Origin of the sequence: Mucilaginibacter sp. (assembly GCF_025362475.1) — a bacterium.
Lineage (GTDB): Bacteria > Bacteroidota > Bacteroidia > Sphingobacteriales > Sphingobacteriaceae > Mucilaginibacter.
In genome coordinates this window covers 1-57,671 of record NZ_JANYGH010000046.1, presented here as the reverse complement: position 1 = coordinate 57,671, position 57,671 = coordinate 1, and the positions used below count along the sequence as shown (strand labels likewise).

Below are 57,671 nucleotides of genomic sequence, written 5' to 3'. Positions count from 1 at the left end.
AACGGGATATCCAGATTCGTGGCTTTAAACTGCGTTTACCATTAGATATTCAGTTTGTATTTACTGCCAACCCCGAGGATTATACCAACCGCGGCTCCATCGTTACGCCGCTTAAGGATCGTATTGAAAGCCAGATATTGACGCATTACCCACGCACGGTTGAAATTTCAAGAAAAATAACCCAACAGGAAGCTTCCCTTACCCCAGAGCAGCTCAGCACCGTCGAGGCAGATAGTTTGGTTAAAAACCTTATTGAGCAAATAGCTTTTGAAGCACGCAGTTCTGAGTATATTGATAAAAAATCGGGCGTATCTGCACGTTTAACTATTTCGGCCTATGAAAACCTGATCAGCAATGCAGAGCGCCGCATGATCATGAACCATGAGTCAAATACATTTGTACGCATAACCGACTTTTTAGGTGTTATCCCTGCCATAACCGGTAAAATTGAGCTGGTTTATGAAGGTGAGCTGGAAGGTCCCGGCAAGGTGGCCAATATATTGATAGGCAAAGCCATAAAAACCACACTGCTTGAATTTTTCCCCGATCCGGAAAAGGCTAAGAAAGCAAAAGGCGTAAACCCTTATGCCAGCATTATCAACTGGTTTGGCGAAGGTAACAACCTGGCTTTGGTTGATGATATGTCATTAATTGACTACAAAAAAGAGCTTAATGAAGTTGCGGGGCTAAAAGACCTTGTTAAAAAACTGCATCCGCGCATAACAGAAAACCAACAATTGTTGCTGATGGAGTTTGTACTGCATGGCCTTTCAGAGTTTTCGCAACTAAACAAAGGATTTTTGGATAATGGCTTCGCTTTTTCGGATATGTTTAACAGCCTGTTTAACCTGCAGCCTGATGAAGATGATCTTGATTTAGACGACGACCGTTATAATTGATACCTTTGCAATAAATGACAGAACAGGCGCTTAACATCATCCTGATTATAGCGGCACTATTGCTTATTGACCTGTATGTATTACACGGTATACGCGGTGCCTTTAAAAATTGGAAATTGCTCAGTAAAAAAGGCTTTACTTTTTTTTACTGGGCAATTAGCATCCTCATTATTGCGGGGCTGTTAATTGGTGTTTATCTTCATGTAGGGCTTGGTCTGCGTGCAGCGGGTCTGCTTGTTTTTTCCCTCATATTTATAGGCAAACTAACGTTTTTGCCTTTCCTGTTAATTGATGATGCGCGGAGGCTCCTGGTATGGCGTAAAAACAGGTTTAAAAACCTATCTGCAAGAAGCACCGCCCTGGTGCCACCTAACACTATTCCCCGGTCGGAGTTTTTGATGAAAGCCGGTTTATTGGCTGGTGCCGTACCTTTAGCTGCCATTAAGGTTGATATGCCCAAAGGCTTATATGATTATCATATAAGATACCAAAACCTGTATTTACCAAACTTGCCCAAAGCTTTTGATGGCATTAAACTGGGCCAGATCTCAGATATCCATTCTGGTAGTTTTTTCAACAAAAAAGCGGTACTGGGCGGTGTTGAAATGTTATTGAAAGAAAAGCCCGATTTTATATTTTTTACCGGCGACCTGGTTAACGGCCAGGCCAGCGAAATGCGGGATTACCAGGATATTTTTGCTAAAGTTAGAGCGCCGCTTGGTGTTTATTCATCACTGGGCAACCATGATTATGGTGATTATGGCGACTGGCCAAACCCAGCCGATAAAAAGAAAAATCATGAGGACCTGATACTCACCCACAAAAACATGGGTTGGGACCTGTTGTTGAACGAGAACCGCCGGCTTAAAGTTGATGGCGAAGAAATAGGAATACTCGGGATAGAAAACTGGGGAGAGTTTAGTCGTTTCCCTAAGTATGGCCGTATGGATCTGGCTACAAAAAACACCGGTGATTTACCTGTAAAGCTACTCCTCTCACATGATCCTTCTCACTGGCGGGCGCAGGTATTGGCAGATTATCCACAGATAGATGCCATGTTCTCTGGCCATACGCACGGTATGCAATTTGGAGTGCGTTACAAAGATTATCAATGGAGCCCTATTAAATATGTTTACCCCGAATGGGCCGGTCATTACCAACAGGGCAAACAACAATTATACGTAAATGTGGGCTATGGCTTTGTAGGTTTATACGGCAGAGTTGGAATATTACCGGAGATTACGATATTTACATTAAAAGCCGGGGACGATCCTTCTGGAAGTAGAACTTAAGATCAACGCGGGCAGATCATAATCAATGAAAAAAATATTTCAATCCGTTTTTGATTTTCTGCTGTTCAGTAATATCTTCATGTCGCTTTGCGCCGTAGCGCAGGCCCTGGTTACTTTTCACCTCATAGGAACCGCGCCAATTTTATCCGTTTTAGGATTACTTTTCACCTCTACATTAGGCATATACAATTTCTGCATCATTATTACCAAGCCTAAAAAGCCCGAAACATCGCCCTACAAACGTGTGCGCTGGTTTTTTTCGCACTACCGTCTCATGGTAACATTTACCATCGTTTCGCTGCTTTCTCTTATTCCCCTGTTTTTCCTCATCACTACAGAATCAAAAATACTGCTCATCTTTTTGGGTATTTTATCATTTGGTTACAGTTTGCCACTATTTGCCGTTGGCGAACAAAAGTTTGGTTTGCGTAATATACCCGGTTTAAAACCATTCCTCATCACCCTGGTATGGACCATGAGCTGTGTACTTTTCCCTGTGCTTGAAGACATGCACCTTCATGCAACTGATATATCCATGCGCGATACCACTATACTGATTGCTAAACGATTTTTATTCATCGGGGCGCTTACTATCCCCTTTGATATCCGCGATTTGTTTGATGACCGCAAAATGGGCCTCAAAACCATCCCTGTGGTCTGGGGCGAAAAAAATGCATATCTATTTTGCCAGGTTTTGCTGGCCGGCTATATAGGGCTGCTTTTCCTTTTCAGGGACAACGGTTTCAATGCCGACTTTTTTGCATTAACGCTCACGGTTTTTCTTACTGGCTGGCTTATCTTTAAATCAGACCGGAAGAAGGATGAGTACTATTATTTCTTTTTTATGGATGGTGTGCTGATCCTCCAGTACGTAGTATTGTTAGCAGTTAACCTGATCTTTAAGAGCCATTAATATGGCGGCCAGCTTTAATAATTCCGCCTGGTTTTATGATGGCCTTTCGCGGTTGGTGTATGGTAAAGCCATTATAAAGGCACAGCTTTATTTAATCAGTTTTATAAAACCTGGCAGCAACATCCTTATAGTTGGCGGCGGCACCGGCTGGATACTGGATGAACTCACAAAACTTCAGCCCTCCGGCTTACAAATTACGTATGTAGAAGTAGCTGCGGACATGATGGCATTATCCCGAAAAAGAAACACCAATGGCAATAAGGTAGTTTTTATAAATGACGCCGTCGAAAACGTAAATATCGCGCAACAATTTGATGTCGCCATCACCCCTTTTTTATTCGATAATTTTGTAGAACAAACTTTAAAAACTGTATTTGATCATATCCATCCATTATTAAAATCGAATGGGCTATGGCTTAATTGCGATTTTCAGCTAACTGGTAAATGGTGGCAGGAAGTTTTGCTTAAAAGCATGTTCCTCTTTTTTAGAACCATATGCGGCATTGAGGCCGGTAAACTACCGGAGATTGATCGTTGCTTTGCTTTGAATAGCTACGAGATTTTAGATGAAAAGCTGTTTTTTAATGATTTTATAGTGGCAAGGGTGTATAAGAAGCAATAAGCTCAATATAATTGCCATTGGCGCAAAATCTGGAGAATTTTACCTCCGTTTGTCATCCTGAACGCAGTGAAGGATCTGTTAGCAGACTGTACAGGGCGAAGAAGCATGGCGAATAATAGATCCTTCACTGCGTTCAGGATGACAAAAAAGGTTTTTCTGGTCGTTGTAATGACCAGAAAAACCTTTTTTACTGAGTATACACAAATTTATATCCTATCCCTCTTACAGTTTGTAAATACTGCGGCGAATCGGCGTTGGTTTCTATCTTTTTGCGGAGGCGAACAATGTGCATATCCAGGGTGCGGGTGTTTACATCGGCGTTGTAGCCCCAAACTTCCATCATTAGTTCTTCGCGGTTAATTACCTTGTTCTTGTTTTTCAAAAAGTAAAGTAATATCCGGTTCTCCAATATGGTGAGTTCAATTTTGCGGCCATCCCTGATCAATAGGTGGGTATTGGGCAAATGCTCCATGTTGGCAAACTTGTATGATTCTGCCTTTTCACTATTCAGGCTAAACTTGATCTTGTTATCAATCAACGCTACCAGCACATCCATGTTAAAAGGCTTGGTAATATAATCAGATACCCCAAAGTTGTAGGCTTCAATTTTGTCAACATCCTGTGCCTTGGCGGTCATTAATATCACCAGCTTATCATACCCCTTTTCCCTGATGTTACCACAAACCTCAGAGCCCGGTTTGCCGGGCAGCATCCAATCAAGCAGCACAATATCGGGCTGCTCGGCCAGTATCATAACTTCCGCATCGTCGCCGTTATCGGCTTCCAAAACCTTATACCCCTCGGTTTGCAAGCGCTCTGCAACCAGGAAACGCAGGTTTTCATCATCTTCAACCAGCGCAATCTTAATTTCTTTGTTCATAATTTAATTTTCGTTTGGAAGCGTGACTATAAATTCAGAACCCTCATTAATTTTACTGTTAACCACAATCTCTCCGTTCATAAAATTAACCAGCTCTTTACAAAATGCCAAACCCAAACCTACGCTCCCGTTTTGGTTATATTGGTTCTCAATTCTGTAAAACTTTTTAAATACGTTACTCTGTTCATTTTTAGGAATACCTATGCCCCTGTCAATAAAGGCAAACACTATCTTTCCCTTTTTCTGCGTTATGTTTATATTAAGTTCCTTTTGCTTAGGATGCGAATATTTATAAGCGTTCTCTATCAAATTTTGAAATACACTGCCCAAAAGCACCGGATCGGTATAAAAATCATGTACCCCATCAATTTTATATTTTAGTTTAAAATCAGGGTATTTAATTTTAAAAGTAGCAATATAACGGCTCACAAAATCATCAATAACAATTTTTTCTTTTTTAATATTGATAGACTTATTTTCGAGTTGGGTGAATGATAACAACTTATTCATCAAATCGTTTAGTTTATCTGCTTCCTCATCCAAAATTTTACCATAGTGCTTGCGCTGCCGCTCGGTGAGCTCACCATCGCCCCTCAGGTTTGAGCCCGCAATTTTTATAACGCTAACCGGCGTTTTAAACTCATGTGTAAAATTGTTAATAAAATCATACTGCAGTTTAAACAGTTTAAGGTTCACATTAAGGTTACGATAAATGAGCCAGCCTATTAACACCAAAAAAAGCGTTATTAATAACACGGCAGCCCCAATGGGCATAAACCGGCGGTTTGTCTCGCTGCTGAGGTATCCCTGTTCCGAACTAAAAAACAATTTATAATCAGAAAAAGCGCCGGGGAACGATACCTCGGTTATCAACTTATTCCCATCGCTATCAATAGGATCGTATACCACAGGTTGTATAGATACGCTTTGATAAAGCTCATGATGAGTATTTTTTACCTTGAGCAAAAAAGGATCAAGATAAAAAGTCATCATGTTTTGCTTATATGACTCTGATAGCATATCGCGTTGCTGCAATTCGCGGTAAACCTTAACATCCTGCCGGCGTAAAATATTGGTATACGTTATTTTATTAGGTTTAACATCCCAAAATGTTTTGTACAACTCATCCTGGGTTGATACACGGGTGGTATCAGAAAAAGCAATATAATTGCTCAACTTGGCTGCCATCTCCCTAAAATCAGATTCATCGGCAGGGCGTAGCTGCTTTGCTCCCCATATTTTACCCTTTTTATGACCATACAGGTAAGTACCCTTTAGCGAAATCTTCAGGCTATTTCTTTGGATTGATATTGGCGCCGAATGCCCGCCGATGAGTGCATCATAAAATACCACTCTTTTTACAAAACCATAATCATGAAAAACAGATGCTGCATACTTAGCCGCCGATGCCGAATCAAGGAAGCCCTGGTAGGATGTTATTTCGGGTATTTTATTCTGAAAAAAGTCATTGTAGGGTTTAATGGTTTGCTCCAATACCTCAATCTTTTTTGAAGCAAACTCATTTTCAACATATTTTGATGTAAGGTTATAAGATATAAAAAGCGCGACAACAAAAGTTATGGATATGAGCACCAGGAAAATGATGATCAGCGAAAAGTTTTTGCGGTAAACATGTTTTTGTGCCGGCATAAACACTATGGTTTAACCCTCATATTATAATCCAGGAATTTTTCTATTTCGGTGTACATTTCAAGGCGGTTACGCTCGCTCCTAAAGAAAGCGCGTTCATTAGGCTTTAAAAAATACTTCACATCTACATCGTGCTTACGCAATTCGCGTACAAATTGGTTCAGTTCGCTGATGTTGGCCCGCTGATCTTTAGCCCCCTGGAAAATAATTAACGGCACTTTTATCTTATCCGTATGAAAAACCGGAGAAATAGCTCTAAACTGATCGGCATCCGTTTCAGGGTTACCAACCATTTCATAGGTCATTTTTAAATAGGGTTTAAAAAACGGCGGGGCATCTTTAATGTAAGTAAAAAAATTGATCAGCCCATACTGTACAACCGCGCAGCTATATAATTCCGGGTGGAAGGATACGCCGTACAAAGCAGAGAAGCCACCAAAACGACCGCCAAAAATGGCAATTTTTTTAGGGTTTGCTATCTTTTTGTTTATAAGCCAGTGTACACCATCGGTTATATCATCCTGTATCTTACCTCCTACCTGCTTATAGCCGGCACTCCTGAAAGCCTTACCATACCCGGTTGATCCGCGGTAATTAACCTGGAAAACGGCATAGCCGCGGTTAGCCAAAAACTGCACCTGCTCGTCATACCCCCATGAATCACGCGCCCAGGGGCCATCATGCGGCATCACCACTACAGGTAAGTTAGTTTTTTTATTACCTAACGGCATGGTTAAATAACCATTAATGGTGAGCCCATCTCTTGCCTTGTATGATATAGGCTGCATGGCACAAAGCTCATCAGGTACCAGCGACGAGTTGATATCACCCAGTTTTGTTAATTTACCGGTAGTTTTTTCGTATAGGTAATAGGAACCGGGGTTACGGTCGGTATAAGTGTTCAATATAAACCTGTTCTCCGAGCTATCCCGGTCAACCACCTTAATTTCGTAGCCTTTTAGTTGTTGTTGCAGGTTGTAATAAGTATGTTCAATATCGGGCACCAAAAAATGCTTACGGGGCTTGGCTTCTTCCCAGCTGATGAACTCAACACGATGCTTGTTTTTAGAATACTCCACATACGTTACATCGGCTTTGTTGCAACTAAAAATAGTTTTTTGCTCCTTCCCATCTTCCGCGTTAATTTCAACAAGGGCCACTTTATCACGATTAACGTTTGATAGCGCATAGAAATTGTTTTTTACCCCCGTAAAAGCAATAGGCCTTACCGAGTTTTTAAAATTATTTTGAATGATAGGTTTAAAAGGGGTAGCATCATCAGGGCGGTATAAAATGGCTTCGTCAACCCCATCTGATGCTTTAACCAGGCGGATCTTTCCATCAGCATCCGGAAACCACTCTGTTATATTACCCGGGTTAACCAGGTAAGGGGTAAGCACACCGGTTTTAATATTAAGCCGGTACACGTCAAAATTAGCCGGGTCGCGCTTATTCATCTTTATGGTAATCAGGTCTGGCTGCTGCCTGTTGCGGTTAACCAGGTTTACCCTCACTTTTTCCAGCGATAGTATGGTGCGTACTTTATGTGTTGATACATCAAGCGCGTACATGATAAAACCATCATTTGCTACAATATCCTGGTTAAATACAAGTTGGTTATTATAGGTCCAAAAATAATCATTACGTACCGGGTAATCCTCAAATGAGGTTTCCATATGTTCAGTACCATCTGCCAGCGATTGGATAAACAGGTTTTGCTTATCCTTGTAAGGTTTTAAATAAGATACGTACTTACCATCAGGTGATATTCTGAAGAAGCTTTTCTCGGGCGTTTTAAAAAAATCAACAATAGGAATCTGCTTTACATGATCTTTGCAGGAACATATAACGGTAATTACACCAATAAACAGAAAAATCTTTAACCGGCCCAACATATTTGTTTTAACCTATTTTATTAATCAGGTCAAATTAGATAAAATAAGTTGACGATATCAAGATGTCACTACAATTTTACCCGGTGAATCATTATATGAATATTAAGCAAAAACGGCTATGTTATATACATTAATTCCCTATTTTTGAATAGATGAGGTGTTTATTTGCAATTGTTATTTTTGTTTTGTTTGGCTCGGCCACGCTGTTTGCGCAGAACAACGAACTGCAGCTTGCTGCGCAATATAATGCTAATGGCGAACCTCAAAAAGCGCTTGAAATTTACCAGAAGCTATACAAGCAAAATAACGAAACCTATTACTCCTATTACATAAACACCCTGCTTAGTCTCAAAAAATTTGACGAGGCCGAAAGCGTTGCACGCAAACTTGTACGCAAGCATCCCAATGTTAATGAATACCAAATAACACTGGGCACCATTTATACCCAGCAAGGCAATTTGGATAAAGCCAATACAATTTACGATGATATGCTGAAAAACCTGCCGGCCGATCAGATGGAAATTGCCAGCCTGGCTAACCAGTTTTATCAGAACGCTAATATTGATTACGCCATAAAAATATTTTTACAGGGCCGCAAACTGCTCAAAAGCGATGAAGCATTTACTTATGAACTGATAAATCTTTACCGTTTTAAACGGGATAAAATATCCCTTACCGAAGAGTATCTTAACTTTTTGCCAGCTAACCCCAACTTTATTACCCAGGCCGAAACCACCTTTGCCACCATATTTGAAGGGGATACCGATTATGATTTACTTAAAACCGCCCTGCTAAGACGCATACAAAAAGATCCGCAGCAAACGATGTACGCCGAGCTGCTTTCCTGGCAGTACATGCAGCAAAAGGAGTATGACCTGGCACTTAACCAGGCCCTGGCGCTTAGCAGGCGGCAAAATGATGATGGAAACAGTATTTATGAACTGTGCCGCACCCTTAACGCCAACGAGGCCTATGACGCCGCTATTCGCGGGTATGAATATATTATTGCAAAGGGAGCAAGCAACCCGTTGTATATTCCTGCTAAAATTGAGCTTATCAATACCAAAAACCAAAAGATCACTGCAGGAAAATACCTCCCTGCAGACCTATTGGGACTGGAACAGGACTATATAGCCCTGCTTACCGAGTTTGGCCGAAACAACAATACTGTTTTTGCGATGCAGAAACTGGCCGCCCTGCAGGCTTTTAAACTGCATAAAATTACCGAAGCGCAAAAATTACTGGAAAGCGCGATAACCATCCCCAATATCCGCACCGATTTGCTGGCTTCATGCAAACTTGATCTCGGTGATGTTTACCTGTTAAACAACCTGCCATGGGAAGCAACCCTTTTATACAGCCAGGTTGAAAAGGATTTTCCGAATACGGCCATTGCACAGGATGCCAAATTCCGGAATGCTAAGCTGGCCTATTATTCGGGCGATTTTACCTGGGCAAAGGGTCAATTGGATGTATTAAAAGCCGCTACATCACAACTGATAGCCAACGACGCCCTTAATTTACTGCTACTCATTAATGACAATACCGCTGCAGACAGTTCTGGTGCAGCCCTTAAAATCTACGCCCGTTCCGATTTGCAGATCTTCGCCGAGCAACCTGCCAAAGCCCTGCTGGCACTTGATAGCATCGACAAAAAATTTCCGGGAAATAGCCTTAGCGATGATATTCTGATGGCAAAATCGCGCATCCTTATCCAGCAAAAAAACTATACCGATGCTGTTCCGCTGCTTAAAAAGATCTTCGCCGACCATCCAACAGAACTATGGGCCGATGATGCCGTTTTTATGCTGGGCGATATTTACGAGAACCACCTTGATGATAAAAACAATGCCAAAGCCTGGTACCAAAAAATCATCACTGATTATCCCGGCAGTCTCTGGATCAACGAAGCCCGTAAGCGTTTCAGGCTATTAAGGGGCGATAAAGCGGATTCATAGCGGTGGTGAGTGGTTGATTGGGTGAGTAGTGAGTAGTTTTTAAGCGCCGTAAGTCAATCGTATATTCGTTAAGTTAATCCTTCAACCAATCACATTATCAACCACTCACCTAATCAACTTTAAATACCTATTTTTGCAATATCATGATTGTATACAACGATACTATAATACTGGATGAAGCTATCCAGGAAGAATGGCTTCATTATATGAAAACCATTCACATACCAGCAGTAATGGCTACCGGGCTTTTTAGCTCACACCGGATTTTAACTGTTATTGATTCGCCAAACGAAGGCGTTACCTATTGCATCCAATACCATGCGGATAGCATCGAACAATTTCAGCAATACTATATGAATCACCTGCACAAAATCCAGGCAGCTCATCAGCAAAAGTTTGATGAAAAGTTTGTGATATTTAATACGGTGATGGAAGAAGTGGAGTAGCTATCATTTTTATCAACTCCCGTGAGGTTAGCATTAGCGTAACTCGTGGCTGGCATGGTGTAAGCTTTTAGCTTACTGTTCAACTGAAAGCTGAAACTATACACCCCACGAACTGCAAGTTCGCGGGAGTTGCATAATAAAAAAGCTCCCGAACACACGCCGGGAGCTTTTTCTATTATTTAGATATGAGGTTATACAACTCATCGAGCTTAGGACTAAGCACAATCTCTATCCTTCTGTTTCTGGTTCTGGCGTCATCTGTGCCGGCGCTGTCTATAGGCTGAAACTCGCCTTTGCCAGTAGCTGTTAATCTGTGCGGATCAACCATTTCAACTTCAGTGAGGTAACGGGTTACTGATGTTGCCCGCAGTACACTCAGGTCCCAGTTGTCTTTTATTTGGCCCAGGTTTTTTACCTTTTTATCATCGGTATGGCCTTCAACTGCCATGTTGATATCCGGTTCTTTATTTAATACCTCTGCCAGTTGTTTCAGGGCTTGTTTACCTTTATCATCAATTACAATACTGCCCGATGGAAACAACAGCTTATCGGTAAGCGAAACATATACTTTTCCGTTACGGATATCAACTGTTAACCCGCTTGCCTGGAAACCCAGCAACGCTTGCTGTAGTTTATTCTTCAATGCATTAGTAGCTTCATCTCGTTTTTTCAAAATAGCTTCAACCTCTTTTAAACGGGCTTCGCGCTTTTGCAGGTCGGCAGCCAGCTGGTTTGCCTTGGTTGATGTAACATCCAGGTTATTGGTAAGGGCGCTGTTGTTGTTCAGCAAGTCGGCAATCTGGCGGTGCAGGCGGGTGGTATCGCTCTGCAATTGTGCCAGCTGTGATTCTAAAGTTCCCGTACGGGTATTTAATGAATCGCGCTGCGCTACTAATGATCTGTACTCCTTAGGAGATAATATTTTGCATGAACTAATGGCAATGCAAAAAGCCGCGGCTAATAATAAATATTTAGTTTTCATGTGGTTATTTTTCAAGTAATTGCTATGCAAGCGCGTTTTTCAAAAAAACATTCAGCGGGTAAATCTTGCTGCACATATCAGCTACAAGCTGTACGGCACCATCTTTCATAATTTCCTCATCGCTAATTTTATGCCAGCCCACAAAGCTTTTCAGCTTCAGCAGGTCGATATTTTCATTTTCGGCGCTATATTCTCTTGGTACAGATTTTAATTGCTCCTGCTTCCTGAAATCGCCAAAAAGCTCAACAAACTTTTTATCATCAATGATCTGCTTCAGTTCGGATGCGTTGTAATCAATTTCCTGGCGGATGGCTTTAAGGTGAGGGGCTTCGGGCATCCAATAGCCTCCCCCAATAAACGAATTTCCCGGCGAAATCTGTAAATAGAACTCCACACTGCCGCTTTTTAAACCAGCAGAAGGTATACTTACACCAAAATTATTTTTATAGGGAGTTTTATTTTTGCTGAAACGAATATCGCGATAAATGCGCATCACACGTTTTTTAGGATCCATGCTTTCATCAATAGCGGGATCGATCTTTTGCAGTTTTACAAGTAGCTGGCCTGTAAAATCAATTACATTTTCACGGGCAGCATCGTAACGTTCTTTATTGGCCAAAAACCATTCGCGGTTGTTGTTTTGAGCCAGATCATTTAAAAATTCAAGACTTTGCTGGTATATCATCAGTATCTAAATAGGCCTGGTAATGTATTTTGGGCGATAACCAATATAACAAAAGCACACGCGAATATCTGAAATTTATAGGTGCAAGTACAAGGCAGCCTAAAATTATTACACTAAGATACAACCATGGCGAATCGGAATTATGCGTAACTAAATAAGTAAGCCAGGCCAGGCCCAATGCTTCGCCCACGTTAAGTGCATAGCTTACATACATGGCCGCGTAAAAATACCCCGGCTCAATCTCAAAATGCATATTACAATGCGGGCAGTTGAGGTTTATTTTATTTGAAAAGCTGTAGGGGCCTCCCTGAAACATATCACCACGACGGCACCGCGGGCATTTACAATGAAGCATTGCCCATGACTTTGATGTTTCCGGCATGAAAATAAGAGGATTATATAATTACTTAGTTAAGGTTAAGCTTTTCATCGCGCATGTTAAGGCTAACATTTTTACGACGGTATTTCTTGTACCAGATATACCCTGCAGCGGCAACAGCAAAGTAAGGTGCGCCTAAAAGAAACAGGATGCCTTTATTTAGGCCTTTAGCTGCGTTACCGCCGCTTTTAGTATTCGTTTCAACAGTTGCAGCACATTGAGCGCATTGGGCCTTTACAGGCTGCCTTACGCATACCAGCATCCCAAGGGCCATTACGAAAAGAATGATTTTTGATACTCGTTTCATACCTGCAAATTTAACTAATTATTAATAAAAAAATAGAATTGTATGTGTTCTGCTCCGCGTTTATTCTATGCTTAGATTTAAGAAGTTATTTAGCTCGTTTTCCTTTACCCCTTAGCGTTTTAAGGAGAGCTTAAAATCACCCCTTAAAAATGGTAATAAGGCTTAATCATTAAATATACCACTACACCGCTCACCGTTACAAATAACCATATCGGAAACGCCCAACGCACCAGTTTGCGATGCTTTTCCACCTGCATTTGCAGACCACGGTAAAAGCTTAGTAATATCAGCGGTAACACTCCCGCTGCTAATACAATGTGGGGTATCAAAATACCCAGGTACAGGGTACGCAATACACCTATAGATTCGCGTTCCTCAATGGAAAGCACGCCATCGAAATTAGCATCGCCATAAAAAGTATCATTACGCATCAGGTAATGGAACAGAATGTAGGATACCAGGAAGGTAGATGACAAACAAAAGGTAATAATATTAAGCCTTTTATGAACTTGTATGTTCCCTTGCTTAATAAAGTAAAGGGATGTGATTAAAAGCACAGAACAAGTACCGTTCAATACTGCATTCAGCATTGGCAGGTATGGCGTAAACGCGGGTGCTACTGCCGGGCCGGGGATAAGGTGGCGATTTAAAACAACAACTACCAGTATCACAAATACGGTAATCGACGCCACAAAACGAAAAATAAATTTATCTGTCATATCACTTAGTATAGTGCTTTATCAACTTTACGCAGCTCTTCGGCTATCAGCACTTTTATCTCATCGTTAAGGCGATTTACATCGGTGGTATTGGCACCCGAGTAATAACCCCTGATGTGTTTATCCTGATCAATAAGTATCAGCTTATCGCTGTAAATAAAATCATCCTTACCCGCCTGCACTGCATCAACCAAAAAACCTTTACGGGCCAGGTTATAGATAGACGAGGTGTCGCCGGTTAAAAATACCCAGCGGTTTGATTCGGGCTTATAGCTTTGCAGGTATTTATTCAAAACGTCCTGGGTGTCGCGCTCGGGATCAACAGTGATGGAGGTAAAATACACCATCTTGTTTTTCCAGTAGGTACCTACCAGGTAGCTCAAATTTTTGTTGATAGTAGTACATACCGTTGGGCAATGCGTATAAAAAAAACTGGCTACAAAGATCTTACCTTTCAGGTTGGCTTGTGTAAAAGATTTGCCATCCTGATCTGTGAGCTTAAAGTCGGGGACCTTGAAATAGTTGGTATCGGGAATATCCTTGCCATGAAACCTATGCGTGGTTTTGGCAACTTCCTTTGGGCCGAAAAAGCTGAGTGGCTTGTAACGGTTTTTACCTTTTGCAGTTAGTAAATAATACAAAAATCCCGGCACTGCTAATATGAGCACCAGGACTGTAATTTTTTTCCAGATGGCAGCTTTCATTACCCCCTCAGATCAATCCAGTGGTGGCTCTCGTTAGTAAGTACCAGGATTAAACCGATTATAAATATAATTGGAACGATAATAGCTAATGCCAAACCCAACTTCTCAAACTTTAAGTGCATAAAGTAAGCAACAATGTAGAATGCTTTAAGCAGTGTTAAAGCTATATAAACAGGGTTTGCAACTCTCAGATACTCCGGATGACCCGGTACTATCACCAATGCAATTACGAATTCAACACAGGTAATGGCCAATAATATAAAAAACACTTTCCAGATCTTCTTCCGGGTCATTGTTTCGTGTTCACCGCCTTCGTGATGAACTTCGTGTGATTCTGACGACATATATAATTTTTTTAAACTAAGTAAAAGAATGTAAACACAAATACCCAAACCAGGTCTACAAAGTGCCAGTAAAGACCTACTTTTTCAACCATTAAATAGCTACCGCGTTTTTCATAGGTACCTCTTAACACGTTAACAGTGATAATAATGTTGATTATAACCCCTGTAAATACGTGGAAACCGTGGAAACCTGTTATAGTAAAGAATAAGTTAGCAAACTCCTGGGCCGTTAAATGCCTTGCAGCATCAGTACCGCCAGCGTTGAAAAATTTACCCAGCTCCTCTAAAGCAGGTGTACTTCCCCACCAGAAACCTTCGTGGTGCAGGTGGCTCCACTCTAATGCCTGGCAACCCAAGAACATAAAGCCTCCGATAATGGTAGCTACCATCCACCATAAAACTTCTTTTTTAGCATTACGATGGCCTGCCTCAACAGCTAATACCATGGTAACCGAGCTCATGATCAGGATAAAGGTCATTAAACCCACGAAAACTAACGGCGCACCGCTATCTAACAAACCGGGTACCGACTGGAAAACTTTATCTGCCGCTGGCCATACGCTTGCGCTGAAACGTAATGATCCGTAAGAAATAAGCAATGATGAAAAGGTAAATGCATCCGATAGGAGAAAGAACCACATCATAATTTTCCCGTACTCAACATTGAAGGGAGATCTCCCTCCTGACCACGGAGTTGTTTTTACTTCATCAATTTGTGATACTGTTGTACTCATTTGTACTTAAAATAATGGTGTGTTAATTTTGGTTCAAAAGTAAAAAAACATACAGATAAATCCATATAATTCCGAGAAAATGCCAAAAAATAGAAGTCATTTCCATTTTAAACATGTTTCTTACCTGCGGAATGTTTCTGTATGTGCCCCAAAGGGTATTTAGTAACAGCAATATAGCTGCAATAATGTGTATTAAATGTGTACCTGTAAACGCGTAGATAAATGAACGCGATGCGTTAGGATCGGTAAAATAGATGCCCATTTTGTAAGTTAAAACATACCAGGCGTAGATCTGTATGGCAAAAAAAGCCAAACCCAACACCAATGTTAACCACAAATACAATTTCTGTTCGCCAAACCTTAAGCCTTTAGCTGCCCTGTTGGCCAATAATAACGTACCACTGCTTAATATAATAGCTGCAGTGCTGTACATAAATGCGCTGGGCATAATTACATTGAGGCCATGCCCTTTACCCCCGCTATAAACAATAAACCCACTGGTTAAAGCCGCAAAAAACATAAATGATGTGAATATAAAGATCCACATATTGAATTTTTTGGGAGCCAGATCAAGCCTATCGTTGTTTTTTTGAATCGAAGCCATCATTACTTTCACTTTCCTATAAAATCAAACAAAAACATTAACTGCACTATGGGCAGATACATAAAAGAGCCGAACATCAATTTACGGGCCGATTCTATCTGCTGCGTGCGTAACAAGCCATACGCCTGGTACAAAAATACTAAGCTACATATCAACGATACACCTGCCACCCAATAACCACCATGATGATAAAAATAGGGTAATAAGCTAACTGGCAACAATATCAATGTAAATATAAACGTAATTATCGCACTTCCTAAATCGCGGTTACCGGTAGGTAACAGTCTGAAACCAGCAAGCTTATAATCATCATCCAATACCCACGCAATTGCCCAAAAATGTGGAAACTGCCATATAAACTGAATTGCGAACAATATGAGCGCTATTTCATCAATGCGACCATGCTGCTGTGCAGCAACGTAACCAATAAGCGGTGGTAACGCACCTGGTATAGCACCTACAAATACCGCTATAGGCGACTTACGCTTAAGCGGCGTATATGCAAAGGCATATAGCAATATCGAAAACACTGATAATAATCCGGTTAACAAGTTAAGGCTACCTAACAGGTAAGTACCAGCCATGCCCATACCCAAACTCATAACCAGGGCTTGCCCCGTTGTCATTTTTCCTGACGGAATTGGGCGGTCCATGGTGCGTTTCATTAACTTATCCAGGTCCTTTTCAATAATCTCGTTAAAGCCATTGGCCGCTGATGTTACCAAGAATCCCCCTACAATCAGTTTCACCCAGTTTATCCAGTCGATATGACCATTTGCCCTGCTGCCTATCAAAAATGATATAGAGGCCGAAAACACCACCAAAAAGGTGAGCCTTAATTTGATCAGTTTTGAAAAATCACTCCACTTCATTTGCTTACTCCCCTAACATTAACCGACTGATGCAAATTCAACAGCAAATAAAACTGTGCTCCGAATATCAAACTTGCCAATAAAATATGCGCTGCCTGTGCAACCGGCGGCAGTGCCGAATATGATAATAATATACCTGTAACTATTTGCAGCATGATCATCAAAAAGTTGAAGCTCATTAACTGCTGGTGGATAGAATGCCGGTTAAAACGCTTGCGTATTAACGCATATAACACAATATTGATAATAAACACCAAAATGGCCATGTCCCGGTGATGTGCAAATATCTCGCCTGCATTAACAACCCACTTGTTGCGATAACCACCCTGAAAGTGAGTTGCCACCGCGTCAATTTTTTCTCTTACCTCGGTACCAAAAGTAATCTGCAGAATGCTTAACAATAAGGTCACCACTGTAATAACATATATAAGCGGGCTGGTATTCAATTTGCTGTTACCGTAAACTTTTGCCAAATGATAGGTATAAATACACAACGCTAATATGGCCAGCGCAAGCAACATGTGCACGGTAACTATCCATGCCACCAAATTGGTTGATACTACTATAGAACCCAACCATCCCTGGAAACCCACCAGTATTAGGTTTAGTATACTTAGTATCGTGATCTTTTTGTCTTTACCCCAGTAGCTGACGCCATATATAGCAGAAAGCAGCAGAAAAATGCCCGATATAGCTCCTATTAAACGATTGACATATTCCGTCCAGGTTCTGCCTGCATTAAATTCTTCCGGTATTAGGATTGACCTATCTTCACGAATGCGCCTGGCCAGCTCGCTATAACCAAATACATCAAGTGTTTTGGCGAAGCGTTGGTTTTTGGCTAAACGCTGATCAACATATTTTTGCTTGTAATCTTTAGGCAGATCGGCACTGCTTATTGGTGGAATATACCTGCCGAAACATTTAGGCCAGTCCGGGCATCCCATTCCAGAACCTGAACTGCGCACAACACCACCGGCAAGTATCAAAACAAAAAGAAGAACGATTGTTATGAGGTTGATTTTTTGAAATCGTTTATTAGATGCGGTTGTGCTCATTTAAATATTTCTAACAATTTAGGGTACCCTTTTCAAATTTGAACATTTGAGAATTTGAGGATCTGAAAATATTAATTTTCAAACTGCCTTATTTTCAAATCTTCAAATTAAAGAGGTACCCTAAAAGATCAGATCAGTATTAAGATTATTTTACTTTTTCTTCGGCCTTCAACGTACTTGTATATTTGTTCAGCTCCTCTAACCCAGCTGGATTATCTTCAAAATCATGAGGAAGATTTGAGCTCATGGTTTGTGAAAAAGGAACAGTTTGAGGGATAAAATCCTCTTCGGCGCCTGGCTTGCTATAGTCATATGGCCAACGGTAAACAGTTGGAATTTCACCCGGCCAGTTGCCGTGAATATGCTCAACTGGTGCAGTCCACTCCAGGGTGTTTGATTCCCATGGATTCTGTGTACTTTTCTTACCGGCAAATATCGATACGATAAAGTTATATATGAAAGCCACTTGCGCTAAAGCTGCCATAATAGCCGCCCAGGTAATAAATGTATTGATGGTTAACCATTTTTGCATAGAAGCAAACTCGGTAAATGCATAGTAACGACGAGGTACACCATCCAGACCCATAAAGTGCATTGGGAAGAATACCAGGTAAGCACCAATGAAAGTTAACCAGAAATGCAGGTAACCTAATTTTTCGTCCATCAGTTTACCAAACATCTTAGGGAACCAATGGTAAACACCGGCAAGCATACCAAATATAGCTGCAGAACCCATTACTAAGTGGAAGTGGGCAACAACAAAATAAGTATCGTGCAGGTTAATGTCAAGCGCGGCATTACCAAGGAAGATCCCGGTTAAACCACCAGATATAAAGAATGACACCATACCTATAGCGAACAACATCGCAGGTGTAAACCTGATGTTACCGCGCCATAAAGTTGCCAGCCAGTTAAACGTTTTTACCGCTGATGGAACCGCGATGATCAAAGTAGTGATCATAAACACGCCACCCAGGAACGGATTCATACCCGTTACAAACATGTGGTGACCCCATACAATGAACGATAATACTGTAATACCTATCAGTGAGTAAACCATCGCGTGGTAACCAAAAATTGGTTTACGTGAGTTTACAGACATAACTTCAGATGAGATACCCATTGCAGGCATAATTACGATATATACCTCAGGGTGACCAAGGAACCAGAATAAATGCTGGAACAGGATAGGGCTACCACCTTCATAAGGCTGCTGAACACCATTTAAAACGATATCAGACAGGTAGAAGCTGGTACCAAAGCTACGGTCAAATATCAACAACACAACACCCGCAACCAATACAGGGAAAGCAAGGATACCTAATATAGCGGTCAGGAATAAAGCCCAGATAGTTAAAGGCATTTTCCAAAGGTCCATCCCTTTTGTACGCATGTTCAATACAGTACTTACGTAGTTGATACCACCCATTAATGATGAAGCAACAAACATTACCATACTGATAAGCCACAAGGTCATCCCCTCGCCAGATCCCGGCATAGCTTTCGGCAATGCTGATAGCGGCGGATAAATTGTCCAACCACCACTTGCAGGGCCTTTTTGAACAAAGAATGAAGATAACATAACCACACTGGCCAAAAAGAAGAACCAGTACGATAGCATGTTCATGAATGGCGAAGCCATATCACGTGCACCTATTTGCAATGGGATTAATAAGTTGGCAAAAGTACCGCTCAAACCGGCGGTTAATACAAAGAATACCATGATGGTACCATGAATGGTAACCAATGAAAGGTAAAATTCCGTGCTGATACGTCCGTTTGGCGCAAAGTGACCAAGTAATGTAGTCAACAAAGGGAATGTTTTATCAGGATAAGCAAGCTGGATCCTGAAAAGTATTGATAATATCATTGCGATAACCGCCATAGTAATACCTGTGATCAGGAATTGCTTGGCGATCATTTTATGATCCATGCTAAATATGTATTTAGACACGAAAGTTTCGTTATGGTGATGTTCGTGACCGTGTTCGTCGTGATGTGCTACTCCGTGATCGTGAACTGCTAATGTTGACATATCGCTCTTTTATCTTATATTAATTATTTAACGCTAACCTATTTTGAGACACTGTTTGTTGCGGTTCCGCAGCAGCGAAATGCAATTCCTTCCTTAAACCATCGGTTAAGTAAGGTTTTTGGTGTGATAACCATGTCTGGTATTCGGCTTCAGTAACTACACGCACAACTTTTTGCATGTTATAGTGACCGCCACCGCATATTTTGTTACAGTACACTAAGTAGTCAAATTTAGGGTCGTCCAATCGGGTGCGCATTTGCGCGGTTGTAATAGTTGGGGTAAATTTAAAGAAGGTAGGTAATCCTGGTACCGCGTTAAGCTGAACCCTGAAGTGTGGCATATAAACACTATGGATAACATCCTGTGCCTGTATGTTCAACCTTACAGCTCTGTTAACCGGCAGGTACATAGTATCGGCAGATAAATCATCAAAGCTGCTTTTCTTTTTAAAATCAACACCCAGTTTGTTTGCTGCTGTGGTTAATTTAAAATCTTTAGGGCCTAATTTACCATCTTTACCTGGGTAACGTAGCTCCCATGCAAACTGATGACCAGTGATATCAACGTTTATTGCTGCAACTTCTCCTTTAGCATCTGTGTTATCCATAATAGATTGCCAGGTGAAAAAGCCAAATACAACCAAAATAGTTAATACAATAGCCGGCACAATAGTCCATATCTTTTCGATAGTATTATTGTGAGGTAAAAAATGCGCTCTGCGTTTTTCAGAATGACGGTATTTAAATAAAAATCCGAATAATAATATCTGTGTTAAGAAAAACACAATCATGGTTAAAATAGTAGTGACGGTAAACATCTCATCAATTTTAACACCATGAATAGACGCCGCCTCCGGCAATGTCATGCTACCCTGAACTGTAAATGACCAGTAGGCTCCGTATAAACCTGCAAGCAGGAATACAAGGCATATAAAGCCCATTACATTATTCCACCTAAGGCCTTTTTTGCCTTGAATTTTAAGGGTCAGATCGTAGATCTTTAAAATTTTACCTACTACAGCTACACCAACACATATCAGCAAGAATAAAAGCACATAGTAAGAAACACCGGTCCAATCAACTTGTGGGGCATCTTCGGTAGTACCGGCAGCTGGTGTTTGCGCATTCACCAGGTTAGTGCCCATAAGCATAAACGCAGCGAAAAACGATAGTAAGGATTTAGAATTTATTAATTTTTTGAATGCCATTTTAATGTTTGTTTGGTATTCTGTACTTGATGCAAAAATAACAATTATTATATGTGATGATGTAGACTCTCCTGAAGGAAAGGGTGCTTTTTAGGAATTATCGACTTAAACTTGCTTAAAGCATTCAAAGTAGTGAAGATAAATAGCCCTACAAAGCCTACAAAAATACCAATTTCAAGCACTGATATCTCTGTGTACCAATGTGATGTTGCACGTACAGTACCCGGCATAATCATCATAAAATAATCAAGCCAGTGACCAACAATTAAAATACCACAGGTAATTGCAAGGATATTTGTTTTACGTTTTGAATCGCGGGACATGATCACCAATAAAGGCGCTAAAAAGTTAATCACGATATTTAACCAGAACCAAGGTTTAAACTCAGGCTCCCATCTGCGTACAAAATAAACTGTTTCTTCAGGTATGTTGGCGTAATAGATCAACAGGAACTGCGCAAACCATACATATGTCCAGAAGATAGAGAAGCCAAACATTAACTGACCCAGGTTGTGCAGGTGATCCTGTGAGATCCATTGCATATACCCCTGAGTTCTTAACCAGATAATAGTTAAGGTGATTATGGCTAAACAGCTAACCCACATGGCAGCAAAATTGTACCAGCCAAACATGGTAGAGAACCAGTGTGCTTCTAATGACATGATAGCGTCAAAAGCAAATATTGGGGTAGTGAAACCAAATATCACCAGGAAAAGGCATGATATAGTAAAGCTTTTACGGTAATAAAACATACCTCCCAATTCATCTTCACCTTCTGAGTATTTAACAAGCAACCAGCCGAAAATAGCATAGCTTCCCATAAATACAATCAGGCGGGTAATAAAGAACGGCCTGTTTAAGAATACAGATTTACCAGTGATAATAGGATCAAAATGAGGGTTACCTGGTGTAGTAACACCTGCTAACGCCCATAATTTATAAAGGTAAGGCGCTACTACTTCTTCACCTCCTGGTTCCAAAGTTGTTTTATGGGTAAAATACAACCCACATAAAATTATTACTAAAAGTAGTGTAGCTGCAAATGGTAGTGTTTTAGCAAATGCCTGTGGTACACGAATTAGTGACGCCGACCAACCCGCCTGGGCCACATACTGCAATGCGCAGAAAAATACACCGGCCATGCAAACGCAGGCAAAGTAGTAACCCATCAGCAATAAATTTGCAAATGTACGTTCACCAGCTCCGGTTAAAAACCCGGCAAGTATGGTTATAACCCCAACTGCTATGGCAGCAAGGCTATATGTTTTTACCTTGCCGGTAAATTCAAATTGCTCGTCAAAACTATTGTGAGTGCTCATTCAATTTTATTCTATAAAGTTTGTAAATGGTGAACATACATGATCACTTTCCAGCGTTCTTCAGGGTTTAGCTGTGAAGCGTAAGAACCCATAGCATTTACACCGTAAGTAATGGTATGATAAATTTTACCGTCTGTTAAATCTTTCATGGCACCACCACGTGATGATTGTCCTTTTGAATAAGATGGCGGCGGCGGATATCCGTGCTGAACCACCAAACCATCACCTTGTCCGTCTAAACCATGGCATGGTGAGCAAAAATGTTCAAACAAAAGTTTGCCATCTTTATAATTAGCCTGTGTTTGCGCTAAAACTGTTTTAACCTCAACACTTGCCAGTTCATAACCATCCTTGGTGTTTGGATAGTCAAATTTTGTAAAGCCTACAGGTATCGTTCCAGCTGGTGGTAACTGCGCTGTTTTACCGTCTTTAAAGTTAGGATTCTTTTGATCCGGATCGTAAGCGGTGTGCTCATACATGTTAGGTGCATACTCCCAACCCGTACTTCTTTTATCTTTGCACGATGTTACAACTATCGAAGCAGCGATAATGATAACTATTGTTCTTAATATTCTAAATTTATTCATAGCTAACATATTTTCTGTCGTTATGCTTAACTTCTACAGCTCCTGCTTCTTTTAATAAATTGGTGATATCCGCATGTGGTGTATTACCTTTTGCATCAATGGCAATAATAAACTTGTCATTAGTGGCACGCAGATCCATTACCCTTGGCGCACGGCCCGGGAAAAGGTGCGTAGCAAAAAAGAAAGTAAACGTCATACCAAAAGCGGTCCATAACACAGTCCACTCAAAGGTTACCGGTACAAAGTCAGGTATGGCAAAAGCATTCTTTCCACCTATGTTGATAGGCCAATCATGAACCAGCATATAGTAAACCATGCTGAACATGATGGTTCCGCCTAAACAGCCAAACATGAAAGCCGCATAACCCAAACGTGAATCCTTGATACCTAATTTAGCATCAATACCGTGAATTGGACAAGGTGAATAAACGTCATAAATAGGTACGCTATTCTTTTGTAATTTATCGATCCCGTGCATCAGCTCATCGGGATCATCGAAAATGCCTAATATATATTTGGTGCTACTCATTTTTATACTTTTTCGTATGAAGACTGTTCAACACTATCAAACTTGCCTAATGAACCAATGTAAAACTCAGCCTCGGCAGGTTCAACATGACCATTTTCAAGTATTTTCCTCTTAGCTTGCTCGCTTGAGCTCTTAAGTATCAGTTTTACCTCGGCCATAGCCACAGAAGGCAGCACCCTTATAAATAAAAGGAACATGGTAAAGAATAAACCTATTGATCCAATAAAGATACTTACATCAACCCAGGTTGGATAAAACATTGCCCAGCTTGACGGGATATAATCACGGTGCAGTGAGGTTACGATAATTACGAAACGCTCAAACCACATACCGATGTTTACAACGATTGAAAGTGTCCATGCCAATGGAATATTGGTACGGATTTTTTTGAACCAGAACAACTGTGGCGTAATTACGTTACAGGTCATCATGCTCCAATATGCCCACCAGTACGGTCCGGATATACGGTTCATGAAAGCGTACTGCTCATACTCAGCCTGTGAGTAAAACGCGATGAAAAGCTCGGTTAAATAAGCCACACCTACGATAGAACCAGTTAAAAGGATGATTTTATTCATCGATTCGATGTGGAACATGGTAATGTAGTTTTCTAAACCTAATACCTTACGTGCTACTAATAATAGCGTTTGCACCATAGCAAAACCAGAGAAGATAGCTCCCGCAACGAAGTATGGAGGGAAGATGGTGGTGTGCCATCCTGGTTCCAATGATGTTGCAAAGTCCATTGATACAATGGTGTGTACAGATAGTACCAGTGGTGTTGAGATACCTGCCAGGATTAATGACACGGTCTCGAAACGTTGCCAGGTTTTTACTGAACCTGTCCATCCGAATGACAATACGGAATAGATGCGGCGGCGAAGACCTGTTGCACGGTCACGGATGGTAGCGATATCAGGCAAAAGACCTGTGTACCAGAATACCAATGAAACCGAGAAGTAAGTTGATATCGCGAATACGTCCCAGATAAGCGGTGAGTTCCAGTTAACCCACAATGAGCCGTATTGATTTGGTAAAGGCAATGAATAAACTGCCATCCAAGGGCGCCCCATGTGAGCACCGATATAGGTAGCAGCGCAAATTACCGCGAAGATAGTCATGGCCTCGGCCGAGCGGTTGATGGAGTTTCGCCAGTTTTGACGGAACAACAGCAATACTGCCGAGATAAGCGTACCAGCGTGACCGATACCTACCCACCATACGAAACCGGTAATGTCCCAGGCCCATCCAACTGTTTTATTTAGTCCCCAGGCTCCGATTCCAAACCAAAATGTATAACTGATGGCTACAACCCAAAGCGTGGCGCCTAATGATGCTACCGTAAAACCGATCCACCAGGCTTTACCCGGCATGTTCTCTACAGGGCGTAACACATCGTCAGTAATCTGACCGTATGTGATGTTTGTACCCGTAATTAACGGTTCCCTTATTATTGATTCACTATGAGATGCCATATATTTTAATCTCTGTATATAAAAATTTTAAGCCTCTAATTCTGATAAATTCCTAACCTTAACCTGGTAACCGATACCTGGTTGTACATTCAGTTCTTCAAGTACGTAGTAAGTTCTTTCGCTCTGTAATGCTTTGTAAACTTCAGAGTTTTTATCGTTCCTGTTACCAAATACAATAGCGTTTGCTGAACATGTTTGCTGACAGGCAACCTTGATCTCACCATCCTTAAGCGGGCGTTTTTCCATCTTGGCTTTTAACTTACCAGCCTGGATACGTTGAACACACATAGAGCATTTTTCCATTACCCCACGGAAACGTGTAGTAACATCAGGGTTTAATACCAGTTGTGTATGTTCGTTGTTCAGGTAGTTATCAAAACGAGAATCGTTCCAGTAGTTAAACCAGTTAAAGCGGCGTACTTTGTATGGGCAGTTATTTGCACAATAACGTGTACCAATACAACGGTTGTAAGCCATCTGGTTTAAACCTTCTGATGAGTGAACGGTTGCTAATACCGGGCAAACTGTTTCGCAAGGAGCGTGATCACAGTGTTGGCAAAGCATTGGCTGGTGAACTACCGATACATTATCAAAGTTAGTAAGCTTAGCAATTTCCTTTTCTTTGGTTACTGCTTCTTCGCTGTTACCGTGATCGTTAAAGCTGTAGTAACGGTCAATACGGATCCAGTGCATTTCACGACGACGTTTAACCTCGTCCTTACCTACAACAGGAATGTTGTTTTCAGCGCTACAAGCTACCACACATGCGCCGCAACCGGTACAAGCGTTAAGGTCAATGGCCATAACCCAGTCATAAACAGGGCGGTCATGATCATCCCAAAGACTTGTTTTGTTATAATCTTTATGCTCTCCCTCGTTACCGCTACCGGCAGCAGGGTTCTTTTTGTATGCTGTAAAAGAAGCTTCGCGGATAACGCTCCTACCCTCATATGAGTGGTGAGTTTGTGTTTGCGCAAGCGGCGATATAATACCTGTTTTACCGAATTTGGTAATAACAGCAGTTGTTTGCAATGTTCCGTTGCGGAAGCTGTAGAAAGGGAATGCGTTTTTACCCACATTATTACCTACCGGACCAGCACTCACACGACCATAACCAACAGCAACAGATATTGTGCCTTGTGCCTGACCTGGCTGAGCCAATACAGGTACTTCAACGCTATAACCATTTGCTTCAATTTTGATCACATCACCTTCTTCGTAACCAAGCTTCTTGATGTCAGATAATGACATAGCAGCGAAGTTATCCCAGGTAACTTTAGATACCGGATCTGGCAACTCCTGTAACCAAGGGTTGTTGGCACGTTTACCATCGCCCATTGCTACAGACTGATAAACCTGTAATTCAAAGTTATCACCAGATACAAGGCTGGCGCTATGATCTAATATAGTTTGTGCTACAGCATTAAGCTCGTGACCAAAAGTGTAAGTACCTGCCGCAAGCGGAGCAGTTTTGATCATACCTTTCTGCAACAATTCTTCCCATCCTTTTTGACCAGATAGACCGCCTTTTGCTAATAAGCCTTTATCCCAGGTATTACGTACATAAGTGTAGTAATCTTTAACAGGGCTTTCGCTCCATACCAGTAAGCTTTGCTCTGCCTGGCGGGTGTTATAAACCGGGTTAATGGTTGGCTGCACTACAGTATAATAACCTTCTACTGCATTGGCATCACCCCATGACTCTAAATAATGATGATTTGGAGCAATTACATTTGATAGTAAAGCGGTTTCATCATCATGATCTGAGAATGATATTTTTAAACGTACTTTTTTAAGTGCGTCAGTAAAGTCTTTTGCTTTAAAGTAATCGTAAGCAGGGTTAGCGTTAAGGAATAATACCGCGCCAACTTCGCCACGTGTTAATTCATTTACAAATGCAACAAAATCCTGATCGTTACCGGCAAATTGTTTTGACGGGTTATCCAGATCAATAGTACTGCCATAGCTACCCAATAATGAGTTAATGGCATTTACTAAAGTTTGTGTAGCTACATCGTTTGAACCTGCAACTACCAATGCTTTACCTTTTGCAGCAACTAATTCTTTAGCGGCAAGGGTGATGGCATTATCAATTGCTTTATTGCTCAGTTTTTTTGAACCGGCTAAGCTTGTACCTGCAACAGCATTGTATAAGCTTAATAAAGCAACACCTTCTTCAGATGGTTTAATAGGATAGCGGTTATCGGCATTTGTACCGGTTAAGCTCATTCCTGCCTCAAACTGAATGTGGCGTGACATTTTTTTGCTTTCAAGCGATTTGCTGTTACGGTTTGAAACGTACTGGCGGGTAAATTCTTCTGGCGAGATCCATGAACCAAGGAAATCAGCGCCGAAGCTTACAATCACTTCTGCTTTATCAAAATTGTAATGTGGCAATGCGGCTTTACCAAAGCTGTTTTGATTAGCCTGGATAATACCTGTATATGATACCGCATCGTAATTGATATGTTTAGCGGTTGGATATTTTGCAACAAAATCAGCAATAACCGCTAAAGTAGATGGGCTGTGGATAGTTGAAGTAACTATACGGATGCCTTTACCACCTGCTGCAATAGCCGCAAGTTCTCTTAAAACAAACGCGTCAACTTCTGGCCAGGCGGCATCGCTGCCGTCAATTTTAGGATCTTTTGTGCGGTTTACATCATACAGGTCTAATACCGAAGCCTGTGCTTGTGCACTTAAACCACCTTTTGCAAATACATCATTCGGGTTACCTTCAACTTTAATAGGGCGACCTTCACGTGTTTTTACCAAAATAGCCTGTCCTTCGTAAGTTGAAGAATAGTAGTTAGCTACACCAGGTGTAACTTCCTCAGGTTTTATAAGGTAAGGGATTGATTTATGTACAGGCACTTTTTGACAAGCAGCCAGTGTAACAGCACCAACACCAAAGCCAAGCGCCTTTAAAAAGTCGCGGCGGGGAGTTTTAGCCGATAAACCAGATCCGCTCAGCACTTCCTCAATCGGGATTGGCTCTGCAAACTCGTTTTTATTTTTCTCAACAAATTCTGGTGTTTTGTTTAGTTCTTCTAAACCTTTCCAGTATTTTTTATTGCTGTCCATTTAAGCTATATAAACTGTAATGCTAAATTCTTATTTATTAATAATGACACTTACCGCACTCGATACCACCTAAAACTGCGGCAGTAACTTTTTCACCTTTTTTAATCTTGTCATGCGCTGCAAGTATGCTGTCGTAATAAGCGTTTCCTTTACCGTTAACTTCGGTACGTTTATGGCACTGTATACACCATTTCATAGTAAGTGGCGAGTATTGGTAAACCTCTTTCATTGTTTGAATAGGACCATGACAAGTCTGGCATTTGATACCGCCCACTTTCACGTGCTGTGAGTGGTTAAAGTAAGCCAAATCTGGCAGGTTGTGAATCCTCACCCATTGAATAGGCTTAGCTGCAGTGCTATCATATTTCTGTGTCTTTGGATCGTAACCCAAAGCATCATATATTTTATGTATCTCCGGCGATTCGGTTTTAACAACCTTGTGGCAGTTCATACATACGTTTAATGATGGGATAGACGCATTTTTTGATTTGTATGCACCTGAGTGACAGTACTGGCAATCTATTTTCATAGTACCTGCGTGTAACTCATGGGAGTATTTAATTGGCTGTACCGGTTGGTAACCTGTGTGCACATTGGTGTTCCACAGTGAAACCCATCCCCAGCTGCCCATTGCTATGGTACCGCATAAAAGGATAAAGAATACCAGCTTTTTGTTTTTAAGGATCTTTTTAAGTAAAACGTTCTTATCAACAGCAACACCGTGTTCGTCAACCGCAATTGCTTCTTCTTCAATTACAAGATCTTTGTTTTTTAGCAGCAAACGCTCTAATGTTCCAACAACCTTGTTTAAAACAAGTATTACGATAAACGCGATAACAATAACGCCAACTAAACCCCAGATTACCAGGCCACTTGGGCCTTCTTCTGCTTTCACAGCACCAGCATTGTTGGCCGGGTTGTTTTTTGCATCCTGGATGGTTTTCCAATCGGCACGTATGTAAGTAATAACGTTACTTACGTCGGCATCAGAAAGATCCGTAAAGGTGGTCATCGCTTTTTGCTCAAACTTGTTGAAGATGGCAAGCGCTTTTGGGTTTTTGGCGGCAATTAAAGCCTGATTGTTTTGAATCCACTTGATAAGATATTTATCATCTGTTTCTTCGGTAAGCTGCGGGCCAAGCGCGGGACCGGTCATTATCTGATCGATCTTGTGACATGCAGTACATTTGGATTTAAAAATGGTTTCGCCTTTAGCAGCGTCAGTTTGTGCGTAAGCAGCAGAAAGACCTAAAAAAGCAAACCCAACAATCAGTAAAACCGACCTTGAGAATTGTTTAAAAATGAATGAGAAACTTCTCATAGAGTGTATTTATGCTAAATAATTTTTATATTAATGTTTTATTCCGCTGTAACGATGTATGCACCATCTGAATATTACAGGCACAAAAGTAAAATTTATTACAGTATCGCTGACACATAAATGACAGTAACCTTTAATTTATAATCGTTCTAAATAAATACAAAAAGCCCTTTAAACGTAATCAGAGAGCTTTTTGCCCGCAAATGAAAAAAACAGGTTGTTTATTCACTTGCGGTATATTCAAAAAATAATTATTGTTTTAGTATCCAGGCAAATATGAGCGGTGCTACAATAGTAGCATCACTTTCAACTATAAACTTTGGTGTATGTATATCCAGCTTACCCCAGGTTATCTTCTCATTTGGCACAGCGCCCGAGTATGAACCATATGATGTAGTTGAATCCGAGATCTGGCAAAAGTAAGTCCAGAATGGCACATCATGCATTTCCATATCCTGGTAAAGCATAGGTACAACACATATTGGAAAGTCGCCGGCAATACCACCACCTATCTGAAAAAAGCCGATGCCCTTACCCGATGAGTTTTTGGTATACCAGTCTGCAAGCCATACCATGTACTCAATACCACTTTTCATGGTTGATGCTTTCAGTTCACCTTTAATAAGGTATGAGGCAAATATGTTACCCATGGTGCTATCTTCCCATCCCGGCACAACTATAGGCAGGTTTTTTTCGGCAGCAGCCAGCATCCATGAATTTTTCGGATCAATTTCATAGTACTGCTCCAGCTCGCCGCTTAATAATATCTTGTACATGTACTCATGCGGAAAGTAACGCTCGCCGCTATTATCGGCATCTTTCCATATTTTGTGGATGTGCTTCTGCAGCCTGCGGAAAGCTTCTTCCTCGGGGATACAGGTATCGGTAACACGGTTGTAGTGGTTCTCCAACAGATCCCACTCTTCCTGCGGACTAAGGTCGCGGTAGTTGGGCACTCTTTTGTAGTGCGAATGCGCTACCAGGTTCATGATATCCTCTTCAAGATTGGCCCCGGTGCATGAAATTATGGAAATTTTATCCTGGCGGATCATCTCGGCCAGTGAAATTCCCAGCTCAGCAGTGCTCATGGCACCTGCCAGGGTAACCATCATTTTACCGCCTTCATCAAGGTGGGTCTCATATCCCTTGGCAGCATCCATTAATGCGGCCGAGTTAAAATGCAGGTAGTTTTTTTCAATAAACTGCGAAATAGGTCCTCGTGTTGTGCTCATAGCGTATCAATAAAATTCAGTGCACAAAAGTAGGCATTTTAGTTAAAAATGGTTTTTAAATTCAAAATACCTAAAATGGAACTACCATAAAGGCAAAATGCAGTTATATTAGCCATATATTACCTATGAAGACATTTTTCACAACCCTACTGTTTATTTGCTGTCTGCAAGCCGCGTTCTCGCAAACCCATATATTACCCAAGTTTATCCGCAAAATGTATTTTGACAGGGATAGCAGTAAAAAAAGTAGTTTTGTAATACTGCCGGTGCTTAGTTCGGCACCCGAAACCGGGCTTGAGGTAGGCGGCGCAGGCTTATATTCCTTTTATACCGATAGCTTAAAAAGCGATACCCGGGTATCCAATATTTTCACTTATGCTACCATTACCACCAAAGGCCAAAACCGCCTTAGCTTGAGCACCAGCTATTGGACACCCCATAACAAATATCATTATACAGCCGGGGTTAGTTATATTAACTTTCCGTTTGATTTTTACGGCATTGGCAATAACACCCTAAAAGCCAATACCGACCGTGTGGGGCAAAAACGAGTTAAATTATATGTTGGCGCCGAAAAGAAACTTACCGATAACTTGTACGCCGGTTTTGTGGTGGGTGCTTACAGATACACTTTTGGTGATGGCCAGCCCACCAGCATTTTTTATACCGACCCAAGAGTTGAAAACCGCGGCGGGGGAACCAGCGCTTACATTGGCCCAAGCCTTATTTTTGATAGCCGCAATAACAATACCTATACCACCAAAGGGGCCATTATAAACACATCATTTGAAATTACCCATGGCTTATTTGGTAATAACGATTACAAAGGCGGCTTATTTAATATAGAATATTCCCAATTTTTCTCGCTGAGTAAAACGCTTGTTTTGGGGGTTGATATACAGGAACAAAGCCTTACCGGCAAACAATCTCCATTTTATTTAATGCCGGCCCTGGGTAATGACGAGCTGATGCGGGGATATTACAACGGCCGTTACCGCGACCGCAATATGCTTGCCGGACAAACCGAGCTACGTTATCGCCTAAGTCCGCGTATTGGATTGGCAGGCTTTATAGGTACCGGCGAAGTTTTTAATAAAAGCTTTAGCTGGGCACAGTTGAAACCCAACTACGGCGCCGGCATACGCTACTTTTTTGATATTGAAAAAGGACTTAGCATCCGCGCCGACTATGGCATAGGCCAAAAGGTTGCCGGAGAAGCACGGCAAAGTGGATTTTATGCGGCACTGGGGCAAGCGTTTTAATCTCTGAACCAGAATTTATCGAATTAAGGAATTATTTGAATTTTAGCTCGAAGCTGATATTCAACGTTTAAATAATTCTGTAAATTCTTAAATTCAACAAATTCCGGTTCAGACAAAATCACTAATACTTCACCCTGAAATGTTCCTTAATGCTCCTCCCCTGCTTAAAAAACACCAGGCCGATCCAGTACAGATCAATGGTTAATGTTACCTGTGGATGCGCTTTGATCTGCATCCAGGCTTGCTTCATTTCCGGGCACTGGTAAATACCGGTAAAAATGAGCACAGTATCTTTATGCGTTTTGGGTAAACACAGTTCAAAATAGTTCAGGATTTCATTTTTAAGTTGACCGCTGTTAAAAAGAACCAGGTCTACGGGTTTATCGATTATGCCGGCAATGTCGCCATCATTTTCGATGGTGTAAATCACAGCCTTGGGTGCCGCTTTTTGTAAATAGAACTTTGTCACGCTATTACCCCCGCCTATTTCAATAATAGTAGCCGGATTAAAATAAGCGATGAGCCGGTAAAGCAAGTGGTTTACTTTCGGCTTTAATCCATCGGTTTCCCCGCCTGCCGAACGGAGCGCCCCGGCCTCGTGATATACTTTTTGGTCTCTATAATCGTATATTACAGTATCTATCAGCTTATATACAAACGGAGAATGTATGCCATGCCTGTTGTTTGCCCTAAGGCGGTGCCACACATAATCTTGCACTAATCTGAAACTTAACATCACTGCAAAAGTAAAAAAGTTTAGTATTTTAGCAGTATAGCGTATGATAAATCCGACGGAAGTAAACTCTTTGATCCGATTACTGGACGACCCTGATAACCAGATCTATGAGCATGTTCATGAAAAACTGCTCGGCTATGGCATCGAAGTGATAGCATACCTGGAAACCGCTTTTGAGCAAGCCTTTGATGCCGTACAGCAGGAACGCATTGCTAATCTGGTACACGAAATTCAATTCAGCACCTTAAAAAACGACCTGAAGCTTTGGCATCAAAGCGGGGCATTTGATCTGCTGCAGGGTATCCTGATCGTTAACCGCTACCAATATCCCGATCTTGACGAGCAGAAGGTTATCAACCAGATAGAAACCATCAAGCGCGACATTTGGATACAGATGATGAATGAGGCCAGTCCTAAAGAACAGATCAAGCTTATTAACCATGTGTTCTATAATATTTACGGCTTCAGCGGTAACACCTCCAACCACCTCGACCCGCAAAACAGTTTCCTGAGCCAGGTGCTGGAGACCAAAAAAGGTAACCAGATCTCATTGGCCATCATCTACTCCATTGTAGCCCAAAAGCTTGATATCCCTGTTTATGGCGTAAACCTGCCCCAGCATTTTATACTGGCCTACCTTGATGAAAGCATGGAGAACGAGTTTGAAGGCAACATCCTGTTTTACATCAATGCCTTTAACAAAGGATTTATATTTGGCAGGCGAGATGTGGATATGTTTTTGAAACAGCTTAACCTCAAGTTTGATAAGCAATTTTATGAGCCGTGCTCCAATACCGATATCATTAAACGGGTGATTCGCAACCTCATCAGCGCCTATGAAAACTTAGGCTCGGCAGAAAAAGTGGTGGAGTTGAATGAGTTGCTGGCGATATTGGGGTAGTGTGAATATAGTTACAAGTTCGCGCGAGACGGGTAATATCTTGAAACGGTAATATACACATCTAACTCTGTTCCATATTTTTCCAGTCGAATCGCGCGACCCAAATATTTTCGCTTTTTGAAAATTCGACTACGCCTGGCCCTTTAAATTCCTGGTTATCATCCAATAGGAGTTCCAGCCCTTCAAAAAGCTTAATATTTTTAGTTTTTATATCGTGCAAAGCACCAGCGGTGATTAAACGCACCCGCCCATCCTGATCTAAGTTGTTAAAATCCACGAATATTGTAATTAATGGCTCCATTACAGTTTTAAACATTACCATTTCGTGAACCTGCTAAGGGTACACCTTTTTTAATTTAGCGACGACTTTACCAGACAAAATTTCAAACGAAAAATCCTCGACAAATTAATGTAATAAAAGTTCTTCCCATTTTTAGATTGCTCACATAAAATCCCATCAGATTCTTCAAATCGACCTCTATAAATAGTATCAATTGTTCTTGGCGATAATTCACATTTAGCCTTTATTAGACTCATTTTCGCAAAATCAGCATTAAAAAACAAAAGCTCAACTTCGTTTATTCCATTATTAGTTTTCTGGTTGAGGCTTTGCATCTCCCATTTTGATTTGCATTGCTTTTTTGCTCCTTGAAAGTTCTTTCAACATCTGAATGTTCACACTGTCAACAAACCTCTTTGGCAGATGATTAGTCACATCAGAATCTTGCGAATTAAGAACCCTAAAATGTTTACCTGAATCTGGCAACAAATCCTCGTTGTTGTGTGTGGGATCAACCATTGCGTTCATTGATTTCATCATGGAGTAATTAAGGCGATGTAGCATTAGTGTTAACGCCCCCTGAGTATATGCCTGGGAATCACTTGCCAACTCAAATTTGGTTGTATCTATTTGGTTTTCGATCCTTTGATTTACCGCTGGGAATTGCTGATTACCATCAATAAATATTTTATATTGATGTAATACTTTAGGCTTGCTTTAGTTAGATGAACTACATCCCGAAAACAACAGGAGAATAGAGATGAAAAGGATAAGGTTTGTCATTTTGCAAGGTAGTTATTCAGACTTAAAGTCAAAAAAAACAATTTTGCAAACAGGACTTGCGCCCCGCCACAGGCCCACAGTTCAAAACGATTGATCCTTTTCCAGTTTCACACCTTTCACATCATTTGCACAGTTTACTTTACAATTTTCAGATTCTTGACGTCAAAATTTTAGTAATAAATAAATTTATTTCATATTTGGAATGCACTGTGTGTGTAACAAGAGGGGGAAATTAGTTTAGGGGACTATTTCCCCCTTGGCAATTTAGGCCGGGGCAAGATACTTCACGGACAAATTAATGCATAAAAGCCCGGCAAAAAAGAAATTTGCTATTTTTAGGCTTGCTTCTCTATTATCCGTTTTTCTCGCAATTGTTGCGATATGAAAAAAGCTATTACAGCCGTCACAAATATCCACTCATGATATTTAACCGTCCAATAAATGAATGGACTGCTAATAATAAGCCATTCTATTAAAAGTCTTGTTTTAAGATTTTTCCGGTTAGGTACTATAAGAATCAAGTCTAAAATTATCAACGACACTAGAAACAATGCCCAAAACATCATTCCGTAACCCAAAACAGAAAATAAGGCTGCAAACACAACTTGAAAGATGTTATATGACAAGTTTGCGTCTGTTAAAGTTATCACAACTGAGAATGCGAAGGTGGCTATAAAAACGCCTAAAAGATTTATCCAGTTTGTTAAAAGTATTTTCATTTTATTCTATTGCGTCCCTGTCGATTTACTTTGATTTGTATTATTCCATTCAGCTGTTGTATATTTTTATCACCTTGCTGAATTCCAGTAAATACCTCTGTAGGAACACACATGCCGCATGTATCTGACTAACAAACGCATGCATATTAATTACTTAACCTATGTGCAATAGACGAGAGGCCGACTGTAGTGATCAAAAAGCACTTGCAGCAGCCGGAAAAAACAAGCTACTTGCAGTATTTTTCACGAATTCTGACAGCCGACTTATTTTTTAACAAAGCAGCCCAACCGATGTCCCGGCAGGCCTCAATATCCTTCTTCAATTCGTGATATGCAAGACCTCTATTTAAATAATATGCAGATTCTGTTGGATTTATCGCTATAGCTTTACCAAAATCACTCATTGCGCTATCCGACTTATGAAGGGACATATAAGATATGGCGCGATTATAATAAACAAGGTCTTCTTTGTCATTTTTTGCTATAGAAATATTATAGTTCTTAACGGCATCCAAATAATTTCCCCGGATTTCGGCAATTTGCCCTATATTATTATAAACCATATAAGAATTCGGGTCCAGTTGCCTCGCCTTCTTTAAGTCTGATAAAGCATCATCAAGCCTCTGCTTGTTTATGTAACATAAAGCCCTTTCATTAAGCGCCGTTGAATTGGTGGAGTCTATCCCTAACAAATGACTGTAAAAAACAATAGCGGAATCTTTAGCGCCTATGGTAGAATAGCATTGTGCCAGATTAAACAATACAGTTTTGTCGTTTTTTTTTAACTCCCAACAATATCTATAGTCCCTTATCGCCCCCAAATAATTATTCATCTTACCATAAGACAATCCCCGTAATTTACGTTCGTCGAAATTTAAGATTCTCTTTTTTGATATATTGTCAATTGTATTGACAGTTCGCACATAGTCCCCTTTCTCAAAAAAGCGATTAGATTCATCCAGATCAGACGATTGAACAGATTGACAAGCCGGAACAAAAAAGACAATTACTATAAAAAAAATCAAATTGTTCCTCATACATAAATTATTAGTTTGCCCTTCTCCAGTGGATTTATACCCCTGCAGATATGGCGACGACGACGCCCACAAATATTGCACGCGCACCCAGCGTTTTTTGCTAACAGATAAACGTATACATATTCAATACTTAGCATATGTGACACAAGCCAGGGGCCGAGATAGCTATCGAAAAACACCTCGCGGCGCCCTTGCACCTATTTAAATAACAAAATGAGATATTAATTCAATTTTTTGATCTATAACATCTATTGCAGTATTGGGTGAAAGTTCACCTGTTTTAAACCCATAGATATTGTTCCCACACTTGGTACAATAGTTGCCGTCGCCAACTGTATAATCATTTGACTGCTCACATTGACATGTCCAGATATCTTTTTCTTTTGAAGACAGCAGTTGCTTTTTGGTTGATCGTACTCCAATCTCCTTAAATTTATCGATTATTACTCCCCTTATATTTTTGAGATCTGTTATATCTTCTTTATCATAAAATGCTTTATCATAGGCTAACATCTGTACTGCTCTTTTCTGATTTTCCAGATCATCATTAAGCAATACATTATATATAAGTTTCAAATCCAATATTTGAAGCTCTTTGATAATGTCACTTAAATCTTTGGCTATCTTTTTATCCTTTTCATTAAAGACAGCCAAATAGAGAATATCACTCTTTTTGTTTTCAGGGAAATTACTTAAATAGTTAACCATTCTTTTATAAAGGCTGCGCGCAGAGTCAACCTGGTAACTTGCCACAAGACTTTTATACTTATTTACTATGGCAGGAAATACCTCTTCAATTTGGTTATCGGTTAAAAAATCCCATGATTCATCATCAATTTGCCAATTTGGTTCGTTGGCTTCCTGCACTATCTTATTCTTTTTCCTTAATATGTTTATTTTCTCAATACTAACATTTTCAAATTTTTGATTTGTATCAATATTTGATATTGGTTTGCTTATAATTTCGGCGATAGCTGCTGTACCTACGCATGTTATCATGAACATGGCCATACCTTTGCCAGATATTTCATCAATATCAACCTTTAAACCTAATACACAATTAGCTCCGATTTCAAAAGCTGATATCTTTATGCGTTCAATGGCCTCATCATAAAGAGATGACAATTGTCTTTGATAGCTTCCGGATCTGCCACCAAAAAAATCGGTAACCAAAGCGGATATGTCACTAAAAACATTAGTTCCAGCTACAACGTGGGCAGAAACAGGTTTTAAATGTTTGATGATTTTAATTTCTCCCAAATCGGAAGTGGTTACCACAAGGACTTGTTTAGGTGAGGACATTGATTTAGTTTGGTTCTTTATAAAATATATACTGGTTACTTCCCGCTCAAAAACCCGTTCTCATCCAGCCAATTGGCGGCCCAATCAAACCACTTGTCTTTGTTTTTTGAGTTGGTCATTCCAAAGCCGTGGCCTCCTTCCTGGAAAAGGTGCATCTCGGCCTTTACTTTGTTTTTCAATAGGGCATCGTAAAACATCAGGCTGTTTTGTACGGGTACCACGTTATCATCCTGGGCATGTACCAAAAAGGTTGGCGGCGTATTGGCAGTAACTTGTTTCTCGTTGGAGTATAGATCAACTTGCGCTGCAGATGGTGTTTTGCCTACCAGGTTTTCGCGCGAGCCAACATGGGCCTGTTCGCCAAAACTAATTACAGGGTATATCAGCATCATAAAATCCGGGCGCAGACTAATGTTTTCTTTATTTTCGATAACCGGCTTATCAAAATGGGTTCCTTCTGTAGATGCCAAATGCCCTCCGGCCGAAAAGCCGATAATGCCAATTTTAGCCGGGTTGATGCCCCACTCCTTGGCATTTTTACGTACGGTAAGTATAGCCATCTGCGCATCCTGCAATGGCCCGATTGATCTATCCACCATGATATCATCACTTGGCAAACGGTATTTTAATAAAAACGCGGTTACGCCAATCTTATTAAATTCCTGGCATATGGCCATCCCTTCGTGTGCATTGGCCAGACCAGAATACCCGCCACCCGGGCAAACTACAATAGCAGTTCCGTTAGCTTTACCTTTTGCAGGCAGATAAGGTGTAAGCGTTGGCTCACTTACCCCGGTTATCCAGGATGACTTATCAGTTTTTTCTACATAGGCGGCCGGTGTCGGCTTTGAATTGGGGATCCCCTTTGGATATAAAGGCATTGGTTTTTCCTGGCTGTAGGCGATGGCTGAGGCAATAGTCAAAATAAGGGCTGATAGAATGGTTTTCATAATTTGTTAGGTATGTACAATTATAGGTTTTTTATTATAAACTTTTACCTAAAGCATCTTTTACCATTTCGCGATTTTGGCGCGAGATGGGGACTTTGGTTTGATCGTTTAACAATAAGGTACCGCCATCCTCCTTTAAATAACTTTTTACAAATTGCAGGTTTACCAGGTGCGATTGATGCGCACGCACAAACTGATGCGGCTTTAAAATATCGGCAAACTCCTTCAGCGTTTTACAAACCAACACACACTCGCCGCTTTGCAGATAAAAACTGGTGTAATTGTTTGATGCTTCGCACCTAATGATATCAGTAATTTTTACGTACATGATCTCGGTAAGCGTTGGCAGCGTAATTTTGGGCGTTTCTTTTTGGCCTGCCTTGATGTACTGCAACAGGTTTTCGATGCTGTGGTTTTGTTGCCTGCCGCTTATTTTTTGTTTTGCTTTTTCAATAGCCAGCTTAAACTCGGCTACATCAATTGGCTTTAACAAGTAATCGAGTGCCGAAAATTTAATGGCCTGAATACCGTATTTATCATAAGCGGTAATAAATATCACCTCGAAGTTTATTTTATCAAAAGCCCTCAGCACATCAAAACCGGATTGACCCGGCATCTGAATATCGAGAAACAACAATTCCGGCTGATTGACTTTTATGGCTGCTATAGCATCGTGTGCATTTGAAGCCGTTGATACTACCTCAATTTCTGTGCAATAGGTTTGGATAATCTGTTGCAAATTTTCGATATTATTGGGCTCATCATCAACTATAATACTTCTGATACTCATCTGCATAAAATTATAGCCAGTTTGTTAAACGGATACTAACAATTGTACCCTCACCGGCCTTTTCTATATATAAACTCACCGGCTGATCTTTATATAGCTGATTTAATAAAGCTACACGTTCTTCGCTTAATTTCAGTCCGTAGCCCCTTATTTCTGTTTGATTATTTGCAGTGACCCATTTGCCATTATCCCGTATTGAAAAAACTAAGTCTTTCGCGTCGCGGATCACGGCTATTTCTATTTTTCCTTTTTCTTTTAAAACTGCTACACCATGCTTAACCGCGTTCTCCACAAATGGCTGTAACAACATAGCCGGGATCTCGGTATTAGCCTTATTTAAATCAGCATCTACAATTATCTCATATTTAAAGCTGAAACGTAACTGCTCCATTTGCAGGTAATCATCCAAAATCCTTATCTCTTGCTCTATACTTAGCAACTCTTCATTACCTGTATCCAACACCTGACGGGTTAGGCCCGCAAATTTTGACAGGTAATGATTGGCACCTATCATATCATTTTTATTCACCAGGTTTTGGATAGATGTTAGCGCGTTAAACATAAAGTGAGGGTTGAGCTGCGCCCTTATTGATTGTAGTTTTAGCCCGGCGGTTTGCTTTTCTTGTGCCGCACGCAATAATTTCACCTGGTTGTGTCTGTAATAGCCTCCAAACAGCAAAGCAACACCTGTAAGTGTTGCCATAATATAAGGAAAGGCCTGCTTTATAGAAACTTTTTTATCTAATACCGGGGGCGGCTTCACCTCAAATGAAATTCTGAGTACTTGGTTTTCGGGCCAATGTCCAAGGTCATTTGCCCGCTGTATAATTATTTCATATTTACCGGGCCGATTATAGTACTTGGCTTCTACATTAGCATAATTTTCAAGATTGTACCACCCAATTGTTGTCGTATCAGTTTTACCGCTAATATTTTTAACAAGATATATTACGTAAGGGATCGTAATATGGTCTTTGTAAGATAAACGTATGTTGGCAACGCTGTCAACAGGAAATTTTAAATCAAGGGGCATACCTGTTTTGGAATCAAACCGGGTAGCATACCCCTTATTCATTTTTGAATAATTAAGGTTAAAATAATTGATCTTTTTAGTGTAATCGTTAACGTTTTTACCATCATCGGGGGTTTCTAACATAATTTCGGTAACTACGGGTTTAAAATTAACCCGCCAGTCAAAAATCACTCCGTCTCTTATACTATAATCATTAATATTCCGAACTTCAACTAATATTTGTTTTCCCGGCGATTGGAATTTTCCCAAATATCCATACGGCTGTTTTGCACCGTATTTTTGTTCCAATTGAGGAATCCTTGACCAGGGAATTATTTCTAAACTATCATTTTGAACAACACGATAGCGATAATTTTTGATATTACTTTTATCAATACCCATAGCAATCAAAATAGCGGCAGAACTATCTTTAATAATATAGTTGGAATATTCTTTTGATATTGATTTTACGGGATTTGAAAAAAAATCTTCGAGATTAGGGTTAAGTTTAACCCCAAGCATAATTGGGCTGCGGGGTATTTCGTTCTGGGAGTTAAAATAATGCCCTGCTTTATATTCCATTACATTATTAACAGCTGTGTCTGTTGCTCCAAATGTAGAAGATTGCCTTACCATCATTCGTTGATCTGTTGTTACAAAATCGAAATAAAAAAAATTCCCGGACTTATTTGAGGCCGCAGTTTGAGCAAAGGCAACAGGCGTCAAATTAACACCGATAAGATGTAATAATAATAGTGCTAAAATTCTTTTTTTCATGGTGTGTTTAAGTTTATAATTTAATTTTCACATCACAAAAATGTATTTCCGAGGGTGAGCCACCAACCCATACCGAGTATTCGGCATCAAGCGCTTAGTATTTGGCAAAATATGCCTAAATAAAATGGAGTTACCTATTTAGATAACTCCATTTTGGATTTATTCATATAATTTAAATCCTTCCGAATATACTATATTAATCTTCCTTTAACTCTTCGGCCCACCAAACTCCATCAGGTAAGCTTTTAAAAATTCATTAAGCTCACCATCCAAAACTGCGGCCGCGTTTGATGTTTCATGATCGGTACGCAAATCTTTCACCAGTTTGTACGGATGCAAAACATAGTTACGAATCTGTGACCCCCACTCTATTTTCTTTTTGTTGCCTTCAATGGTATTGGTTATCTCCAGGCGCTTGCGCATTTCGGCCTCGTACAATTGCGATTTCAGTAAACGGATGGCGTTATCCTTATTCTGTAATTGCGAGCGCGATTCCTGGTTTTTGATAACAATTCCCGATGGCTTGTGATATAAACGTACAGCGGTTTCCACCTTGTTCACGTTCTGCCCACCTGCACCGCCAGAGCGGAAGGTTTCAAACTCAATATCCGCAGGGTTAATATCTATCTCAATGGTATCATCTACCAGCGGATAAACATATACTGATGCAAAAGAGGTATGGCGTTTGGCATTGGCATCAAACGGAGATACGCGTACTAAACGGTGCACACCATTTTCGCCTTTTAAATAGCCGTAAGCAAAATCGCCTTCCAGTTGCAGGGTTACGGTTTTTACACCGGCCACATCACCCGGCTGATAATCCTGCTCGGTAACCTTGTAGCCATTTTTTTCGCCCCACATAATGTACATACGCATCAGCATACCTGCCCAGTCGCAGCTTTCGGTACCACCGGCACCGGCGGTAATTTGCAGCACGGCATGAAACTGGTCTTCTTCGGCCGAGAGCATGTTTTTAAATTCAAGCTCTTCAACCGCCTTTATCGCCATGTTGTATTGCTCCTGCATTTCGGCCTCGGTGGCATCGCCACCCTGGTAAAATTCAAATAGTACACCGGTATCTTCAATTATCGCCGATACTTTTTGAAACTCATCCGTCCATACTTTTTTTACTTTGATGGAGGCCAGTACTTTTTCGGCTTCTTTTGGGTGATCCCAAAAATGCGGACCAACGGTTATTTCCTGTTCCTGATGCAGTAGCTCAAGCTTCTTGTCGATGTCAAAGATGCCTCCTCAGGGAAGCTGCTCTATCCCTTAAATCCAGAATCTGTTCTTTAGTCATGTGGCAAATATATGCAATTTGATATTCGGCTTAAATAAAAAAGGCCTGCAAATTGTATTACCAATCTGCAGGCCCATTTTAAGGAAAATGTTATTTTTTTAAGCCACCATTAAATCGCGAACCAGCAAACTCAGGTCGGCACGGTTGCCATTTAGTTTAGTAAGCATATTTGTTAAACCAAACTCTTTAATCTGCTCGCTTTTTGAAGCTTTAACAAGCTCAGTCATTACCTGCGGAATCAGTGTTTTTGCAGTATGCATGGCCTGTGCCGGTTCCATATGGTAAAATGTGTTAAGTCTGTTTGCAAATCTACTTACCATGCTTGATACTAATGAACGATTGTAAATACCCGAAGACTGGAAATACTTTACTACATCTTTCAACTTACCATCTTCCATCTGTCCTTTTAATACCTCGATGATCGAACTTGAAGCCTCAATCATTACACTTTCATGGTGTTTTGCAGGAATTGCGGGATTGTTAATAACTGCCGTCCCGGCGTTATTTTTTACAAGCAAAAAAAGTTTTTCAAACATGGGCGTAAATAGTTTATTTTAAAATTTACAAATTGATGATAAATCACTCATTTGGTTATCAACAATACAAATATATCAAATAATCATTTTAAAATTCAAAACAATTGGTAAATATTTTTTTAATTTTCATAATTTTCAAGTGTATAACAAACACTATGTAAAAGGTGTTTGTTATACACGAAGATTACTTAATTTTATATTTAATATCGGTCTAACAATTAACTTGTTACTTTTGTTAAAAACACTTCAATTATGCTGCCAAACACCGATTTCACCACCACACAGAGTTATAAATATTTAGCAGACCATTACATTGATATTGTATCAAAAAGTTTGAAAGAATTATTTGATACTGACGATCAGCGGTTTACTAAATTCTCTATCCAATTTGAGGATATCCTGCTTGATTACTCCAAAAACCGTATCGATGATGAAACTATTGCCTTATTGATACAGCTGGCTAAGGAATGTTCAGTAAATAAGGCAATTGAAGCCATGTTTGCGGGCGAAAAAATCAACGTTACCGAAGGCCGCCAGGTACTGCACATTGCGTTGCGTAACCGCAGTAATACACCTATTTATGTTGATGGCAAAGATGTTATGCCCGATGTAAATAGTGTACTTGATCATATGAAGGAATTTAGCAATGCCATCATATCGGGCTCGTGGAAAGGTTATACAGGCAAACCTATTACCGATGTAGTTAATATTGGCATCGGCGGGTCTGATTTAGGTCCGGTTATGGTAACGGAAGCCTTAAAAGCTTACAAGAATCATTTAAACCTCCATTTTGTAAGTAATGTGGATGGTACACATATAGCCGAAACGCTAAAAGCAGTTGATCCGGAAACTACGCTGTTCCTGATTGCTTCAAAAACATTTACTACCCAGGAAACCATGGGTAATGCCCACAGCGCACGCGATTGGTTTTTAGCTGCCGGCGCTACCGAGGCTGATGTCGCCAAGCATTTCGCGGCCCTATCAACCAATGCTGCGGCGGTTGAAAAATTTGGTATCGATACCAAAAACATGTTTGAATTTTGGGATTGGGTTGGTGGCCGTTACTCCTTATGGAGCGCTATTGGGTTATCTATCGCCCTAAGCATTGGCTTTGATAATTTTGCCGAATTACTGGACGGCGCCCATGCTGCTGATGAGCATTTCCGCACCGCAGAGTTTGAGCAGAATATTCCTGTTACACTTGCCCTTTTAGGTATCTGGTACAACAACTTTTTTGAAGCCGAAACCAATGCCATTTTACCATACGATCAATACATGCACCGCTTTGCTGCATACTTTCAACAAGGTGATATGGAAAGCAATGGTAAACATGTGGACCGTAATGGCAAACATGTGGATTATCAAACCGGCCCAATCATTTGGGGCGAGCCAGGCACCAACGGCCAGCATGCTTTTTACCAACTGATTCACCAGGGTACCAAACTAATCCCTTGCGACTTTATAGCCCCTGCACAATCACATAATCCGCTTGGCGAGCATCACAATATGCTGCTATCAAACTTCTTTGCACAAACCGAAGCTTTGATGAATGGCAAAACTGAAGAAGTGGTTATTGAAGAATTAAAAGCCGCCGGAAAAACAGACGAGGAAATTGCAGCGATTGCACCTTTTAAAGTATTTGAAGGTAACCGCCCAACAAACTCTTTCCTGCTTAAAAAGATTACTCCGCGCAGTCTGGGTTCATTGATAGCCATGTATGAGCACAAGATATTTGTACAAGGCATCATCTGGAATATTTACAGCTTTGACCAATGGGGTGTTGAGCTGGGCAAACAACTTGCCGGTAAAATCCTTCCCGAACTAAAAGACGACGCCGAAATCAGCAGCCACGATTCTTCAACCAATGGGTTGATCAATTTGTATAAGGCCTGGAGGTAAGCCCCCCAGCCCCCTAAAGGGGGAGCTTTAGCTTTTGATTAGCATATTATTTATAAAGCAGAAAAGCCGCAAATTTGCGGCTTTTCTGCTTTATATTTTAGGTAGCTACCAGTTCCCATTTTTTAAAATCAAAGATTAATCCTTGTACTCCCCTCCTATTGTTGGTTTATCCGGAAAAGGACTTTCATATTGTTCGGGATCAAATGGCTCCAATCCTTTGGGGTTGTCGCCGTACTCATTTTCGCCCAGATCTCCATCCTGGAATAAGAGCCAAAGACAATAAAAGGGAATTAATTGCCACCACCCACTTTTTCCAAGATCATGGCATCTTTTTGCGCCTTGCGACCATAAAAACCAAAGGAGAGGAATAAACGCAAATAAAAGTATTTTCATTCCACCGCTCCCCTCAGATGATAGCCTGATTGTTAAATATGATATAAAATAAATAATGAAACTGATGCCGTATTCAGTCCTTCTGATACGGCCGTCAAATGAAAAAAGATTTTTAAACATACATTAAATGATAAGGTTTCACGAATGTATGTAAATGCTTAATATATTGAATTATTTATTTCTTCACAAACTTTACCTGATACATCTTAGGCCATTTTTTGCCGGTTACAAAAATGCGTTTGGTGGCGGCATCGTAAGCTATTCCATTAAGTACATTATTTCCCCAATCACGGTTTGATGGTCTTTCTGATTCGGGATACAGGTTTTTCATATCGATCCTCTGCTCTACAGCACCGGTTTTGGGATTAATAACCAGGATCTCATCCGTTTGGTAAACGTTAGCATAAAGTTTACCATCAATATACTCTAACTCATTAACAGAATCTATTTGCTTTTTATCATCGCAAACATCAATAAAGCCGATTTGCTGATAGGTGTCTTTATCAAGGAACCAAATACGGTTGGTGCTATCGTCCAAATATAGTTTTTTGCCATCAAAGCACATACCCCAGCCTTCTACGCCTACATTATTAGCAAAGGTTTTAAGTAGCTTCAGGTTGTTTTTATCGTACACAAAACCTGTTTTTTCACGATAGGTCATTTGTACAACCTTATCGCCAATTACTGATATGCCTTCGCCAAAGTATTTACTTTCCAGTTTTGTTTGCATCAGTACTTTACCGGTTTGCAAATCAACCTTGCGAATAGTGGAGTGTCCATAATCACCAGTACTTTCATAAATTACACCATCAACATACTGCAAGCCTTCGGTATAGGCACTGGTATCACGCGGAAACGTTTTTTCAACCTTATAAGTTAGCTGTTCCGGCGCTTTGGCAGCAAGCAACAAAATATTGGTAGTAACATCCTGGCTTTTTCCGCCCTGGTAAACTTTGGCAGTAATTAGTTTAATGCCCAAAGGAATGGTATCTGTTTTTAAACTAACACCCAATGTATCTTTAGCCACCCCTAAACGGATAGCCTCCATCATGTACACTACCGAATCGGGTTTGGTATTGGCTGGCAAACCAACTTTTACTTTCACCTCATCGCCTGCCTTGTAGGTAGTGCCAGCCTCCGGACTAATCGTATAATCCGCACCGCTATCTGCCGTCTTTGGGTCACAGCCATTACAACCAAATGCCAGCAATAAGCCGGCAGCAAAAAATATTTTTAATTTATTAATCTTCATAAGTTTAAGTTCCTGTCGGCCAAAACGCGTCTTCAATATGGTTTAGTATATAATTCTTATTCTTATCAAACAAAATGGCAATAATATCAAACCGCACATCGCCCTGGTGGTTCATCAGGTAAATATATTCGTCCGCGGCAGAAGCCAGTAGCTTTTGCTTGCGGGCATCTACAAAATCCTCGGGCTGGCCAAAACCTGTTCCTGTACGGGTTTTAACTTCGACAAATATAATAACCTTGTTTTTATATGCAATCAGATCAATCTCGGCTTTACCATAGGTCCAGTTCTCGTCCAGGATTTCATAACCGGAGTTTTCCAGGTGTGTTTTGGCTAAAGCCTCGCCCGCGCGACCCAATTCGAGGTGTTGGGCCATTTATTTGATAATTACTGAACCTAAAAAGTCGGAGATACTTTTTTCAACCTTTTTCATACGGATGTATTGGTTAAGTAATATCTCCTGATCGGTTTCTGTAACAGCGGTTTTGAGTTCGGCACGCAGGCCATCAAGAATTTTCTCTACCTTATGCTTTTTAAGATGAAAAATAGCACCCAAAATGGCGGCTTTCATATTAGCCTGTTCATCATGTATCATGATCCGGTGCATCTCGTACCAATTCTCGCTCAGGGTGTATTTAGTGGTAAGCAAATCAATAGTGAGGTCAACAATTCCTTTATTCTTATGATGAATAAAATAATTATCCTCGGGCAGTACCCCGTTTTCAACCTCTTGCCGATATAGCTCTACAAAAAGCTTAGAGGCCTCATGTACAAAAGTAACGTCGCCAAGTTCGGCAATCATAAACGGACCGATATAGGTATTGGCAATGCCATCCCAGTCAATCATTCTACTGCCATATAAAAGCAGCAACCGAATAATTTCCTTTTCCTGAAAATATTCCTCCTTGACTACTTCCTGTACATCTGGCTCATCAAAAAAGTTTGGCTCATCTGGCTGCGGGGCATACCGGGTATTGGTTTGTTGCTGCTGTCCGTCTTTTTTTGCCTTGGCCTGGCGCATTTTATTCAATTCGGATAGCAGCGCCCGCTCATCTATCTGCAATATATAGCTACATTCTTTTATAAAGACGGATGCCTTGATAGAATCGGGGATCTTGGCAATACTCTCCACTATCTCCCGGATGATCTCGGCTTTCTTTATCGGGTCGTTACCCGCTTCTTTTAAAAGAATACTGGCTTTGTAAAGGATAAAATCCTTTTTATTTTCTTCAATGTGTTTTTTGAAGGCATTGGTTCCCACGCTGCGCACATAGGAATCGGGGTCATGTCCTTCGGGGAAAGAAACTACTTTTACGTTGAGGCCTTCTTCCAGGATCATATCCAGCCCGCGCAACGATGCCTTAATACCCGCGGCGTCGCCATCATACAAAATGGTGATGTTTTTGGTAAACCTGCTAATGAGCTTAATCTGCTCCACAGTTAACGAAGTACCGGACGAAGCCACAACGTTTTCAATACCGGCCTGCACTACCGAAAGCACGTCGGCATACCCCTCTACCAAATAGCAGTTATCTTCTTCGCGAATGGCTTTTTTGGCGAAGTAAAGCCCATAAAGCACATTGGATTTATGGTAGATCTCACTCTCTGGCGAGTTTACGTATTTAGGTACGTTTTTATCCTTTTTAAGCGTACGGCCGCCAAAGGCTATTACTCTTCCTGTAAAGCTATGGATGGGGAACATTACCCGCCCACGGTAACGGTCATACAATGTTCCGTTATCCCGTTTAACAGATAACCCGCTTTCTACTAAAAACTGTTCCTTGTAACCTTCCTTAATAGCATTGCCGGTAAAAGCCTCCCATTGATCGGGCGAGTAACCGAGCTCAAACTTTTTAATGATATCGTTACTAAAGCCGCGCTCTTTAAAATAGCTAAGGCCGATGCTTTTGCCATCATCAGTATCCAGCAGGCTTTCATGAAAAAATTTAGCGGCATAAGCCGTAACTATCATGAGGCTCTCGCGGCGCAACTCCTCTTCCCGGTTCTCGGGGGCTTCAACGGTTTCTTCAACCTCGATACCGTATTTCTTGGCCAGCCATTTCAGAGCTTCGGGATAACTGAATTTTTCCAGCTCCATTAAAAACGTAACTGCCGAACCACCTTTACCCGTCGAAAAATCTTTAAAAATGCCTTTAGCCGGCGATACCGTGAACGATGGTGTACGCTCATTGGCAAATGGCGACAGCCCTACATAGTTGGCCCCGCGCTTCTTTAACTGCACAAATTCCCCTATCACCTCCACAATGTCGGTGGCTTCCATAATACGGTCGATGGTGGATTTTATGATCATGAGCTAAAATGCAAATGTAGGGCAATTCATCAATTGATGATTAACAAACGTTAAGATACTATTTTATTTACTTGATTACGTGGCCTTAAAAATGTTACGGCGATACCAGCCAACACAATAACGCTGCCTATAATTTCTTTCGCCTCCAATTTTTCTTTCAAAAAAACCGCTGCAAGCAGTCCCGCAAATACCGTTTGGCTCAATAAGGCTATGGCCACCTTGGTTGATTCCAGGTACCTTAATGAATAATTAATAGTTAACCAGCCAATAAGCTGGCATATTAGCCCCATCCCCACAAAACACAGCCAAACTTTTAAGGAGTAGTCAACAATATTATTACCCATGAAGCTGCTGATCATCAACAGAAATACACTTGCGCTTAGCATGCTATAAAACATAAACGTAAATACATCCAGGCGCCCCATGATTGTTTTAGTGATTATAATATAAGTAGCATAAAACAAACTGGCCAATATGGCCAATAAAATGCCGGCATTAAGTTCAAGGTGCAAGATATGCTCATAGCCTACCAGCACTACCATACCGGCTATGGCAACTACGGTACCTATCCAGAATAATAAGCCAGCGTTTTTTTTGAATATCAGGAAGCTCAGCAAGCCAACCCAAACGGGGGCCAGGTTAGCTATCAATGTTGATACTGTAGCACTGATCTTTAATAAAGAAAGATTCCAGACCGCTATATCCGCAGCGAATACGATGCCGGCGGTTACCGCAATTATCAGCTGCCGTTTTTCAATCCGAAATTTCTTTTTAGCAATGCAAAAAGGCAACAGGCAAAGCCATGCCACAAAAACCCTATAAAACGCGGCCCCAATTGGCGATACCCCGGCAAGCTTAACAAATATGGGCGAAAACGAGATGCATAAAATGCCAATAACGAGACTTACTTTAGGATTCATGGCAGCTTTTAAATGAGCGGCAAACTTAAGCAAATAGGCTTTTAATATGGAGTTTGTTTATATCATAAAACTGTTATTTGTTTTCATGTAACTGTATCAAAACCAGTTGATGCTCCGTAACTACATTAAAACCTGTTACCATGAAAAAAAACCTGCTATTACTTTCTGTCCTGTTCCTTTTTTTAACTGCCTGCGGCAAAAAAGATTGCTGCGTTATGCCAAAACAACCATTCATTACCGCTGAAAAGAACAGCGCTCACTGGACCGCCGACCCAACAAGCAGTACCCTGGTAGGCGATACCGTAGCCATATTTGGCACCAATTTTAGTACAACCCTCGAAGAAACCTTAACCCTGCAGTTTAAGGCATCGGCACCTGGAAAATATACTTTAAAGGGCAAACAGGCATGGTACTATAATACTATTGGCAGGGATGTTATTGTAAGCGAATATCAACTTGATGATACCTTTGCAAATTCGGTTGAGATTACTGCCTTTAATAAAGATTCAAATGTTATAGCCGGCACTTTCAGCGTAAAACTAAAACATACCTATCCCTCAGATAAGCCAGCCAGCCTTCAATTTTTAAATGGCAAATTCCAAATTCAATTACATAAATATAAATAATTGAATTTTCGTCTAAAAAACGCCAATAATCATCATTATCAAATATTTGATAATCAGAGCAGCAGTCATAACTTTTGAATATCTTTATGAAGCCAGTTATTAATAACTTCCTACAGTTAAATTGTTATGAAAAAACACCTGCTTTTGTTATTTTCCATAACGCTGTTGCTTATTGCTTCATGTGCCAAAAAGAAATGCTGTGATTTCCCGACGATAGCGGACTTTATTATTACGCAGAAAAATGGTGCGGAATGGAAATTTGATCCATTAAGCCTTGCCACAGCACAGGATACCGCCATCATATCGGGCACAAACAATGTGACCGATATGATGGAAACATTCGGCTTTAAATTAAAGTTAAACGGTCTTGGCTATTATGAACTGAAAAGTGACGAAGGTTTTTATCATATTACCAAAGGCAATGAAATTGTAGCCAGGTATAAGCTAAGCACAACCCACAACAATACGGTAATTGTGGTTGCACTTAATGAGAAAGACAAAATCATCCAGGGGCTTTTTAACGTTAGATTTGTTAAAATTTTCGACAAACCTGTAGGCAGTCAACCGGATAGTATCCGTTTTTTAGAGGGAAAATTCAAAGTATCATTACATAATTAATTGTATTTTTGCGGCTCTAAAAAATATACTTATATGAGTCAGCGCACAAAGATCAAAGCATTGCTGCAGAGCCAGCAAACTGATATTGATGTAACAGTTAAGGGATGGGTACGTGCCTTCCGGTCAAATCGTTTTATTGCTTTGAATGATGGCTCAACCAATAACAATATCCAGATCGTGGTTGATTTTGAAAACACCGATCCTGCATTGTTAAAACGCATTACTGTTGGCGCTGCAATCAGCGTATCAGGAAAACTGATCGCCTCATTAGGCAAAGGCCAAACGGTAGAAGTTATAGCCGCCAATATTGATATCTTAGGCGATAGTGATCCCGAAAAATACCCTATTCAGCCTAAAAAGCATAGCCTGGAGTTTTTAAGGGAAAATGCGCACCTCCGTTTCCGCACCAGTACTTTTGGGTCGATATTTCGCCTGCGCAACAGCCTGGCATTTGCAGTACACCAGTTTTTCCAGGAGCGCGGTTTTGTTTACCTGCACACGCCGGTTATCACACAATCTGACGCTGAAGGTGCAGGTGAAGCTTTTCACGTAACCAACTTCGATCTTAACAATATCCCTAAAACCGATACCGGTGAGGTTGACTATAAACAGGATTTCTTTGGCACCTCTACTAACCTTACCGTATCCGGGCAACTGGAAGGCGAGCTGGGTGCTATGGCCCTGAGCGATATTTATACTTTCGGACCAACTTTTCGTGCCGAAAACTCAAACACTACCCGTCACCTTGCCGAGTTTTGGATGATTGAACCGGAAGTTGCCTTTAACGACCTTGATGACAACATGGACCTTGCCGAGGACATGCTGAAATATGTGATTAAATACGCGCTGGATAAAAACCCGGATGATATTGAGTTTTTAACTCAACGCCTGCAGGAAGAAGAAAAGCAAAAACCACAGAACGAGCGGTCGGAAATGAGCTTACTGGAGAAACTTCAGTTTTGCCTGGATAATGATTTTGAACGCCTTACTTATACCGAGGCTATTGATATTTTAAAAGAATCGACACCGAACAAGAAGAAAAAATTTCAATATCCTATTGAAGGATGGGGAACCGATCTGCAATCAGAACATGAGCGCTACCTGGTAGAGAAACACTTTAAAAAACCGGTGATCCTTACCGATTACCCTAAGGCTATTAAAGCATTTTACATGCGCCAGAACGAGCCGGATGCCCAGGGTCGCGAAACTGTTCGTGCTATGGATATTCTTTTCCCTGGTATTGGTGAAATTGTGGGTGGTTCACAACGTGAAGAGCGCCTGGATAAACTGGAACAACGCATGGACGAAATGGGTATCCCTAAAGATGAACTTTGGTGGTACCTGGATACCCGTCGCTTCGGTGCCTGCGAACATGCCGGCTTTGGTTTAGGCTTTGAGCGTTTGGTATTGTTTGTTACCGGTATGGGTAACATCCGTGACGTAATCCCTTTCCCAAGGTTCCCGAAGAATGCGGAATTTTAAACATGATTAAAAGGATTTTGCAGGATTTTTCCTGCAAAACGCCACAAGACATAAATCCATGTCATTGCGCCAATTAAAATTGCGCGAAATATTAAAGGAAAAAGACGCTCTAAAAGGTTTGTCATCCTGAACGCAGTGAAGGATCTATTCGCAGATTTACAGGGCGAAGAAGCATGGTGAATAATAGATCCTTCACTGCGTTCAGGATGACAAAAGTTTTTTTTATAATATGCCTATTATCGAATTAGCCACCCATATCAATGCTCCTATTGCAAAGTGTTTCAACCTTGCCAGGAGTATCGACATCCATGTGGACTCGATGCAGCAAAGCGGTGAATCGGCAGTTGCCGGGCGCACCAGCGGCCTGATTGAGTTGGGCGAAACTGTTACCTGGCGCGCAAAGCATTTCGGCATATGGCAAACCTTAACCTCAAAGGTTACCGAAATGGAATACCCCAATTACTTTACCGACGAAATGGTACAGGGGGCATTTAAAAACTTCAGGCACGAGCATTATTTTTATCCCATCAATAACCAAACCCTGATGAAAGACATTTTTATGTTTGATGCACCGTTGGGTTTCTTAGGAATTATAGCTAATTTCCTGTTTTTGGAAAGATATATGCGCAACTTGCTGCAACAACGGAATGAGGTGATAAAACAGGTAGCGGAAGCCCCCCGCCCCCCTGAAGGGGGAGTTGGACTGGATACATCTTTTAAATAAAAAATTTGTCATTTCGATAGAGCAAAGGGAAGGAATAAGCGGTGGGGCGAAAGAGAAATCTTCTACACCCTGTATAGCTGGCTTTTGCATATCGTATAAGATTTCTCCTCGTACCTCGATCGAAATGACAACGCTTTTTAATGTAAGAGGGGAAAGGGAGATCTGGCTGGAATTAATTAGCAAACCAAAATCTTTTTAATCACATAAAACCTTATAAATCGTGTTTAAATCAACCATACTTATCATTCCTGGCCTGGGCAATTCCGGACCTGAGCATTGGCAATCTATTTGGGAAAAGCAATTTAATCTTATCCGCGTTGAGCAACAGGATTGGGAAACACCTATTTGCGCCGATTGGATTAAAACACTTAACGATTACGTTACCCCACACAACCCTGCCGAAGTGATCCTGGCAGGCCATAGCCTTGCCTGTGCCACTATCGCCTATTGGGCCAGGGAATTTAACATTACCATAAAAGGAGCGCTGCTGGTTGCTCCCAGCGATACAGAGGCCGACACTTATCCCGAAGGCACTACCGGTTTCTCACCCGTGCCGTTAATAAAGCTACCGTTTAAAAGTATTGTAGTAATGAGCACCAACGATTACTATGTACGCCCGGAACGTGCTCAATTATTTGCAGATAGCTGGGGCAGCAAGCTTATCAGCATTGGCGATGCAACACATATTAACGCCTCATCAAATTTAGGCGAATGGGAAGAAGGATTGGCGTTGTTAAAGGAATTGGATAGTGATTAAACCTTTATCTCCTAATTTGTGAAATACAGAGATACTGAAAAGGAAATGACCTTTTAAAAAAAAGGCTGTCCTGCTGAGCCTGTCGAAGCATGTGGGCAAAGGCCTCTGCGCGCGCCCCTTCGACAAGCTCAGGGTGACCGGCCCTTTTTGAATGCAAATACTTTGATAATAAATACGTCACAGGTCATGCTTAAAACATCTAATCTACGCCGCGCATATCCGATCTGCATAGTTTACTAATAAATCCTTCGTACCTCAGGATTGAACTTGCTTCAGCACCCTAATGCTAAGTATATTACATGTGGTCTACCTGTCCTGTGGGGTCCTGAAACAAGTTCAGGATGACTTCATTTTTATAACTTGCCATAGGTAACGAGGAATGACAAAAATATTTCAACAAAAAAGGCCCGGCTATTTTAACAATAGCCGGGCCTTTTAGGTTTCGTGACAATACTACCTGATAATATTAAACAACCTGCTCCACCTGATTTTGCTCAGGAAAGAGGCCTGGTCATCAATACTCATCCAGATGAAGAGCGCCTTGCCTACAATATGATCTTCGGGTACAAAACCCCAGAAACGTGAATCTTCGGAATTATGGCGGTTATCCCCCATCATAAAATAGTAGTTAAGCTTAAAGGTGTAGCTATCGGCTTTTTTGCCGTTGATCATAATATCTTTCCCTACTACCTCTACTTTGTTACCCTCGTAAATCTCTATCGCGCGACCATAAACCGGGAACGTTAAGCTATCCAGCTTCACTGTCCAACCTTTTTTGGGAACTACAATCGGACCAAAATTATCCGGGTTCCAAACAAAATTAGGGAAGTTTGGCGTGATTTTATAGTTAGGGAATTTTGCAGGGAAAACGGAGTAATTAACATCCGGTGAGCCGGCAGGTGTAATTTCGGGCGTTACCGATTTAATATTTGAATATCCTTTTAAAGTTTTTGCCGATGATGCCGTTGTATTTGTTGTAAACTCATTGGTCTTATCGCTGTTGATATCTTCCAGGTGTAAATCGGAAGTAAGCTGTGGGTTCAGCGGCGTTCCATCGTACTTAACCCTGTAAGTCATTTCGCCGTTTACAGGAGTAGTTTCGGTTTTGCCGTTTATGAAAACCTGCGCGTTAACAATACTTAATGTATCGCCGGGTGTACCCTGGCAGCGTTTAATAAAGTTTTCGCGTTTATCAACTGGCCTGTACAAAGGCGAATCGGCATCCATAGGGTAATTAAATACCACAACATCGCCTTTTTTAATATCGCTTAAGCCAGGTAAGCGGTAATATGGCAACTCAATACCATCCCAGTAAGCTTTGGTATTTATGAGCGGCATGGTGTGGTGCGCAAAAGGGAATGCAACGGGTGTCATCGGTAAACGGGCACCATAGTTAACCTTGCTTACAAACAAGTAATCGCCAATAAGTAAAGAGCTTTCCATAGATGCACTCGGGATCACGTAAGCTTCAATAAAAAGCGTACGGATCATAGTGGCCGCTATTACCGCGAAAATAATGGCATCGGCCCATTCACGTGTAGGCGTCTTTTTAAGTGCCTTTTTATATTTCTCCCTAAACTCCGGACTTGCCGACAGGCCCAAATATTTTGTGTCCTTATCAAATCCCCACTTTGGTAAAAATATAAATGAAAATGCAACAGCGCCTATATGATCAAGCAAGGCAAACTTGCCGTATGATTTTACAAAATCAACAATGATGCCTATCAATACCAGGATATTGATGCCCGGCAATAACATCAGCGCCAGCCACCACATGGGCCTGCCGCTTAGTTTCAACATCACATAAATATTATAGATGGGCACAAGGCCTTCCCAGCCTGGTCGGCCAGCTTTTTCAAATAATTTGTATAAGCCTATGTAAGGCAGAACTATCAGTAATAAAACCCCGATTACAATATTCACTATATGTTATTTTAATTTTCTAATTAATGTATCCCTCTAAATAACCTGTTCCAGCGTATTTTATTTACAAATGATGCGGTGCTATCCACACTCAACCAGGTAAATAAAGCCTTCCCTACTACATGATCCTCTGGCAAAAAGCCCCAGTAACGCGAATCTGTTGAATTATGGCGGTTATCACCCATCATCCAGTAGTAATTCATTTTAAAGGTGTAAGTATCGGCTTTTTTTCCGTTTATAAAAACATCATTGCCTACTACTTTTACAGTATTGTGCTCATAAATGGCAATAGCCCTGCCATAAATTGGAAACGTAAGGCTATCGAGTTTAACTGTCCAGCCTTTTTTGGGGATAATAACCGGTCCAAAGTTATCAACGTTCCAACCGTATCTTGGCATGGCTCCTATTTTATAATCCGGGTGCGATAGCGGGTAAACAGGGTTCAGGTCATCAACTAAACCTTTTATGGCAACATCTGGCGTAACCGATTTAATGTTCGAAAACCCTTTTAATTTATTTGCCGATGCTACGGTTGTATTGGCTTTAAAATCGGTGTTGTTGATTACCGCGATATCCGTTAAATGAAGTTCGTTGATCAGCTCCGGGTTAATTGGGTTACCATCCGACTTGATTACATAGGTCATTTCGCCGGTTACAGATGTTAGCTCGGGTTTTCCATTAATATACACCTGGGCCTGGGCCAAACTTAATGTATCGCCGGGCGTACCCTGGCAACGCTTAATGATATTTTCACGTCTATCCACCGGGCGGTAATATGGTGAATCGGCCTCCATAGGTAAGTTGAATACAACAACATCTCCCTTTTTAATATCACTAAAACCGGGCAGGCGATAATATGGCAATTGTAAACCGCTCCAGTATGATTTTATATCTGTATAAGGGATATTGTGGGCAGTAAACGGGATAGCAAGCGGCGTTATTGGCATACGCGCCCCATAGTTTACTTTACTTACAAACAGGTAATCGCCAATGAGCAGCGAGCTTTCCATAGATCCGCTGGGGATTACGTAAGCCTCAATAAAAAGTGTACGGATCAGGGTTGCAGCTATAACAGCAAAAACAATGGCATCAGCCCATTCACGGACAGGGCCTTTTTTCTTTTTTACTTTGCTTTTATCTTTTGTGAAAAACTTCATAAATGTGCAGTTTCAAATGTGCAAATATGCAGATGACCGATTTCATATATGCAGATTACAAATTTGTTAATTTTTTAGGTGACTATAATTTGTTAATTAACCCTAAGACTATCATGTAAGCAATATGTTACCTGGGTAGATGTGCAAATTGCAGATGCCGGCTCTGTATAGTTCGCGATTGCTTCGTTCCTACCCTGCTAAAACTCCTTTTGTCATCCTGAGGAACGAAGGATCTACTCTCCACCATGCTTCTTCGCCCTGCACAGTTTGCAAATAGATCCTTCGTTCCTCAGGATGACAAACCTTTTTAACGTCATTTCCCCTTCAGAGGCCACCGGATTTTACCACTCGCAATTGTAAAGGTCAACTAATTCGGTAACAGAATTAGCTTTAAGGAATAAAGCTAAATGTTATGCGAAACATTAACAATGACCTTACATTAAAGCGGAACTACCTGAATAAGTATCGTTTTCTAATTACAGAATATGAGCAGGT

Annotated in this window: 55 protein-coding genes (1 of these 55 running past the window's edge); 14 read left to right on the top strand and 41 right to left on the bottom strand. The window is 40.9% G+C overall.

Features of this window, described 5'->3' with window-relative positions:
- The 4 genes in view from Q0R88_RS15065 to Q0R88_RS15050 are tightly spaced (at most 25 nt apart) and all read left to right on the top strand, a layout consistent with a single transcriptional unit that may run on beyond the window.
- Positions 1-899, top strand: the 3' portion of a protein-coding gene (locus Q0R88_RS15065; protein ID WP_295717491.1) for a sigma 54-interacting transcriptional regulator. 610 nt of this gene lie to the left of the window's left edge; only the last 899 of its 1,509 coding nucleotides appear in the window; its start codon lies beyond the left edge, outside the window; it ends in the stop codon at positions 897-899.
- Between the two features lie 14 nt (positions 900-913).
- The gene (locus Q0R88_RS15060; protein WP_295717488.1) at positions 914-2,191 is read left to right on the top strand and encodes a metallophosphoesterase; all 1,278 of its coding nucleotides are present in this window, start codon (positions 914-916) and stop codon (positions 2,189-2,191) included.
- A 25-nt stretch (positions 2,192-2,216) separates the two neighbouring features.
- On the top strand, positions 2,217-3,104 hold the full coding sequence (locus tag Q0R88_RS15055; protein ID WP_295717485.1) for a hypothetical protein: 888 nt from the start codon (positions 2,217-2,219) through the stop codon (positions 3,102-3,104).
- Position 3,105: 1 nt separating this feature from the next.
- Positions 3,106-3,726 (top strand): class I SAM-dependent methyltransferase, encoded by a 621-nt coding sequence (locus Q0R88_RS15050; RefSeq protein ID WP_295717484.1) that lies wholly within the window; start codon positions 3,106-3,108, stop codon positions 3,724-3,726.
- Between the two features lie 187 nt (positions 3,727-3,913).
- Here Q0R88_RS15050 and Q0R88_RS15045 read toward each other — a convergent pair whose 3' ends face one another.
- The 3 genes from Q0R88_RS15045 to Q0R88_RS15035 are packed head-to-tail and all read right to left on the bottom strand — an operon-like array spanning position 3,914 to position 8,151.
- On the bottom strand, positions 3,914-4,606 hold the full coding sequence (locus Q0R88_RS15045) for a response regulator transcription factor (RefSeq protein ID WP_295717483.1): 693 nt from the start codon (positions 4,604-4,606) through the stop codon (positions 3,914-3,916).
- A 3-nt stretch (positions 4,607-4,609) separates the two neighbouring features.
- Positions 4,610-6,256 carry a HAMP domain-containing sensor histidine kinase gene (locus Q0R88_RS15040; RefSeq protein ID WP_295717481.1) on the bottom strand — a complete coding sequence of 549 codons (1,647 nt, stop codon included), beginning with the start codon at positions 6,254-6,256 and terminating at the stop codon, positions 4,610-4,612.
- A 5-nt stretch (positions 6,257-6,261) separates the two neighbouring features.
- A complete protein-coding gene (locus Q0R88_RS15035) occupies positions 6,262-8,151 on the bottom strand; it encodes a prolyl oligopeptidase family serine peptidase (protein WP_295717477.1) in 1,890 nt (629 codons plus the stop codon).
- Positions 8,152-8,303: 152 nt separating this feature from the next.
- Between Q0R88_RS15035 and Q0R88_RS15030 the strand changes: the two genes are divergently transcribed.
- Both Q0R88_RS15030 and Q0R88_RS15025 read left to right on the top strand, forming a co-directional pair.
- Entirely contained in the window at positions 8,304-10,109 is a 1,806-nt protein-coding gene (locus tag Q0R88_RS15030) for a tetratricopeptide repeat protein (RefSeq protein ID WP_295717475.1), read from the top strand.
- A gap of 143 nt (positions 10,110-10,252) precedes the next feature.
- On the top strand, positions 10,253-10,555 hold the full coding sequence (locus Q0R88_RS15025) for a DUF4286 family protein (RefSeq protein ID WP_295717473.1): 303 nt from the start codon (positions 10,253-10,255) through the stop codon (positions 10,553-10,555).
- A gap of 175 nt (positions 10,556-10,730) precedes the next feature.
- On the opposite strand, the gene Q0R88_RS15020 is transcribed toward Q0R88_RS15025, so the two are convergent.
- The 20 genes from Q0R88_RS15020 to Q0R88_RS14925 all read right to left on the bottom strand — a co-directional run bounded on the left by Q0R88_RS15020 (position 10,731) and on the right by Q0R88_RS14925 (position 30,732).
- Positions 10,731-11,537: an OmpA family protein gene (locus tag Q0R88_RS15020; RefSeq protein WP_295717470.1), complete on the bottom strand. Its 807-nt coding sequence runs from the start codon at positions 11,535-11,537 to the stop codon at positions 10,731-10,733.
- 22 nt (positions 11,538-11,559) lie between these two features.
- Complete coding sequence (locus tag Q0R88_RS15015) at positions 11,560-12,222, bottom strand: DUF2461 domain-containing protein (protein ID WP_295717468.1); 663 nt, start codon at positions 12,220-12,222, stop codon at positions 11,560-11,562.
- The gene (locus tag Q0R88_RS15010; protein ID WP_366087363.1) at positions 12,200-12,475 is read right to left on the bottom strand and encodes a hypothetical protein; all 276 of its coding nucleotides are present in this window, start codon (positions 12,473-12,475) and stop codon (positions 12,200-12,202) included. Before Q0R88_RS15010 ends, Q0R88_RS15015 begins: the two co-directional genes overlap by 23 nt.
- Before the next feature lie 154 nt (positions 12,476-12,629).
- A complete protein-coding gene (locus tag Q0R88_RS15005; RefSeq protein ID WP_295717464.1) occupies positions 12,630-12,908 on the bottom strand; it encodes a hypothetical protein in 279 nt (92 codons plus the stop codon).
- Between the two features lie 143 nt (positions 12,909-13,051).
- Entirely contained in the window at positions 13,052-13,627 is a 576-nt protein-coding gene (locus tag Q0R88_RS15000; protein WP_295717461.1) for a DUF420 domain-containing protein, read from the bottom strand.
- Positions 13,628-13,632: 5 nt separating this feature from the next.
- A complete protein-coding gene (locus tag Q0R88_RS14995) occupies positions 13,633-14,331 on the bottom strand; it encodes an SCO family protein (protein WP_295717459.1) in 699 nt (232 codons plus the stop codon).
- Positions 14,331-14,675, bottom strand: a complete 345-nt coding sequence (locus Q0R88_RS14990; protein WP_295717457.1) for a cytochrome C oxidase subunit IV family protein — start codon at positions 14,673-14,675, stop codon at positions 14,331-14,333. Before Q0R88_RS14990 ends, Q0R88_RS14995 begins: the two co-directional genes overlap by 1 nt.
- Before the next feature lie 11 nt (positions 14,676-14,686).
- On the bottom strand, positions 14,687-15,409 hold the full coding sequence (locus Q0R88_RS14985; RefSeq protein WP_295717455.1) for a cytochrome c oxidase subunit 3: 723 nt from the start codon (positions 15,407-15,409) through the stop codon (positions 14,687-14,689).
- A gap of 22 nt (positions 15,410-15,431) precedes the next feature.
- The gene (locus Q0R88_RS14980) at positions 15,432-16,016 is read right to left on the bottom strand and encodes a cytochrome c oxidase subunit 3 (protein ID WP_295717453.1); all 585 of its coding nucleotides are present in this window, start codon (positions 16,014-16,016) and stop codon (positions 15,432-15,434) included.
- Between the two features lie 5 nt (positions 16,017-16,021).
- Entirely contained in the window at positions 16,022-16,885 is an 864-nt protein-coding gene (cyoE, locus tag Q0R88_RS14975; protein WP_295717449.1) for a heme o synthase, read from the bottom strand.
- A complete protein-coding gene (locus tag Q0R88_RS14970; RefSeq protein WP_295717446.1) occupies positions 16,882-17,943 on the bottom strand; it encodes a COX15/CtaA family protein in 1,062 nt (353 codons plus the stop codon). Before Q0R88_RS14970 ends, cyoE begins: the two co-directional genes overlap by 4 nt.
- Positions 17,944-18,088: 145 nt before the next feature.
- The gene (locus Q0R88_RS14965) at positions 18,089-19,978 is read right to left on the bottom strand and encodes a cbb3-type cytochrome c oxidase subunit I (RefSeq protein ID WP_295717443.1); all 1,890 of its coding nucleotides are present in this window, start codon (positions 19,976-19,978) and stop codon (positions 18,089-18,091) included.
- Positions 19,979-19,997: 19 nt separating this feature from the next.
- Positions 19,998-21,185 carry a cytochrome c oxidase subunit II gene (locus tag Q0R88_RS14960; RefSeq protein WP_295717439.1) on the bottom strand — a complete coding sequence of 396 codons (1,188 nt, stop codon included), beginning with the start codon at positions 21,183-21,185 and terminating at the stop codon, positions 19,998-20,000.
- 47 nt (positions 21,186-21,232) lie between these two features.
- Positions 21,233-22,504: a quinol:cytochrome C oxidoreductase gene (locus Q0R88_RS14955; protein WP_295717435.1), complete on the bottom strand. Its 1,272-nt coding sequence runs from the start codon at positions 22,502-22,504 to the stop codon at positions 21,233-21,235.
- An 11-nt stretch (positions 22,505-22,515) separates the two neighbouring features.
- Complete coding sequence (locus tag Q0R88_RS14950) at positions 22,516-23,091, bottom strand: cytochrome c (protein ID WP_366087357.1); 576 nt, start codon at positions 23,089-23,091, stop codon at positions 22,516-22,518.
- Positions 23,084-23,620, bottom strand: a complete 537-nt coding sequence (locus tag Q0R88_RS14945) for a DUF3341 domain-containing protein (RefSeq protein ID WP_295717430.1) — start codon at positions 23,618-23,620, stop codon at positions 23,084-23,086. Before Q0R88_RS14945 ends, Q0R88_RS14950 begins: the two co-directional genes overlap by 8 nt.
- A 2-nt stretch (positions 23,621-23,622) precedes the next feature.
- Positions 23,623-25,095 (bottom strand): NrfD/PsrC family molybdoenzyme membrane anchor subunit, encoded by a 1,473-nt coding sequence (gene nrfD / locus Q0R88_RS14940; RefSeq protein ID WP_295717427.1) that lies wholly within the window; start codon positions 25,093-25,095, stop codon positions 23,623-23,625.
- 27 nt (positions 25,096-25,122) lie between these two features.
- Positions 25,123-28,179, bottom strand: a complete 3,057-nt coding sequence (locus Q0R88_RS14935) for a TAT-variant-translocated molybdopterin oxidoreductase (RefSeq protein ID WP_295717424.1) — start codon at positions 28,177-28,179, stop codon at positions 25,123-25,125.
- Between the two features lie 37 nt (positions 28,180-28,216).
- Positions 28,217-29,500 carry a cytochrome c3 family protein gene (locus Q0R88_RS14930; RefSeq protein WP_295717421.1) on the bottom strand — a complete coding sequence of 428 codons (1,284 nt, stop codon included), beginning with the start codon at positions 29,498-29,500 and terminating at the stop codon, positions 28,217-28,219.
- Positions 29,501-29,751: 251 nt separating this feature from the next.
- The gene (locus Q0R88_RS14925) at positions 29,752-30,732 is read right to left on the bottom strand and encodes a deoxyhypusine synthase family protein (RefSeq protein WP_295717419.1); all 981 of its coding nucleotides are present in this window, start codon (positions 30,730-30,732) and stop codon (positions 29,752-29,754) included.
- Between the two features lie 125 nt (positions 30,733-30,857).
- On the opposite strand from Q0R88_RS14925, the gene Q0R88_RS14920 reads away from it, so the two are divergent.
- Entirely contained in the window at positions 30,858-31,994 is a 1,137-nt protein-coding gene (locus Q0R88_RS14920) for a BamA/TamA family outer membrane protein (RefSeq protein WP_295717417.1), read from the top strand.
- Positions 31,995-32,115: 121 nt separating this feature from the next.
- Here Q0R88_RS14920 and Q0R88_RS14915 read toward each other — a convergent pair whose 3' ends face one another.
- The gene (locus Q0R88_RS14915) at positions 32,116-32,730 is read right to left on the bottom strand and encodes a hypothetical protein (RefSeq protein WP_295717415.1); all 615 of its coding nucleotides are present in this window, start codon (positions 32,728-32,730) and stop codon (positions 32,116-32,118) included.
- Between the two features lie 43 nt (positions 32,731-32,773).
- Between Q0R88_RS14915 and Q0R88_RS14910 the strand changes: the two genes are divergently transcribed.
- Positions 32,774-33,631 (top strand): transglutaminase-like domain-containing protein, encoded by an 858-nt coding sequence (locus tag Q0R88_RS14910; RefSeq protein WP_295717413.1) that lies wholly within the window; start codon positions 32,774-32,776, stop codon positions 33,629-33,631.
- A gap of 61 nt (positions 33,632-33,692) precedes the next feature.
- On the opposite strand, the gene Q0R88_RS14905 is transcribed toward Q0R88_RS14910, so the two are convergent.
- The 10 genes from Q0R88_RS14905 to Q0R88_RS14860 all read right to left on the bottom strand — a co-directional run bounded on the left by Q0R88_RS14905 (position 33,693) and on the right by Q0R88_RS14860 (position 43,117).
- Positions 33,693-33,932 carry a hypothetical protein gene (locus Q0R88_RS14905; RefSeq protein WP_295717411.1) on the bottom strand — a complete coding sequence of 80 codons (240 nt, stop codon included), beginning with the start codon at positions 33,930-33,932 and terminating at the stop codon, positions 33,693-33,695.
- A 288-nt stretch (positions 33,933-34,220) separates the two neighbouring features.
- Complete coding sequence (locus Q0R88_RS14900; protein ID WP_295717406.1) at positions 34,221-34,451, bottom strand: hypothetical protein; 231 nt, start codon at positions 34,449-34,451, stop codon at positions 34,221-34,223.
- 578 nt (positions 34,452-35,029) lie between these two features.
- Positions 35,030-35,413 carry a hypothetical protein gene (locus Q0R88_RS14895; protein WP_295717403.1) on the bottom strand — a complete coding sequence of 128 codons (384 nt, stop codon included), beginning with the start codon at positions 35,411-35,413 and terminating at the stop codon, positions 35,030-35,032.
- Positions 35,414-35,640: 227 nt separating this feature from the next.
- Positions 35,641-36,450 (bottom strand): tetratricopeptide repeat protein, encoded by an 810-nt coding sequence (locus Q0R88_RS14890; protein ID WP_295717401.1) that lies wholly within the window; start codon positions 36,448-36,450, stop codon positions 35,641-35,643.
- A 201-nt stretch (positions 36,451-36,651) separates the two neighbouring features.
- Positions 36,652-37,752: a heavy metal-binding domain-containing protein gene (locus Q0R88_RS14885; RefSeq protein ID WP_295717398.1), complete on the bottom strand. Its 1,101-nt coding sequence runs from the start codon at positions 37,750-37,752 to the stop codon at positions 36,652-36,654.
- A gap of 35 nt (positions 37,753-37,787) precedes the next feature.
- Entirely contained in the window at positions 37,788-38,702 is a 915-nt protein-coding gene (locus Q0R88_RS14880) for an alpha/beta hydrolase (RefSeq protein ID WP_295717396.1), read from the bottom strand.
- A 34-nt stretch (positions 38,703-38,736) separates the two neighbouring features.
- Entirely contained in the window at positions 38,737-39,492 is a 756-nt protein-coding gene (locus Q0R88_RS14875; protein WP_295717394.1) for a LytTR family DNA-binding domain-containing protein, read from the bottom strand.
- Between the two features lie 10 nt (positions 39,493-39,502).
- Entirely contained in the window at positions 39,503-41,281 is a 1,779-nt protein-coding gene (locus Q0R88_RS14870; protein WP_295717392.1) for a histidine kinase, read from the bottom strand.
- A gap of 207 nt (positions 41,282-41,488) precedes the next feature.
- Positions 41,489-42,581, bottom strand: a protein-coding gene (gene prfB / locus Q0R88_RS14865) for a peptide chain release factor 2 (protein ID WP_295717390.1) whose coding sequence is annotated in 2 segments (ribosomal slippage) — positions 41,489-42,520 and positions 42,522-42,581 — 1,092 coding nt in all. Because the reading frame shifts where the segments join, the coding sequence is not laid out codon by codon here.
- A 98-nt stretch (positions 42,582-42,679) separates the two neighbouring features.
- Complete coding sequence (locus tag Q0R88_RS14860; RefSeq protein ID WP_295717387.1) at positions 42,680-43,117, bottom strand: hypothetical protein; 438 nt, start codon at positions 43,115-43,117, stop codon at positions 42,680-42,682.
- A gap of 252 nt (positions 43,118-43,369) precedes the next feature.
- On the opposite strand from Q0R88_RS14860, the gene pgi reads away from it, so the two are divergent.
- Positions 43,370-45,016 (top strand): glucose-6-phosphate isomerase, encoded by a 1,647-nt coding sequence (gene pgi, locus Q0R88_RS14855; RefSeq protein ID WP_295717385.1) that lies wholly within the window; start codon positions 43,370-43,372, stop codon positions 45,014-45,016.
- A gap of 135 nt (positions 45,017-45,151) precedes the next feature.
- Here the strand turns inward: pgi and Q0R88_RS14850 are convergent, their stop codons facing one another.
- Genes Q0R88_RS14850 through Q0R88_RS14830 form a run of 5 tightly spaced genes read right to left on the bottom strand, consistent with a single transcriptional unit; the run spans position 45,152 to position 49,889 of the window.
- On the bottom strand, positions 45,152-45,529 hold the full coding sequence (locus tag Q0R88_RS14850) for a DUF805 domain-containing protein (protein WP_295717383.1): 378 nt from the start codon (positions 45,527-45,529) through the stop codon (positions 45,152-45,154).
- 55 nt (positions 45,530-45,584) lie between these two features.
- Entirely contained in the window at positions 45,585-46,661 is a 1,077-nt protein-coding gene (locus Q0R88_RS14845) for a glutaminyl-peptide cyclotransferase (RefSeq protein WP_295717380.1), read from the bottom strand.
- 4 nt (positions 46,662-46,665) lie between these two features.
- A complete protein-coding gene (locus Q0R88_RS14840) occupies positions 46,666-47,034 on the bottom strand; it encodes a YraN family protein (protein ID WP_295717377.1) in 369 nt (122 codons plus the stop codon).
- Entirely contained in the window at positions 47,035-48,969 is a 1,935-nt protein-coding gene (gene dnaG, locus Q0R88_RS14835) for a DNA primase (protein WP_295717374.1), read from the bottom strand.
- 50 nt (positions 48,970-49,019) lie between these two features.
- Positions 49,020-49,889 (bottom strand): DMT family transporter, encoded by an 870-nt coding sequence (locus tag Q0R88_RS14830; protein WP_295717371.1) that lies wholly within the window; start codon positions 49,887-49,889, stop codon positions 49,020-49,022.
- A gap of 140 nt (positions 49,890-50,029) precedes the next feature.
- Between Q0R88_RS14830 and Q0R88_RS14825 the strand changes: the two genes are divergently transcribed.
- From Q0R88_RS14825 to Q0R88_RS14805, 5 genes are all read left to right on the top strand, one after another.
- Positions 50,030-50,515: a DUF6252 family protein gene (locus Q0R88_RS14825; protein WP_295717370.1), complete on the top strand. Its 486-nt coding sequence runs from the start codon at positions 50,030-50,032 to the stop codon at positions 50,513-50,515.
- Positions 50,516-50,641: 126 nt separating this feature from the next.
- Positions 50,642-51,133: a hypothetical protein gene (locus Q0R88_RS14820; RefSeq protein ID WP_295717368.1), complete on the top strand. Its 492-nt coding sequence runs from the start codon at positions 50,642-50,644 to the stop codon at positions 51,131-51,133.
- Between the two features lie 33 nt (positions 51,134-51,166).
- Entirely contained in the window at positions 51,167-52,615 is a 1,449-nt protein-coding gene (gene asnS / locus Q0R88_RS14815) for an asparagine--tRNA ligase (RefSeq protein WP_295717366.1), read from the top strand.
- Positions 52,616-52,844: 229 nt separating this feature from the next.
- Positions 52,845-53,339 (top strand): SRPBCC family protein, encoded by a 495-nt coding sequence (locus tag Q0R88_RS14810; protein ID WP_295717363.1) that lies wholly within the window; start codon positions 52,845-52,847, stop codon positions 53,337-53,339.
- 220 nt (positions 53,340-53,559) lie between these two features.
- On the top strand, positions 53,560-54,096 hold the full coding sequence (locus Q0R88_RS14805; protein WP_295717360.1) for an alpha/beta hydrolase: 537 nt from the start codon (positions 53,560-53,562) through the stop codon (positions 54,094-54,096).
- A gap of 453 nt (positions 54,097-54,549) precedes the next feature.
- Here Q0R88_RS14805 and lepB (Q0R88_RS14800) read toward each other — a convergent pair whose 3' ends face one another.
- Positions 54,550-56,019, bottom strand: coding sequence for a signal peptidase I (lepB, locus tag Q0R88_RS14800; protein WP_295717359.1), 1,470 nt, complete (start codon positions 56,017-56,019; stop codon positions 54,550-54,552).
- A gap of 23 nt (positions 56,020-56,042) precedes the next feature.
- Positions 56,043-57,176, bottom strand: a complete 1,134-nt coding sequence (lepB, locus tag Q0R88_RS14795; RefSeq protein WP_295717356.1) for a signal peptidase I — start codon at positions 57,174-57,176, stop codon at positions 56,043-56,045.
- Positions 57,177-57,671 lie beyond the last annotated feature (495 nt).

Excerpts from the sequence above, each read along its gene's own strand:
- lepB (WP_295717356.1), bottom strand. The coding sequence starts at position 57,176 with ATGAAGTTTTTCACAAAAGATAAAAGCAAAGTAAAAAAGAAAAAAGGC.
- Q0R88_RS14955 (WP_295717435.1), bottom strand. The coding sequence starts at position 22,504 with ATGAGCACTCACAATAGTTTTGACGAGCAATTTGAATTTACCGGCAAG.
- Q0R88_RS15035 (WP_295717477.1), bottom strand. The coding sequence starts at position 8,151 with ATGTTGGGCCGGTTAAAGATTTTTCTGTTTATTGGTGTAATTACCGTT.
- Q0R88_RS14990 (WP_295717457.1), bottom strand. The coding sequence starts at position 14,675 with ATGTCGTCAGAATCACACGAAGTTCATCACGAAGGCGGTGAACACGAA.
- Q0R88_RS14875 (WP_295717394.1), bottom strand. The coding sequence starts at position 39,492 with ATGAGTATCAGAAGTATTATAGTTGATGATGAGCCCAATAATATCGAA.
- Q0R88_RS14935 (WP_295717424.1), bottom strand. The coding sequence starts at position 28,179 with ATGGACAGCAATAAAAAATACTGGAAAGGTTTAGAAGAACTAAACAAA.
- Q0R88_RS14985 (WP_295717455.1), bottom strand. The coding sequence starts at position 15,409 with ATGAGTACAACAGTATCACAAATTGATGAAGTAAAAACAACTCCGTGG.
- asnS (WP_295717366.1), top strand. The coding sequence starts at position 51,167 with ATGAGTCAGCGCACAAAGATCAAAGCATTGCTGCAGAGCCAGCAAACT.
- Q0R88_RS14825 (WP_295717370.1), top strand. The coding sequence starts at position 50,030 with ATGAAAAAAAACCTGCTATTACTTTCTGTCCTGTTCCTTTTTTTAACT.
- Q0R88_RS14845 (WP_295717380.1), bottom strand. The coding sequence starts at position 46,661 with ATGAAGATTAATAAATTAAAAATATTTTTTGCTGCCGGCTTATTGCTG.
- Q0R88_RS14850 (WP_295717383.1), bottom strand. The coding sequence starts at position 45,529 with ATGTTTAAAAATCTTTTTTCATTTGACGGCCGTATCAGAAGGACTGAA.
- Q0R88_RS14995 (WP_295717459.1), bottom strand. The coding sequence starts at position 14,331 with ATGAAAGCTGCCATCTGGAAAAAAATTACAGTCCTGGTGCTCATATTA.
- Q0R88_RS15040 (WP_295717481.1), bottom strand. The coding sequence starts at position 6,256 with ATGCCGGCACAAAAACATGTTTACCGCAAAAACTTTTCGCTGATCATC.
- Q0R88_RS14810 (WP_295717363.1), top strand. The coding sequence starts at position 52,845 with ATGCCTATTATCGAATTAGCCACCCATATCAATGCTCCTATTGCAAAG.
- Q0R88_RS15045 (WP_295717483.1), bottom strand. The coding sequence starts at position 4,606 with ATGAACAAAGAAATTAAGATTGCGCTGGTTGAAGATGATGAAAACCTG.
- Q0R88_RS14900 (WP_295717406.1), bottom strand. The coding sequence starts at position 34,451 with ATGATGAAATCAATGAACGCAATGGTTGATCCCACACACAACAACGAG.
- Q0R88_RS14885 (WP_295717398.1), bottom strand. The coding sequence starts at position 37,752 with ATGTCCTCACCTAAACAAGTCCTTGTGGTAACCACTTCCGATTTGGGA.
- pgi (WP_295717385.1), top strand. The coding sequence starts at position 43,370 with ATGCTGCCAAACACCGATTTCACCACCACACAGAGTTATAAATATTTA.
- cyoE (WP_295717449.1), bottom strand. The coding sequence starts at position 16,885 with ATGAAGTGGAGTGATTTTTCAAAACTGATCAAATTAAGGCTCACCTTT.
- Q0R88_RS15005 (WP_295717464.1), bottom strand. The coding sequence starts at position 12,908 with ATGAAACGAGTATCAAAAATCATTCTTTTCGTAATGGCCCTTGGGATG.
- Q0R88_RS15025 (WP_295717473.1), top strand. The coding sequence starts at position 10,253 with ATGATTGTATACAACGATACTATAATACTGGATGAAGCTATCCAGGAA.
- Q0R88_RS15015 (WP_295717468.1), bottom strand. The coding sequence starts at position 12,222 with ATGATATACCAGCAAAGTCTTGAATTTTTAAATGATCTGGCTCAAAAC.
- Q0R88_RS14860 (WP_295717387.1), bottom strand. The coding sequence starts at position 43,117 with ATGTTTGAAAAACTTTTTTTGCTTGTAAAAAATAACGCCGGGACGGCA.
- Q0R88_RS15060 (WP_295717488.1), top strand. The coding sequence starts at position 914 with ATGACAGAACAGGCGCTTAACATCATCCTGATTATAGCGGCACTATTG.
- Q0R88_RS14905 (WP_295717411.1), bottom strand. The coding sequence starts at position 33,932 with ATGGAGCCATTAATTACAATATTCGTGGATTTTAACAACTTAGATCAG.
- Q0R88_RS14920 (WP_295717417.1), top strand. The coding sequence starts at position 30,858 with ATGAAGACATTTTTCACAACCCTACTGTTTATTTGCTGTCTGCAAGCC.
- Q0R88_RS14820 (WP_295717368.1), top strand. The coding sequence starts at position 50,642 with ATGAAAAAACACCTGCTTTTGTTATTTTCCATAACGCTGTTGCTTATT.
- Q0R88_RS15020 (WP_295717470.1), bottom strand. The coding sequence starts at position 11,537 with ATGAAAACTAAATATTTATTATTAGCCGCGGCTTTTTGCATTGCCATT.
- Q0R88_RS14960 (WP_295717439.1), bottom strand. The coding sequence starts at position 21,185 with ATGGCATTCAAAAAATTAATAAATTCTAAATCCTTACTATCGTTTTTC.
- Q0R88_RS15050 (WP_295717484.1), top strand. The coding sequence starts at position 3,106 with ATGGCGGCCAGCTTTAATAATTCCGCCTGGTTTTATGATGGCCTTTCG.
- nrfD (WP_295717427.1), bottom strand. The coding sequence starts at position 25,095 with ATGGCATCTCATAGTGAATCAATAATAAGGGAACCGTTAATTACGGGT.
- Q0R88_RS14965 (WP_295717443.1), bottom strand. The coding sequence starts at position 19,978 with ATGTCAACATTAGCAGTTCACGATCACGGAGTAGCACATCACGACGAA.
- Q0R88_RS14980 (WP_295717453.1), bottom strand. The coding sequence starts at position 16,016 with ATGATGGCTTCGATTCAAAAAAACAACGATAGGCTTGATCTGGCTCCC.
- Q0R88_RS14880 (WP_295717396.1), bottom strand. The coding sequence starts at position 38,702 with ATGAAAACCATTCTATCAGCCCTTATTTTGACTATTGCCTCAGCCATC.
- dnaG (WP_295717374.1), bottom strand. The coding sequence starts at position 48,969 with ATGATCATAAAATCCACCATCGACCGTATTATGGAAGCCACCGACATT.
- Q0R88_RS14915 (WP_295717415.1), bottom strand. The coding sequence starts at position 32,730 with ATGTTAAGTTTCAGATTAGTGCAAGATTATGTGTGGCACCGCCTTAGG.
- Q0R88_RS14950 (WP_366087357.1), bottom strand. The coding sequence starts at position 23,091 with ATGAATAAATTTAGAATATTAAGAACAATAGTTATCATTATCGCTGCT.
- Q0R88_RS14930 (WP_295717421.1), bottom strand. The coding sequence starts at position 29,500 with ATGAGAAGTTTCTCATTCATTTTTAAACAATTCTCAAGGTCGGTTTTA.
- Q0R88_RS15055 (WP_295717485.1), top strand. The coding sequence starts at position 2,217 with ATGAAAAAAATATTTCAATCCGTTTTTGATTTTCTGCTGTTCAGTAAT.
- Q0R88_RS14945 (WP_295717430.1), bottom strand. The coding sequence starts at position 23,620 with ATGAGTAGCACCAAATATATATTAGGCATTTTCGATGATCCCGATGAG.
- Q0R88_RS14890 (WP_295717401.1), bottom strand. The coding sequence starts at position 36,450 with ATGAGGAACAATTTGATTTTTTTTATAGTAATTGTCTTTTTTGTTCCG.
- Q0R88_RS14840 (WP_295717377.1), bottom strand. The coding sequence starts at position 47,034 with ATGGCCCAACACCTCGAATTGGGTCGCGCGGGCGAGGCTTTAGCCAAA.
- Q0R88_RS14830 (WP_295717371.1), bottom strand. The coding sequence starts at position 49,889 with ATGAATCCTAAAGTAAGTCTCGTTATTGGCATTTTATGCATCTCGTTT.
- Q0R88_RS14895 (WP_295717403.1), bottom strand. The coding sequence starts at position 35,413 with ATGAAAATACTTTTAACAAACTGGATAAATCTTTTAGGCGTTTTTATA.
- Q0R88_RS15030 (WP_295717475.1), top strand. The coding sequence starts at position 8,304 with ATGAGGTGTTTATTTGCAATTGTTATTTTTGTTTTGTTTGGCTCGGCC.
- Q0R88_RS15010 (WP_366087363.1), bottom strand. The coding sequence starts at position 12,475 with ATGCATTTTGAGATTGAGCCGGGGTATTTTTACGCGGCCATGTATGTA.
- Q0R88_RS14970 (WP_295717446.1), bottom strand. The coding sequence starts at position 17,943 with ATGAGCACAACCGCATCTAATAAACGATTTCAAAAAATCAACCTCATA.
- Q0R88_RS14925 (WP_295717419.1), bottom strand. The coding sequence starts at position 30,732 with ATGAGCACAACACGAGGACCTATTTCGCAGTTTATTGAAAAAAACTAC.
- Q0R88_RS14910 (WP_295717413.1), top strand. The coding sequence starts at position 32,774 with ATGATAAATCCGACGGAAGTAAACTCTTTGATCCGATTACTGGACGAC.
- Q0R88_RS14870 (WP_295717392.1), bottom strand. The coding sequence starts at position 41,281 with ATGAAAAAAAGAATTTTAGCACTATTATTATTACATCTTATCGGTGTT.
- Q0R88_RS15000 (WP_295717461.1), bottom strand. The coding sequence starts at position 13,627 with ATGACAGATAAATTTATTTTTCGTTTTGTGGCGTCGATTACCGTATTT.